The sequence below is a fragment of the Echinicola pacifica DSM 19836 genome (assembly GCF_000373245.1).
Taxonomy (GTDB): Bacteria; Bacteroidota; Bacteroidia; order Cytophagales; family Cyclobacteriaceae; genus Echinicola; species Echinicola pacifica.
This window is the reverse complement of record NZ_KB890759.1, coordinates 1-57,671: the sequence shown is the minus strand read 5'-3', so window position 1 is coordinate 57,671 and position 57,671 is coordinate 1. Positions and strand designations below refer to the sequence as shown.

Below are 57,671 nucleotides of genomic sequence, written 5' to 3'. Positions count from 1 at the left end.
ATCTTTAGCCGGTTTGTTTTGGCAGCCGGAAGCTCCGACAGCGGAGAATTTTGGGTCAGAGAGTGAGCTGATATTTGCGGATATCGCCTGGCTGCTCACAGCCTCCTGTTTGGTTTTATTGATGACGCCTGGATTGTCCTTGTTTTATGGGGGAATGGTAGGGCGAAAGAACCTCATTTCCACCATGCTGCAGAGTTTTATCTCTCTTGGAGTGGTGACCATGGTATGGGTAGTGGTTGGATTCAGCTTGGCCTTTGGGGATCCCATCGGTTTTAGCATAGATGGAGAGTATTATGGGATCATCGGAAATCCCTTTCAATATATGTTTTTTGACCAAGTGGGTCAGCTGCCACATGCCACGATAGCGAGCAGCATCCCCTTTGTTCTATTTGCCTTATTTCAGATGAAATTTGCCGTCATCACCCCGGCTATTATTACGGGTTCCTTTGCTGAGCGGGTGCGATTTATAGGCTATGTTTTTTTCATAGGCTTGTTTTGCGTGCTGGTTTATGCGCCGCTATGCCATATGGTGTGGCATCCTCAGGGCCTGATAGGAGCTTATTTTGGGGTGCTGGATTTTGCTGGGGGTACGGTGGTGCATATTAGTGCAGGCCTGGCCTCCCTTGCTGGCGCATTATTTATCGGAAAGCGCAAGAGTCAGCACCATGCCCCCTCCAATATCACCTATGTGATGCTGGGAACAGGCATGTTATGGTTTGGCTGGTTTGGTTTTAATGCAGGGTCTTCCCTTGCCGCCAATGGAACTGCAGCGGTCGCTTTTGCTACCACCACGATCAGTTCCGCTACTGCGATGATGACCTGGGTGTTCTTTGATAGGATGCAGGGCCGCAAAATCTCCGCCATGGGCGCCTGTATTGGTGCGGTGGTTGGACTTGTGGTCATCACCCCGGCAGCAGGGTTTATCACCATTCCTCAAAGTATGTTCTTCGGTTTTATAGGAGCTATCGTCTCCAACCTGGCTTTGTCTGCCAAAGCCTTGAAAGATATGGATGATACCTTGGACGTCTTTGCCTGCCACGGAGTTGGGGGAATCATGGGCATGATCCTTACCGCTATTTTCGCTAGCCCTGAAGGCTCTAGCTTAATGCATGGCGGCTGGGAAATCTTTGGCTCACATATGCTTGTTTTAGTGGGGGTATCTGTATTCTCCTTTCTGATGTCCTATGCTATTTTCTTTGTGCTCAATAAATTCGTTACCCTGCGGGTAAGGGATGAATATGAGGAGGTAGGACTGGATGTCTCCCAGCATGGAGAATCTGCCTAACGATTGCCTATATCCTCACTTTAAGAGTGGAGAAAAGTCAGGATATCCTGAGGCAATAGCATGAGAGTAGGCCTAGTTATGCCTAAGCGCTTAGCTCATTGCGATTAATAATAAAAATATAATCATCGACTGCTATAAGCCCTTATCATAATTAGGGCTTATAGCAGTCGATTTTTTTTTAGGAGTTAGTTAGCTCCTGAGTTTTTTTGTGTCACATGAAGTGACAAATTTGAAACTTCTAATTATTCAAAATTTAGAACCGCCTTTACTGGTAGGTGGTCGGAAGCATAGCTTTCAGGAATGACCTCATGACTCTGAGTGCTGATACCCATCTCCTTGGAATACATGATGAAGTCAATTGCCTTGGTGGGATTGACCACAGGAATGGTGGGAGCACATGAATTGCCGCAGGTTCTTATATAATATTCGTCCAGAAACTGGATGGTTTCGCTACTTGGTTCTGCGTTGAAATCGCCCACCATTACGACTGGTTGCTGCTTAGGGGCTAGGGTTTCGGTTATTTTTTTTGCCTGTGCAAGGGAGTTTTCCACACTTGTATAATCCAGGTGGGTATTAGCGAAGTATATTTCGCCCAGCGCAGGATGCAGAATCTTTGCTAAAGAGAGTGTCCTCGGTTCGGTACCTTCCGGAGAGGGCAAAGGAATGGTTTCCATTTCGCCCAGTGGGAATTTGGATAGTATCGCCGTGCCATATTCTCCTCCTTGAAAGTCTATGCCTTTGGAAAAATAAAAATAATCCATTCCGGTCATTTCGGCTAGCTCCTTCGCCATATGAAGGTCTTTTCCAGATCTTTCGGTGAAGATATCCACTTCCTGAAGCCCCACGATATCCGCTTCACTTTCCATAATCACCGCTGCGATGGACTCCAGATCGATCAGCCCTCCAGCCGTAGGTGGATTGCTGTGATGAATATTATAAGACAGGACGGTGAGGGAGGATTCATCACCAGCGGGCTCAGTGGTATTCTGGGCTGAGCAGCTAGTTATGATCATAATCGATAGGGATGTAATTAGGGCAAAAACCTTCATAAATTGGATTGTTGATTGAAAAACCTTAATGATTTGACAGTTATTACTTTCAAACCATTAAGATATTCACTATATCTTATAAATAGAAATGGTGCTCCTAATTGAAGGTAAAAGAAACGGAAACTTAACGAAAGGTTCATAATGAAGGCTTATTATAGGGCCAGGACTTTAAGGATATAGTGGGGTGTAAGACCGACGATGTATGCCTGACCGAAGGGTGAGTAATGTCTTTGTGGTGGGAGGGAAAAGGTTATAATGGTGGGTGGCTGAAGCAGGATTCACATCGAAAAAAGTAGCGAAGGGAGAAGAGAGGAGCCGCTTGGAAAGATTAATAGATCAAAGCTGTTGGGATTTACCAGATAGATAATGTCAGCTTCAGGAGAAATTTTAATATATTCAGACCTGCATGAAGAGAAGACAAAGTACGATTACGGATATTGCAAAAAACCTGAAAATAGCCCCATCCACGGTTTCCAGAGCCTTGAAGGACAGCCCGTCCATAAGTAAGGATACCAAAGAAGCGGTCAATCGGGTGGCTAAAGAGCTGAATTATAAGCCTAATATGCTGGCGGTAAGCCTGCTAAATAAGGAAACCAAAATCATAGGTGTGATGGTGCCGGAGATCACCAGTTATTTTTTTGCGACTATCATCAATGGCATCCAGGACCTGCTGGATGAGGCTGGCTATAAGCTGATCATCTGTCAATCCAATGAATCCTATGAAGAAGAGCAGAAGCTTATAGACACGCTTTCGCTCAGTCAGGTGGATGGCCTCCTGGTATCTCCAGCCTCCAAAACCTCCGATTTTAGTCATTTCGAAAATTTCAGAGCTGCCGGGATGCCTGTAGTGATTTTTGATAGAGATTGTCCGGATTTTGAGGCGGATAAGGTGCTGGTGGATGACTATGATGGCGCCCTGCAAGCGGTATCCTACCTTCTGGCCTCTGGCTGTCGCAGGATCGCTCATATCGCCGGACCTCAGAATCTCACCACCTGCCAGCACCGTAAGCAAGGCTATCTCGACGCCCTAACGAGTTTTGAAGGGGCAACTCTAGAGCCGCTGATCGTGGAAGTAGAGGGATTTACCTCTGATTTTGGGGAGCAGGGAATGGAGCACTTATTGGAGCAGGGAGACTATCCTGATGCGATCTTTGCGATTAATGATGCTGTGGCCATCGGAGCGATGGCTATAATCCGCAAAAAAGACCTCAAAATCCCCGACGATATCTCCGTGGTGGGTTTTGATGATGAACCTTATAGTCAGTATTTTCACCCCAGCCTTACCACCGTATGGCAGCCTGTGTATGATTTGGGGGTGCTTTCTGCAAGGCTATTGCTGAAACAACTCCGTCAAACTTCCGAAGTCAGCCCCATAAGCTATCGATTTGAATTACTCAAGCCAGAATTAATCCTAAGAGATTCCTCCAAGAAGATACCTATGGATTGATCTTTTGGTGAAAATTTCCTTTCGCCCGATATAAGCCACTTTGAGCGAAGCGATCCTCCAAAGGGCATATAAATCCAAAAAGGAGATGCCCCGTCAGCATCCAAAAATATAATAATGGTGATGAGAAAAGGCCTATCTTATTCTAGACGCATGACGGTTCCCTGCTGTGGGCTGATCAGAAAGTGATCCGATGGGGCTGAATCCATCATTTTTAGATAAGTAAGTGCAAAATCCATCATAAAGCGTTCAAAATCCCCTTCTTGACTTGGAGTCATCTTTTGGATCTGAAGCATTAAGCTGTGGAAAGCGCTGTATTTTTCCGGATCTAAATCTGATTGAGCGAGTTCATCCCCGTTTTTAAGGAAGTAAAAGGCGGTGATTAATTCTTGTCCATTCCAGGCCTCAAAAGTGCTAGGGGAGAGCCCTTCTTTCTTCATTTTCTTGCGCAATTTCCGAAGGGATTTTTGTTCCATAATAGGTGATTTCAGAAAAGCTGTCCTTTGAGAGCTGTCCTTTAGGCGTGCCCAGAAATAAAGTTCTGTACCGCTTAGCTGAACCAAGGTCGAGCTAATATCCTTTGGCCAATCACTGGGAATAAATCGCAGCCTCACCAGTTCCTCCAAATGCATGCTCGTATATTCATTATAATTTTTGGCCTCCAAAATCGCCTTATTCCATAGCTGAGGGGCATTTTGGGTCTGGAGCAATTGGTGTTCTTTCTGATAATATGGAAATAAAGTGCTCATTCCCTGAACCTCAGTCAAGCGGTGAGTTTCCACTTCTATGGTTTCATTATCGGCAAAGGTCATGGTTTTATAGGCAGGGGGATAGGCCGCCAAAGATGGCACTTGAATATTTACGAGGGTATTTTGCGGTGCCTGGCCATATATTCCGGTATCATTGAGATGCATATGTCCAGCCACGTGCACCCGAAGGCCAGCAGCAGCATAGCTAGCGGAGGTTTCGGGGACTGGGCTTCGCGAGAGTTGAAATTTATGAGGGCCAAACATCCGCTTTAGCAGTTCGTCGGTGCCATCATTGAACTCCACTAATGGGAAATGACTGAATGAAATTAAGGTTTTTCCTTTTTCTTCCGCCGCTTTAGCCACTCCTTCGATCCATTCCAACTGGTGTTTTTTGTCTATAATGGCTTCGTTAAAGCCTACGCTGGAACTTTTGAGGACCTCGCCAGAGCTGGAATGATAGACATTGCCATCTATGGCTAAGAGCCAAAGACCTTCCACAGGTTCCACGATATAGCTAAAGTCAGGGATCAGCTTTCCTTCAGCATTTTCATACCTTCTCTCGCTGAGTGAGGCCTGGGCTAGCACCGAGTCATAGTGGTACTTCTCGTAATCTAGCGGCGCAAAGGGATGTGCCCAGAAGAGGTCTTGCTCGGAGGGATAAAAACCAAAAGGACCTAGAATGCGGATAATGTCCTCATAGCCTCCATACCCGATCTCGGGGTTTATGACCGTAGTAGATGGATCGAGTGCCCACTGGTCCAGCAGGGATGGCTCGCTTACCATGGGACTGGGAGCAAAGGAAGCACCCAGGAAATCCCGCTTTCCGGCAGCACTGGCGCTGACAGTGACAGGATCATGATTTCCAGTGGTGAGGTAAAAGCGCAACTGATGCTTTTGCTGATAGCGCTGGAGGATTTCTCTTAGGGCTAATAAATTCATGGGCTGGCCATCATCGGAAAAATCACCCGGGAGGACGATCACTTTGATGCCTTGGCGAACCACTTCTTCCAGAGCCTGCTCAAAGGCGAAATAATTTTCATTAAACAAACGGGTGGACTGCAGCTGGCTGGCCATGGTGCGGATGCTTAGGGCATTGCCAGATGAGGAATCCTGTACCAATAGAGTGGCTCCATCCGGGGGAGCACCCCCATAGATGTCCTGCAAATGTACATCGGAGAGAAAGGCTATCCTCGTGGGCGCCTGACTAAAGCCGGCAGTTGCAAGGAATAATTGTATAAATAAGAGGATGAGCGCAGCAGGTAATCGTGGAGGAAGGGTCATGATCGATGATATATGGGCCTTAGCTAATGAAGGGCTAATCTATAAGTCTGTAAATTATTGTGATGATGAAAGGGGATTTGTAAAATGCTCCTAGCCTAAGAGGCAATTTAAGCTTATTTTTCGGTCTTATGGTCGAAATATAATTTTGACTATGCAAACCTTTGCATAAGGATTTATAGGCAAAATATTTTTATTATCCCCAAAAAACACGAGTATTGGCCAAACACAAACCCAAAACTAAGTTTATAAGGATGATTAAGCCAATTTTATCAATTTCTTAAATTAAAACTTCCTTATATAGCTGACCTTTCTCTTATGATAATTAGTACTAGTACTCCTCCACACTTTTCTAATAATATATTATCTTATCGTCTGAAATATTTTGACAGAAGTCAATTCACTTTTATTTCAAATCACCACTAAGCCCAAAACGATGGAAGTAACCTTATTATCCTTTTTCGGATTTACATTATTTGTAGCCTTTTATGCATGGTTTAAGACCCGCAAGGAAAATCTGGAAACAGAAGATGGATACTTTTTGGGCGGCAGAAGTTTGACGGGGGTGGTCATCGCTGGTTCCATGATCATGACTAATATCTCCACGGAGCATTTGGTGGGCATGAACGGTTCGAGTTATGTCAATGGATTTATCATCGTAGCCTGGGAGGTCACATCAGCTTTAGCATTGATCGTGGCCGCCTTGTATTTTGTTCCTCGCTACCTGAAGATGGGGCTCAGCACCATTCCTCAATACCTGGAAAACCGCTTTGATGCAACGACACGCTCTATGGTAGCCTTTTTTCTATTAGTGTCCTTTGCCGTCACCTTATTGCCCATAGTTTTGTACACGGGCGCCATAAATTTGGAGAGCTTATTTAATATCTCAGAAGCGCTGGATATCAGCAAGAGCGAAGGCCTGTGGTACACCGTGCTGGCAGTAGGAGGTCTTGGCGCAATATATGCCATCTTTGGGGGACTTAAAGCCGTGGCCGTTTCGGATACCATCAATGGGTATGGATTAATGATCGCCGGATTGCTAATCCCGACCATTGCCTTGGTGATGATAGGGGACGGTAACCCATTGACGGGCCTAGAAAAGGTTTTTGAAAATAGCCCTGAGAAATTTGATGTTATTGGTGATAAGGATTCTGTATTGCCCTTTGGGACTTTATTTTCCGGCTTGATCATCAATCAGCTGTATTTCTGGTGTATGAATCAGACCATCATTCAGCGGGCTCTAGGTGCGCAAAGCCTTAAGGAAGCCCAAAAAGGGCTTTTATATACGGGGATTTTGAAATTGCTGGTGCCTTTTATCATTGTATTGCCGGGAGTGATAGGCTTCTATTATTTTGGCGATAGCCTATTTGATAGCCAGGATATGGTCTATCCGGAACTGGTAAAAAAGGTCCTTCCTGTTGGTTTGACGGGGGTTTTTGCAGCAATTATTATGGGCGCCGTGCTTTCCACATTTAATAGTGTACTGAACAGTGCCTCCACGATATTCAGCCTAGATATCTATAAGCGACTGATCAAATCCTCCGCCAGCTCGAAAGAACTGGTTATGGCAGGTAAAATTTCCGCAACCGTCCTTGCTGTTACCTCCATAGCTGCAGCTCCTTTGGTGGCCAATGCTCCTGATGGTTTGTTTCAGTTATTACAGCAGCTGAATGGGATTTTCTTTATCCCTATAGCCTCCATTATGCTGGCTGGGTTTTTTACGGATTTTATTACTGCCAAAGCCGCCAAAACAGCCCTGGTCATCGGATTGGTGTTTTATATTATGACCTCCTTTATCTTTCCTTGGGATATCCACTTTGTGCATATTTGGGGAATTGAATTTTTGCTGAATGTGGCCGTGATGGTGGGCATGTCCTATTCCTCGCCTCGCCTAAAGCCCTCCACGGCCAATTCTACCTTGGATTATATCCAAATGGATCATTGGAAATATGCCAAACCAGTCTCCGTGGCCCTTGTGCTGATCACAATTATCATCTATGTGCTCCTTGGCAATGTCTGATATGAAAGCAGCCTAATAACAATCTTATATATAGGACAGGAGCTTTCCTGCTATTCTAATTATCCTCCTCAGTTCCTGGTCTATCCTAAAATGATTCCATAAGGATAGACCCTATTTCGGTATGCTATTAAATTTATTTTCAGGTGAGAGACTAAATTATGCGGCATCTAAACAGATGTTTGCCTGACGTTAAGTGTCTAATTTACATTTTATGTAATCCTAGCCTTTTTTTATTGCCATTAATGGAACAAAGAGCCTGATATTTTTTTGGTTTTCGCCGTGCAAACCTTTGCACAATTCGTTTTGGTGGGCTGCTAAAAACCTGAGTACTTTAGGTAATGATAAAAAGATAGATTTTGCTTAGTGATAAATTCACCAAACAACCTTTAGTAGAGGGCTAAAATCCTCCTATCAATTAATTATAAAACCCAAAAAACCAAATTTATGAAACAAGTTCGACCCTTCTTGGGGACTATGTTTTCTCCCCGAAATTTGAGAAAGCCCAAAAGTTATACCCTAGGGGTATGGCTATTTGTAGTAAGTATGCTTTTTACCAGTCTAGGATTTGCTCAAGGCAGCGAGGTACGCGGCACAGTGATTTCTGGTGAGGACCAACAGCCCATCCCCGGTGCGACGGTATTAATAAAGGGTTCTAGCACAGGGACCATTACGGACCTGGACGGTAAGTTTTCTATAAATGTAAAAGATCCCCAGACATCCACTCTCATGATCTCCTTTGTGGGGTATATCAGTCAGGAACTGTCGGTAAACAATCAGTCAAATTTTGACATCACCTTAGAGCCTGATGTAGCGCAGCTCGATGAGGTCGTGGTGGTGGGCTATGGTGAGGTAAAGAGAAAGGACCTTACAGGATCTGTGGTTTCCATGGATTCCAAGAATATACAAGAGGCCAATAAGGTCAATGCCTTCCAGGCCCTTCAGGGTCAGGTGGCAGGGGTAAATATTCAGGTGGCAGACAATAAACCTGGAGGCGGATTCAATGTTCGTATCCGTGGATCCAACACCATCAATGCAAATGAAACGGTGGATCAAGGGGGTTTTAACCCTGGCCAGAATCCTTTGTTTGTGGTAGATGGAATCTTTGTAAATGATATCAGTTTTCTAAATCCCGCAGATATCCAGCGCATGGACGTACTAAAAGATGCTTCGGCCACTGCCATCTATGGATCCAGAGGAACCAATGGCGTGATTATCATTGAGACGAAGAAAGGGGTGAAAGGACAGCTGTCCGTACAATACGATAATTATATCGGTGTCAAAGAAGCGTATAATAAGCCAGATATGCTCCAGGGTGAGGAATTTGTCCAATACTTCCGGGATGCTGTGGTGGGTAATTTTTATTCTTCCGGAGATTTTTCAGTGGACTCTGATGATGTGAACCTGGAGGATTATATGAGGCCCAATGAGCTGGAGAATATTGCCAATAATAAATACACCAATTGGATAAACCTAGTAAAGCACAATGGTATGCAGCAGAACCATTCTGTAAGCATCAATGGGGGCTCAGACCAGACAGTGTACGGATTGGGCATTGCTTATACCCAGGATGAGGGGACTTTTGAGGGCGAAGACTATGAGCGATTTACCATCAGAGGTAACCTGAGTAGTAAACTCTCCGAATTATTTGCTTTAAGCTTCAATAATTATGCGTCGTTTTCGGTAAGAAATGAAGGCAGCAGAGAAGGGCTACGAAGTGCTTATAGGCTGAGGCCTACCGGGACTCCTTTTGAAGATAGTGGAGACCCTCAATTCTTTCCTTTGGAGGGCGAATCGTTTATCACCAACCCATTATTTGAGCCTGCGAATATCACTCGTGAAACGAGATCGCTCAACTACCTCAGTAACCTATCTTTGGCGTTTACGCCTCATAAAAACCTTAAAATCAGCACTAATTTTTCTCCGAATATAGAATTTAACCGCTATGGGGAATACAGAGGCTTATATGCAAAATCCACGAGTGGAAATCAGGGAAACCGCCGGGCAGATGTGACCAATGGCAATCATATTTCATATACCTGGGACAATATTGTGAATTATAACCTGGAGTTTGGTTCTGATCATCGCCTGAATACCACCTTTGTCTATTCCTTATTTATGGATCGGTATGAAAACTATAGAATGCAGCGGAGAAATTTCTCCACGGATGAGTTTTTATTCTATAATATAGATGCCGGCTCGGATGTACGTGAAGTGGAGGGTGGCTTCAGCAAGCAAACGCTGGAATCTTATACGGCAAGGGTAAACTATGCTTTCAAGGATAAATACCTGGTGACCCTGACAGGTAGGTATGATGGAGCTTCCATCCTGGCTGCAGATAATAAATGGGCGTTTTTTCCTTCAGCGGCCTTTGCATGGCGGATTATTGACGAGGATTTTATGAAGGATCAGAATTTCTTTGGAGACCTCAAACTACGCTTAAGCTACGGTGAAACCGGCAATAATGGTAGTGGTGGCGGACTAGGACCTTTGGGCTCCTTATCGCTAATAGGAAATAACTTTACCAATCTGGGGGATCAAGTGATCCAAACGGCCTTTGTTAATAATTTGGCGAACCAGGATTTGACTTGGGAGAAGACCAAAGAATTTAATGTTGGGCTGGACTTTGGGTTTTTCAATAACCGATTGTATGGCTCCCTGGACTTGTATAATAGAAAGAATACGGGGATCATCTTCTACCGTCCATTGCCAACGGTGACTGGTCAGCCGGGAGTATTTGAAAACGTGGGCGAGGCGGTAAATAAGGGGGTGGAACTAGGCCTAAACTCTGTAAACATCCATAATGGGGATTTCAAGTGGACCACGTCCTTAAATTTTGCGAAGAATGTGAATGAGATCACGAAGCTTTATGGGGATTTTGATCAAATCCTATTTGGAGTTCAGGCGGGTTCTTATGCCCATAAGGTGGGCGAGCCAATAGGATCCATTTATTCCTACGTGTTTGATGGAATATGGCAATTGGACGAGGTAGATGAGGCGCAGAGTTTTGGTCAGCAGCCGGGACAGGTGAGAGTAAAGGATATCAATAACGATGGGCTGATCAATAGTGATGATAGAACTACCATTGGTTCTAATCTACCGACCTGGACGGGAGGGATATCTAATACCTTCAATTATAAAAACTGGGATTTTACCTTCTTTGTGAGGACCAGCCAAGGGGCTATTTCTACCAGTTATTTCCATATTTCCCATTCTGGGGGCTTCGATTCCACACCTGCAAGGTTCAACAGTCTCCAAACCAACTATTGGACACCCGATAATCCTTCTAATGAATGGTATCAGCCCAGCAATAACGGGCCATTCTCAGAACCATTGACCTATCAAGATGTGTCTTTTGTGAAGGTAGGATATATTACGCTGGGCTATCAGTTTGACCAACCTATCCTTGAGGCTCTTAAAATCAAGAGCCTGAGGGTTTATTTTACCGCCCAAAACCCTTTCACCTTTACCAGTTATGAAGGTTGGGATCCAGAAAATGCTTCCCGTAACAGCTGGGGTTCTGCTTACTCCTCAAGAATATTTATGGGCGGTTTAAATGTTAAATTCTAATGAAGAAGATCATGAAAAAATACCTATATATCTTGACCGCAGTGTTGGCAGGCTTCTCCCTGGCTTCCTGCTCTGAGTTTCTGGATGAAGAAAACAGAAACTTTTTATCAGATGATATCCTGCTAAGCGACCCCACGGCCCTGGATCAGTTGGTGGCCCATGGTTATAATAAGCTGAGGGATGCCACGACCTATTATGATCTGGATCACCAAGGCACCGATATATTCACTCGAAGAGATATCATAGCGGGTATTTCGGAGCTGAATGATTACGTTAATTTTCGCCCGGCAAATGGATCGGTTCAGGCTTATTGGACCAATTACTATAAGGTGATCAGTGGAGCGAATATAGCACTGACCCGAGCAGATGAGGTGCAGGGGATTTCTGATTCAGACAAGAGCCGAGGAATCGGTGAGGCGAAGTTCCTAAGGGCTTATTCTTATTTCCATTTGGTGGAGAATTTCGGTGGTGTGCCATTGGTGCTGGAGGAGATCACTACGGCCCAGACCGCATTCTATCGCGCCACCGAGCAGGAGGTATATGCACAGATCATCCTAGACCTGGATGATGCGCTAGCAGGGGTGGATGAATCTCCTGCGCTGTTTGGCCGCGCCTCCAAAGATGCAGTTAGACACCTCAAAGCGAAAGTATTGCTAAGTCGAGGATATAAGGATTTTGGGACTGCTCAGGATTTTGCAGATGCGGCAGCTTTGGCTGAAACAGTAATCAGCCGTCACCCATTGGTAGGTAATTTTAATGATTTGGTATCCAGGGAAAATCAGAGAAATGGGGAGGTCATTTTCTCCTTATTATATGGGAATAATCCTGTTTCCAGAGGTTTCGGCAATAATCGACACCTATTATTTAAGTTCGTATATGATGTATATCCCGGACAGGTAAGGTCCACACTCTATCATAGAGGACTTGGGCGTGCACCGACTCCTTTCTTTTTCGATCTTTTTGAAGAAGGAGACCAGCGGGAAGAGGCCACCATCAGGCGTCTGATGATCGCGGAGGTAAACAGTGCGGATGGCACGGTGGCTAAGGGCGATACGAGTATTTATTTTCCTAAGGTAGCGTGGCCACAGGCCAAAATCGATAGTAAGATCTATGCGGTGTTTAATCCTAACCAGTATTTTACTCCTGATGGATTGACTCAGGTTCATTTTCCAATGTTCAGGAAGTTTGATGATCCTGGAGTTCCTTACACTAATCCGGGGATAAATCCTGATGGGGAGCGTGATGCGATCCTCATGAGAGGTGGCGAGACCCGTTTGATTGCAGCAGAGGCTTATTTGCAATCTGGCAATTCGGCCAAGGCAGCAGAGCATATCAATGCCCTTCGAGATAGGGCAGGCCTCAGCAGTATGGTCAGTGCAGGCGAGGTGGATATCGATATGATCCTTGATGAGAGTGCTATTGAAATGGCTGGAGAGGTGAGTCGATGGATGGACCTCAAAAGAACGGGCAAGCTGCAGGAGAGGGTGCTGGAATACAATCCCCATGCGGCTCTGAATAATGCCATCAAGCCTTATCACAGTCTTCGTCCTATTCCTCAGGCCGAAATAGACGTAAGTGGAGAGACCATCTCCCAGAATGAAGGATATAATTAATTATGAGGGTTGATATTGGGGAGATCTGCGCCAATGGGAGCAGATCTCCTTTTTACATTTAATCCCCGGGAATATATAGACCTCTTAGCGTCGAAAATACTTATATTCCACTATTCTCTTTATAGTAATTAGATTAGCATTTGACAGTACCAAAAGATGAAAAAAATAACCAGAAATACCTTTTTGAAGCAGTCCGCAGGCTTAGGTGCGGCATTTACCTTATTGCCCGCCCTAGGCTGGGCCTCAGCAGCATCCGCCCAAGCCTACCAGGAAAGTGACCTATGGAAGCAGATGGTCCAAGCAAATGATCGACACATCAGCAAGCTATTAGCCATGAAGGATGCCGCCAACAGGCATGGTGGCCGGAGTTATGGATATAATTTTGCAATGATTGCCTCCGCCTATTGTTGCAGCGACTCTGATTTTTACCTGGATTCATCGCTGGTCAGTTTGCTAGACTATACGGCAGATAAACTGATCGGTACTCAGCGGCCGGATGGCACCATCAATGCAGGCAATCTGGAATCTCCTCCTGATACCGCCTTCATCATGGAGCCGCTATGTGCAGGTGTATATATTCTTAGCCAAAATAATAAGGAGGAACTAAAGCCAGTAAAAGCAAAAATTAAAGGGTTCTTATTGAAAACAGGAGAGGCCCTGGTGGTCGGTGGTGTCCATACCCCAAACCATCGCTGGGTGGTCTGTCATGCTCTGGCGAGGATCAATCAACTTTATCCCAATCCCAAATACGTCAAAAGAATAGATGAATGGCTAAGTGAGGGAATCTATATGGATGAAGATGGCCACTATCCAGAGAGGAGTATGAATTATTCGGATGTGGAAAACAATGCTTTTCTTACCATTGGAAGGCTATTAGATCGACCAGAGCTGTATGCGGCACCTAGGAAGAGCCTAGCCATGACCTATTACTATATGGAACCAAACGGGGACCTGGTCACCATAGATTCCAGAAGGCAGGACCAATATGATCACCGAAGTATCGTGGTCCAATACCTCCATTTCCGCTATCTTGCTAACTATGATCAGAATGGTGAATTTGCTGCTATTTGCAGGATGATAGAGGGCTTCCCGGGCTTTGACCGGATAGTGGTGGAGGAAGCCTTATTTCACTTTATGGAAGATGAAATGCTCAAAAAGGAGCTTCCCACCAGCCAAAATCCGCCAACCGATTTTGAGCGGGTATTTACTAGCAGCAAATTAGTACGCATCAGAAGGGCAGACACCACCGCCTCTATCTTTGGTGGGGTGGATTGGCCCTTGATAATCGCCTCGGGGAGATCGGTAAGCCCAAACTTCTTTACCTATCGGAAAGGCGAGGCGATCCTCTGGTATATGCGCATGTCTTCCAATTTCTTCAATATGGGGCATTTTAGAAGTGAAGGCCTATGGGAAAAAGAGGGGAAATATGTGCTCTACCAAAAGCAGGAAGCTCCTTATTATCAGCCTTTGCCCGACCATCTTAAGAATAAGGAAGGAGACTATACCCTAAGCCCTAGTGTGGACGATAGGTTTTGGAGCAAAATGGCCTTCGACCAGCGGCCTGTCAGTAATGTAAAAACCCTGGAATCGACCATCACCGTGGAGGAGTCTGAGGGGAAGGTGACGATTGACTTTGAAGTTGGTGGACTGGAAGGTGTGACGGTAACCATCGAACTGTGCTTTGATAAGAATGGGAAACTGGAAGGCGTCATTCCCGCAGGGGAGGATTCCGATAATTACTTCCTTGAAGAGGGTAAGGGAAGTTTTACCATGGGTAAGGACACCATCAATTTTGGCCCTGGCCAGAAAGACCATGAAAGAATCAGCCGCCTGGACGGAGAAAAATATAGCGTGCATTTTGGCTCCCTGAGGACTGAAGGAAAACATGTTTATATTACAGGAACAAGTCCATTTACTCATCAACTAATATTTGAATAATGTACTATAAAAGCATTGGCTTACTTATCAGCCTATTTGTTCTCCATTCAGGGTGCACGAAAAATCAGGAAACCGGGACTCAGATCATTCTGAAAAACCCAAGTGATATTTCCCTTAAAGATAAGCCCGTATCGATCGATAAATCAGCACTAAGGGGTGCGGCTGCACAGAAGTTTCCATTGCTGCTGCTAGCATCCAATGATACTATCCCCGTCCAGCTTATCGACACCAATGGGGATAAGGAATGGGATGAGCTGTTCTTTCTTGCGGATATCGGGCCAAGGCAGTCGAATCACTATGATCTGAGCTGGGTGGATGAGGCGCTTGCCTATACCGAGCGGACCTATGTGCGATTTGGGGTCAGGGCCTCCGAAAAGGAACAGGTAAAGCCGGCCTTGCAAGACACCTTCTATCCCGATATGCTTCCCGGAGTGATGGGCTACCAGCCTTACCAAACCGATGGCCCTTCCTGGGAAAATGATAAGGTGGGCTTTCGTCATTATTTGGATGGGAGAAATTCCAAGGATGTTTTTGGAAAGAAAACTGAGTCCATGTCTCCAAGAAATGTGGGGATCAATGAGCAGGGCGTCACCGAAGACCTATACCATGTGATGGAAGATTGGGGAAGGGACATCCTGTCTGTGGGCACCTCGGTGGGCCTCGGAGGATATTCCTTGAAAGTGGGCGAGGAGCTCGTTCGCCTCGGCGTGACCCAGCGTGATAGCCTCAATAATGTGGAGGAAACGACCTTTAAGGTGCTGGAAAGCGGGCCTCTACTGTCCATAATGGAATATAATTACAAAAACTGGCAGCCGGAGGGAACAGGCAGAACTTATCAAGTCACGGAAAAAGCGAAGATATGGCCGGGAATGTATGGCTATCAAAGTAGTCTGACCTTTGGTCAACTTGAGGGAGACGAGAAGGCGGTTATAGGCCTGGTGAATATCCATACTGAAGACGAGGTGGAGGAAATGAGGTTGGGCGAATGGCTGGTGTTATTCACTCATGACAAGCAGACCTATGATAAAGAATGGTATTTGGGACTAGCCTTGATCCTGCCCGCAGATCAATACCTCCATACCGAAATGGCGCCTGATACCGGGCAGCTTACGGACAGTTTCCTAGCTGTAATGGAAACCAGTAATAAGATGCCCATCAGCTATTATTCTATTGCTTGCTGGGAGCTGGCGGATCAGGGATTTAGAGATAGGAACTATTTCATTCAGTACCTGAAAGACCTGACCGATCAGCTCAGCACAAAACCCCAAATAGAGATAATTAATAAGCCAAAATAATATGCATATCATAAGCCATACCAAAGTTCGAATAGCCTCGGTGATTGCGCTGCTGGTCATAGGTACTCCTGTGATCGGACAAGAGGTCCAAACGGATAGCAATACGCCACTGCATCTGATACAGCCAGCTTACGAAATACCCTATGGACAGGTGACGGCCAATAGTGTGGAGGAAAGCCTCTCCCGTATTCTCCATTACCTCCAGCAAAATACCCCTTACCAATTTCTGAACAAGGAAGGAAAGCCCGTGGAGCTCGGGCAGGCCAATGAGGAGTCCCTATTGAAAAAGGGAGATTTCAGAATATTCAGTTATGAATGGGGCGTCACCTATGCTGGAATGCTGGCGGCGGGGGAAGCCATGGACAATTCCTCTTATACCGAGTATGCTTTAGAACGGCTAGAGTTTTTGGATGCTTCCTATACTCATTTTTCTAAATCTGCTGACAAAAGTCAGCCAGATGAAGGACCGATCGCTCGGGTAATGCATCCTCATGCCTTGGATGATGCTGGTGCGCTCTGCGCCGCACTGATTAAGGCCAAAGATCAGGGGCTGAATCGGGATATCAGGCCTTTGGCCAGCCATTATATTGATTTTATAATGCAGGATCAGTATCGATTCTCAGATGGTACCCTGGCACGAAACCGCCCAGTGGAAAATACCCTATGGCTGGATGATCTTTTTATGAGTGTGCCGGCGCTGGCTCAGATGGGCAAGCTTACCGGAGAGGAGGCGTATTATGATGAAGCAGTGACCCAGGTCCTGGCTTTTGCAGAGAGGATGTTTAATGAAGACAAAGGACTGTTTATGCATGGATGGGTCCTTGGAGCAGACAGCTATCCTCAGTTTCACTGGGGAAGGGCTAACGGTTGGGCATTCATGACGCTGGTAGAGCTTCTGGACGTCCTTCCTGAGCAGCATCCCCAGCGAGCTGACATGATGGATTTATTCAGAAAGCATGCAATGGGACTTGCTTCTTATCAGTCTTCCATCGGTTTTTGGCACCAGCTGCTGGACAGAAATGATAGTTATTTGGAGACTTCCGCCACCGCTATTTTCACCTATGGCTTCGCAAAGGCCATCAATAAGGGATGGTTGGATTATAGAGTATTTGGCCCGATGACTTTATTAGGATGGGCTGCGGTGGATAGCAAGATCAATGATCAGGGACAGGTGGAAGGAACCTGTGTGGGTACGGGTATGGGCTTTGACCCGGCATTTTATTACCATCGCCCCGTGAGTGTGTATGCTGCACATGGCTATGGACCCGCCTTACTCGCAGGAGCAGAGGTGTACCAACTAATCGGAAGCCATCCCTATGAAATCAATGAAACGGCCGTTCAGTTTTTGGAAAATAAATGATGGGCTTGAGCTTCCGTTGCTGACGCAAAATTGATCTTACTAAAAAAAACGAGTAAAGGCAGGATAACTAATAAAGCTGTAAATCCTCCGATTCTAAATTATAGCTGAGCTTTCAGAGGATTTAAGTTCCATTATTTACGGTCAAAAGGGCGACAATGGCATACCAAAGCTCCGGAGATAAAGCTAATGTCTTACCTCGGTGTTTAGCCTTAAAACCAAAGTCAATAGGTATAAGCCCTATGAAAAAAAGAACCTTCCTCAGGCTAAAAATGCTGCTGGGGAAGGTTCTTTTTCTAGAGGAAGGCATTACAAAAGCCTTATAACCTTTATCATTATTCCTAAATAAATAGGGGGCTACGGCAAATATTCCTAGCGTGGTAATGTTCTCAATTAGCTAGATTTCTGACGCTATCTAATTCATGGGTCAGTTCCTGTACCATGTCAGGGAAATCGCTATACCTGTTTGAAGTTTCTCCAGGGTCTTCTTCCAGATTATAAAGTTGACCGGGAGTATCGATTCCATAGCCATCAGGATTTAGCCCATCACTGAATCCACCGGATAAATTGGACTCTATGAATTTCCAGGGGCCTTTACGATAGACAAACACGCCTCTATGTGAATGAAGAACCAGCGATTCTCTACCAGGGGCTGAAGGATCCTTAAGGGTGGGCAGGAAGCTCAACCCATCGGGGGATACGTTTTGCTCATATTCTCCACCGATGAGGTCCCTGACAGTCGCCATGAGATCCAGGGAGGAAACGAGTTGTGTGTTTTCAGAGTTTTTTGGGATGCTGCCTGGCCATTTTACGATAAAGGGGACGCGGTGGCCACCTTCCCAGGCATCACCTTTTAGACCTCGGTAATCGCCATTAGCAGCATGACCATAATCAGCGATGACAGAGGCCACAGGTCCGGAATAGTTCTCACCATTTCGTGCTGGAGAGCCATTGTCAGAGGTAAATACTAATAAGGTTTCCTCGGTCAATCCGGCTTCTTCCAGGGCGCTGACGATCTGTCCGACGGTCCAGTCCACCTGCTGCACAAAATCCCCGTATTTACCCGCTTTGCTCGTTCCTACAAATTCCTCACTTGGAGCGATGGGCGTATGCGGGGCGGTAAGCGCAAAATACATGAAGAAGGGTTTTTGAGACTTCGACTGGCTTAGGATATAGTCTGACGCCTCCTTGGTGATCCGCGGCATGACGGCTTCCAGGGTCCATCCGGGACTCATCATCCCAGCCAAACCGTAATAATCTTTAGGCTTATCCAGCGTGGGAGCCTCGACAATATGCTCGTTTTCTATATAGGCATAAGGTGGATAATTGGGTACATCATCTCCAAAATAATAATCGAAGCCTACGGCCAATGGTCCTCCCTTAACCTCCTGAAAATAATCCACGGTGCCACCATTATTTGACCATGGCTTGGCTGCATCCGTCACCGGCCAGTCCCATCCCAGGTGCCATTTGCCAATAGCAGCGGTGGAATAGCCTGCCTTTCTTAGCATTTCAGCCATCGTTTCTTGTTCAGCTTCTATTAATGGCAGCTCCCAGGGGTGAAGAACGCCTGACTTCAGCCGCGTTCTCCAGCTATACCTACCAGTCAATATCCCATAGCGTGTTGGGGTACAAACCGCGGAGGGTGAGTGGGCATCCGTGAAAAGCATGCCTTCATTTGCTAGTTGGTCCAAATAAGGTGTGCTTACCTTGGCTTGTGAATTGTACGCCACTATATCTCCATATCCCATATCATCCGCAAGGATGATGATGATATTAGGTGCTTTGTTTTTAGTATCAGTGTTTTTTACCTTACAGGAAACTAAGAAGGTCAAAAACAGGCAGGTAAATAATAGTATGCTGTTTTTCATAAGTAAAATGGTGCGTATGCCCCATAAATCTACCTAAAAAATATAGGATAACTCTATTTACTTCTGTTATTTATTTGAATTACTTGACTGTTTACACGAGATGCATCCAGACTAGCCGGGATTTCCTGAAATTGAATGGCCAGAAAAGAAGGATTGGAAGGAGGAGGAAGTAAATCAGGTATTCCTCAGAGACGGGCAAAATAAGGTAGAGAAGGAAAGCAAGGGCTGACTCGATAATGCATAGGCCATAGCTCACAAACATGGCCCCAAAAAAGAAGCCGGGTTCTTTTTCGAAACGATGATCGCAATGAAGGCAATTGCGGTTCATCTTTGGCATCTTAATCAATGACCAGGAATTCCGTTCATCGAATACCTGCCCTTGATGGCAGTTAGGACATTTTTCTTTAAGGATATCGAGTAGCATCATAGGATCATTTTTTCACGTTTCTTACTGGGACAAAATTAATACTCCCCAGAGGAAATTTGTTTTCAATTTGTTGCTTATTTTTGTACAAATCGGACATGATCATGGCAGACTTAGACGTTTTACAATTGCATAATTTTGGGGCGGATTCACCCAGAGAGTTTTATTGCAATACCTTTCAGGAGCATATTCGTACCTTCCATAAGGACATTACCATTCCCCATAAGCACAATTTCTATTTAACAGTCTTGTTTACCCACGGCATGGGTAGGCATGAAATAGATTTCGAGGAATATCCAATTTATCCTGGAGCCATATTTATGCTGAATCCTGGTCAGACTCATCATTGGGAACTTTCGGAGGATGCGGACGGCTATATTTTCTTTCATTCCAGAGACTTTTATGATTCCTATTTTAGTCAGCATTCAGTAAATGAATTTCCATTTTTCAGTTCGCTTATGAATGCATCAGGTCTTAAGATCCCTAAAGCTAGCAGCCCATTATTATGGCAGCTTTTTGGGGAATTATATGAGAAAACAAGGAGCAAAACTAATAATGCCCCTTCCATAGCGAGAGGGATTATCCAGCTGATTTACCTTTATTTGGACCAGGCTTATCGTGAGCAGGGAATGGTGTCACCCAGTCATCCAGGTGGCTATTCGCGACATATGCAGGAATTCGAAAAATTAATAGAAAGGAATTTTATCAGTGAGAAGCAAGTTTCTCAGTATGCGGACTGGCTGAATATCACCCCTAGGCACCTGAATCGGGTAAGTCAATCAGCTGTGGGGAAATCCCCCATTTCCCTCATCACTGCCCGCGCGATGCTGGAAGCCAAAAGGATGTTATATTATACCGATAAACCGATAGGCGAGATTGCCACGCTGCTCGGCTTTGACGATTTGGCTTATTTCTCTAGGCTGTTCAAAAAACATTGCGGAATCTCTCCAAGACACTTCCATCAGTCCTTCAAGCGCAATAACTGAGGTCAAAGAACCTGGAGCCACAGAGGTATATGTACAATATATAGCCGTTGGTAATTTTAACTTAGCTTATCCATTGATTTTTTACCAAAAAAATGTATTTTATTCTATAATTATGGTATTTTTATTATGAAATAGTTGGATGCGGGAGTCTTAGTTCCATCTCTGTACTTTGGGTTAATAATATTATCATAATTTGGCAGCGGATCATCCGAGAATACAATCTTCATCGCTACTTGGATGAATAGGGAAGATATCATCCTTCTTTTCTTTTAGTATGCCTTCTTTAGTAAGGATTTTATCTTATTCGCATCGAGTCATGAAGTTTTCATTTGTCAGCAGCCTAATTTCATTATTTTTCATTCTTTCAGGAAATGCAGCTTTATATGCTTTTCAGGTTGATTATGAGTCGATTACAGAGAGGGAGGAATTTAAGGTTCCCGAGGAAAGGGACATGAGTGTTCCCCAACGATTGGCTTATTATGATCAGTTGACAAAGGATTTTGTGAAGGTGGAGGACTATGATGCAGCGATCATTTCCAGGACCAAGATGGCTGGTATCCAAATAGGGCTTTGGCGACTTCCAGAGGCCAGGAAGCTGATTAAGGAGACGGAGAAAATGTATAAACGCTCCTCGCAGGATTCCCTGATTTTGGCAGATATATATTACCGAAAGGGGGTCTATTATGATTATAATGGTCAAATTGATTCTGCACTTTATACGCATCATTTCGCCCTGAAAATCAGGCGGGCGTTTTATGGTGATAATTCACGGTATGTGGCTTCCAGTTTGATTTCTATAGGAGAGATTTATCATTATACCCTTGGGGATTATTATAATGCAGATCAATTCTACCAAAGGGCACAGGCCATTTATGATAAAAATCCTTCCATAGCGACCCCGGTGAGATTGGCAAATTTATACTATGTAATCGCCTCTTGTCTGCGGAATGTCGGAGACACCGATCTGGCAAATAGCTATGCCTTCAAGGCGTTTCATCTTTTTCAGGAGACTAATGCGAGCAGGTATCTGGACCTGAGTTCCTGCCTAAATGCTATGGGAACGGCCTATTTTACCGCCAATGAATACGATAAGGCTATCGTTAGTTTTAAGGAAGCCATAGAATTGATCCAAAAGGAGCCTTATTATATGAAGGCAAATATGCCGATCTTCCAGTCCAATCTGGCGGCCGTTTATATCAACCAGAAAGACTATCCCTCAGCTATAAACACGCTTGACGAGGTGATAGCAAGTTTTGACCAGAAGTCAGATCCGGCTTTATTTCCAATTTACCTGCAGATGGTAAGTGCGCAGACGGTGAAAGCTCCTCAGCAGGCCAGGAAGTATATGGCTTTGGCTAGGGATATGCTTCCCGGTCATTCTATTGCAGAAAGTAAGGAGGCGAGTGTCGTTTGGAGTCAGTTTTACCATTATACTGGGCAGCAGGATTCAGCGATTTATTATGCAGAAATAGTTCTCCAGCATGAGGGGGTTTTTCATTGGGAAACGCTGTCGGAGGATTCATTGGCCATGATGAACGTACCGCAGGTATTGGATGGGATGAAAATGGTGGCCAATGGCTATACCAAAATGTATCTGCAGCATCCAGCGCCTGATTACCTGGACAAGGCCTTGCAGGCTTATATTTCTTTCGATAGAGTTTTGATGCATTTCCGAAGTAATATCAAGGTGGAAAGTGCCAAGGTAGGCCTAGCAGGTCGGTATAAGTCGGTGTATGAAAGCGGTCTAGGCGTGGTCAGTCAAATGTGGAAAACCCAGCCAGACTCTTCTTTGGCTAGGGTGGCGCTGCGATTTATGGAGAATAGTAAGTCGCTCAGCATGTTGGATTATATTCGCCATGCGGAGCTGCTCGATCATATCGGCGTGGAGGACAGCATTCGATCCCAGGAAAATGAGTTGGTTTCCCGAATCGCTAAGTGCCAGGCGATCCTGCAGACGCAGCCCGGGGATTCATTGCTTGTCCTCTTGAAGGAGGAATATTTTCAGTTGCAGAAGAATCTTCAAATGCTGAAGCAGACCATGTCCTCCAGCTACCCCAAGTATTTTGAGTCTAAATACGGTACTGAGCGAGTAAGTTTGAAGCAACTTAGCCTGTATTTACAGAAAAATGAGGCCAGCATGGCGGAGTATTTTTATGGAGACTCCACTGCATTTAGGCTTTATATCGAAATGGATGGCTCAATTTCTCTGGATAAATTGAAGGATTTTGAAGGCTTGAAAAGTGATCTGAGTGCTTTCAGAAGCCATTTTATGGCAAAGCCTAGTTATGGAGATGAACTTGCGAATTTTCAGGAATTTACCCGATTGGGAAATAGGCTATATACCCGACTGCTTCCTGCTGATATCTCAGAAGTCAGGAATTTAATTCTTATTCCCGACGGTGCTCTGTCCACGGTTCCATTTGAAAGTTTCCTTAGCTCAGCAACTAAAAGCCTGACGGTGGATTATAGAAATCTGGATTATCTGGTCAGATCCTGCCCGATTTCCTACGGATTTTCTGCCCAGCTGCTGGTGGAAGATTCGGAGAATACCCTAGATAATAATAATATTATGGCTTTCAGCTATGGGCAATCTGAGTCGGCAGTCTCCAATCTGGACCTGCTTGGAGCTCAGGAGGAGTTGAAACATATGGCCTCCTTGTTCCCCATCGCTAGCTTCAGTGGCAATGCTGCCACAAAGCGCAATTTCTTTAGCAATGCGGGTGAGGCTGATATCATTCATATGGCAGTACATGGACGCGCCAATATGACCAACCCGATGAAGGCCGCCTTGATTTTTAGAGATAGCCTTGGCCTAGGAGTTGATTCATTGTTTTATTATGAACTGATGAATATCCCTATGAAGGCCAATCTGGCCGTGCTGGCCTCCTGTGAAACGGGGATGGGCAAATACTTGGATGGGGAAGGGGTATTTAACCTCGCTCGTGGCTTCCGATATGCGGGATGCAAATCACTGCTGGCGAGCCTCTGGCAGGTGGATGATATGAGCACTTCGAAGATCATTAGTGGCTTCTATGGCCATTTCAAAAAAGGTAAAAATCTCGCTCAGTCCATCCAACTGGCAAAATTAGACTATATAAATACCTCGGACGAGCAAATGGCTCATCCAAGGTATTGGGCAGGCATGGTGCCCGTGGGCAATGCTGCCGCTGGCACTAATCACCTTTTCCTTTGGTATGCACTTGTATTTGCCGGACTACTTCTCACCCTGTACCTCAATAGAAGGAAATTGCGTGAATATTCATCCTCTATTAACCGGCGCAAATAAGACTTTGGGTTTTAAAGTATATTGGACTTGTCTAGTAAAATAAATAGAGAGCTTCCCTGATCGGTAAAATCAATGATATCTCCATCCTTAATTTCATGCTCTGGATTACCATTTTGATCATAGGTTCCTTGAAAAAGGAAAAGTTTGAAATCTAAGCCATCGGCTGTCCTGAAGCGAACCACCCCTAATTGAAAATAGGCCTTGGGGTTGTTTATGCTTTTTAGGAATTTTTTAAGGGCTTTTTCTACTGGCCAGGATTTTTGGCCTTCTGTCTCGTCCTCATTTAAATAGGGCTCAGTGTCGTCGGAGGGCCTTCTTACATCCCGCACCGTCCCATAAGGATAAACTAAATATTTCTCACTAGTTGACATAGTATTATAGTATTATAGGTTAGAAATAATTTTTGATGCTTTCTCGGAATAAGAATTTTGGCCTGAAGAGATGAGGCTTAGAAGTTCCTTAGCCTGCTCTGTCTTTCCTTGAGCGAGGTAGCTCATGGAGAGGTACCAGCGCATCTGTAAGGCCAGTGGCCCGGGGTATTCCATGGCAGCCTTCAGCTTAGCTTCCGCTTCCATGGGTTTTCCTAGCGCCATCAGGGCATTCCCCTCATAGAATAATATCAATCCCCCACGATTGCCTTCATGGTTTTCGTCTGCGAGCAAATCCATGCTTTTTTGATATTGACCTGCCGTATAAGCCGCAAAAGCACGTTCTAAATTGCTGCTGGGCTCTTTGCCGCGTACCGGCGCATAGGCGATGGGCGGGTAGGGGCTGAAGTTTTCTGCATAGAGCCTCTCTGGACCGGTATCCTGACCGATAGTCAGATAGATCGCAAACCCTGCCACCAGGATCAAGGCAAAAGCAGCTGCCATCCTCCAGGCTACTGTAGAGTTGGGCTTGCGGACCTTATTTTGATGTCTTGCTTTTTGTTCAAGATTATTTATCTGTTGCCAGGCGTTTGATCGGGCTTCCATTTTGATCCCTTCGATCAGTTTTTTGTGCAGCAGGATGTCCTGCTGAAGGTCTGGAGAAAGTGCTAATTTTTCTTCAAACACCTCCCGCTCAGTTGGCGACAGCTCCCCGTCAAGGTATCGTTGTATCGTTATTTGATCTTGCTCTTCCATTTCTTACACATTTGTGGTCATCACTAATTTCTTGAGCCGCTGCATGCACTTGTACTTCTGGTTCTTTGCAGTATCGGGATTCTTATAGTTCAATGCATGAGCAATATCCTCCATCGATCTGTTTTCGTAATACACCAATTCCAAAAGCTTCTTGCATGGATCTCCCAAAGTCCTCAATGCGCTGATAATCATGTTTTCCTGATCCAGATCTGGAAAGGTCTGCTCTTCTTCCATTTGGAAATATTCCTCTCTTATTTCATAAGCCTTTTTGGATTCTACTCTTATATGCTCCAAAATCTTGTATTTACCGATCCCAAACAGATAGGTCTTGATGCTGGAAGTAAGGTATTGCAGTTTCCCGGTGAGGACATTTTCATAAAATATATAGAAAGTGACTTGATAGATTTCTTGCCCTTCTTCTTTCGAGCAATTATATTGTTTCTTTAGCCAGGATATAAATGGCTCCCTATGCTGGACATACACCTTCTCCAGTACTTGCTGGTCCCCAGCTCGTATATGAATCAGTATCTCATGGTCTGTCATCTGCTCTTTTATGATAGTTGTGGTGAAAAGTAACCTGCAAATGAATATAATATTTTAAATCAATTTATGAAAGGTGTTTTGTACTAAAAAAAATGATATTTATATTAATATATTTCGATTTCATAACGATACGCAGCATAAAAGTTATAATAAAAGTGTTTTTTAGTAGATTGACAATTTATAGGCTATCGGTAGTTCCTGCTATTTCGTCTTCCATATTGGCTGTGATTCCTAGTCGGACTTATCCTTTCCTTTCCTTATTCATTCATTATATCTTCTTTTTTAGGCCATTAATATCATTTTCACTTTTCTTGATTTTCCCTCTATTATATCCTGAGTCAGCACAGCATGCGGCCTTTATCGAGGCTAATTTAGAGAAAGGCTGTTAGGTCAACTGTACCCTTCTTATCCTTTACAGTCATGAAATATTTTTTTTAAAAATCACCTTTTTTTTATCCATAATCGGCTTTGATATTCCTCTATGCGGTTTTATACGTTTTATCAATAGTAGTACTCGCACCCAAAATTTATAGTTTACCGCTCTTGGTAATCTTCACAACTCCCTCCCATTAGCTTTTCTGTCCTTGTAATATTTTCGATCCTTAGGAATAGTGTTTCCTATAAGGCAGCTAGAATATCTTCTTAGGAAAGGATGGAGGCGGGACTATAAGTGATTTATAATTAAGGATATATGGTTTATAATCCATGATGATCTGCCGTAATGGGTTACTTTTTGGCAGATTGCTCATTAAAGGTATTATTATTCACTTTTAATGTTTCAGTCATGAAAAACGTAAGCTATTTATTACCCAAAATCATCCTAATGGCGATGGTACTATTTACCATTGCTCATGTTTCACTTTCTCAAACTAAAATTGGAAGTCTATATTTAAAAGAAGCTGCCACCCAGGGTTTAGATTCTGTATATTCTGCTAATTCCAGTGCTATAAAGGCCGATATCCCCTTTAGGATTGATTCGATCAATGTATTTGTGGAAGACGGTGTCATCAAGCGCATGTTTATCACCACTGACCAGCCCGACAAATACAGGTTCGAAAATCAAAAAATCATTTCTATTCAGCATCTCAATGCAGGGAGGCTAAACGATTATTTTTATAATATTCGCGAACCTAAAGGCAAAAGAACGGGAATTCAATTGAGGCAATTTCTGTATTATGATAATGTCTCCAAGTATTCCATGATTCCCGATGATGCAAACTTTGTATTGAAGGCGTCTGAACCTTCCTATACCTTCACTCGTGGCTCCAAGCTTGACATTGACCTTAGGGTTTATACCGATCTTTTAGGGACCATCTTTGGCGAACCCAATGGGATTATCCAAACAGAAGGTAATTTCAAGATCCTATTGAACACCAATAATCTGCCTAATAATAATTTTGTGGTATTCAATTACCTGAAACCGAGTTTTCAACTGAGCAAGTTTGATAGCAAGGACAAATTTGTCACAAATGAAGCGGATGTAAACCGACTAGAGTTTATCCAAAAAAGCCCCTTTACATTCGGTTTGGACATTAATATTTTCAATAGTCAGTTCCGTAATGGTGGAAATTGGACTTTTGATATGGGATATGTATATTATAATTCCCTTCTCAATAATGAGGAGAATGAAGATGATCCTTATCAAATCAATTCTCATGGATTTAAAATTCAAACCGGCTTGGATTTAAGGATTACTGAGGCGGCGGTGTTCAGGATAAACCCAAGTTTCCAGCGTCACTTCATGAATAAAACTGAGGCAGTAGTGGATATTCTGGATCCCCAGGCGGACGGCCCTGTCAGCATCCTGAATATCAATATGGAGCTGCAACAAGGGCTCAATGGTGAGCTTTCGGATAAATTGTTCCTGAGGTTTATCCCTTATTTTAACCTGAGTCAAACAGGTGGCGATTTTGTCCAGCTTCAGGTGGGTTACGCTAAGTCCATCAATAATATCAAGGAGAGTCTGAGTCCCAAAAAGTAGTGCTAAGCTCCGACACAACGCTTAAGCAGAACGGATCTTTCCTAATCCGCTTATTGGGATTATAGATGAATTACCACACTTAAATTGCAGGTCTTATGCCTACCATAGTAGGAGATACCTGATGGAAGCCATTGAAGTCAATATAACAACAGGAAGGTCCAGTACTGGGAGGACCTTCCTGTTTTACCTTATTCACCAATTTTTATCAGGTATTTGAGCGTGCGGTGATAGAGGCTGCCATTGGCGAAGGAGGGGGTGTTGACAGACCATGTTTTGCCCTTCGGGCCAAGGTCATTCACACTAATCAAGGCTTTAGCATCCAGCTCAGGACTTTGGGCATCCACCACATAAACCAGTCCCAGCATCGTGGTGAAGTAGATTTTCCCATTGATGGCAATGGGATTACCATTAAAATTCCAATGCCAGCCATCCCGTTTTGACCTAGGGTCATGGGCCACATCCAGGCCACGGATATTATTCGTTTCCGTCACCAATTCCTCATTCCAGATATATTCTTTTTGATCCGCCTGCAGGTTAAAATGCACAGGTAATTCCAAGAACTGTGTTTCGCCGGTTTCTAAGTCCACCTTAGCCATGCTATAGTCCGGCCCAATATTTTTACGGTATCTTCCCTTTTTGAAGCAAAGGAAATACAGCTGATCCTCAATGAGAATATTAGTGTACCAGGCAGGGAAAACATTCAGTTCCTCTTGATCAAAATAAGCCTTGGCATCTTGGGCTTCATATTGGGATTTTTCCTTATCCCAAAGGCGAACAGTACCATTTCTCAGGTCAATTTTACGAATTAGCTTCCCTGTGTCAGGGTTGAGAACATGAAGTTCATTTTCTTTTTCGGTAAACCAAACGGCATAGGAATCATTCCAGCTGGCATGGTAGAGCGCTTCCCCTTGGTCGGCCTCATATTTCCATATTCTGTGGCCATCTTTTAAGCTGATCATGGAATAGCCTTTTGGTTTCTCAGGTACCTTATGATGTCCACCACGCCCGATAAGCACGGCTGCCTCGCCCTCATTGGTCATGCCAAATTGCGGTGTATTATAATGGGTAAGGGCATCTTGCGATACCCAAAGCATCTTCCCCGTTTTCTTGTCGAGGGCGGTGAGGTAATTCCATCCATAAGTGCGGATTCCATCTTCTTTCATATAGGGCTCCATATTCAGGATGATGTCCTCATGGATCATCGGCTCAAACTGCTTATTAAAGGGGAAATGGATGCTGTCCAACTCGGAAACAGGGATCCAATTATGCTGCCACTGGAGTTTTCCAGCCATATCAAAGCAACTTATAATTCCACTGGCATTATAAAACCACACGGACTGACCGTCGGTCAAAGGGCTGGGAGTGGAGCTATCGCTGAAGCCATACATATATTCGGAGGGCAAGCTTCCGGCCATGGGTCTTTCCCATAGGATCTCACCGCTATTGGCATCCAGGCAGATGGCTAATATATCGGTACCCATTAGGTCTTCCTTTTGGGGGGCTTGCTGGATGGGTTTCATGACGGTGAGAAATATACGATCCTCCCAGACGGCGATGCCACTCTGACCACCTTCAGGTAGGGGAGTTTTCCATTCGATATTCTCTCCAGTGGTGACACTAAAAGAAGTAGGGGCGGACTGCTCAGAACTGAGAACCCACTTGCCATTGGGGCCCGCAGCCTGGGGCCAATTTGATTGTGAATAAGAAGGAACTGAAAATAAAACGGCAAGAAGAAAATAAAGTAGACGATGCATTTGTGGAGCTTATTGTTTTTGATTGACCTAAAAGATTGGTTATTCTAGCAGGGGCATTTCTAGAAGACCAAATATAATTTTATTGAGGGAATAATAATATTGTTGAAAGGAAAAATTACTTTCGAATCCTATTCGAAGGAGAGACCGAAGAGTTAGGTCTTTATTATTTAAGCCTTATAATAATAAATGGATAGGGGAGATAAAAAAATTTAAGGAACTACAAATAATGTGGTGGTACTACTTTTGATTTTCCCTTTGACAATTTCAGACTGCCAAATTGGATAGAATTAAGATTATGTCTATAAGCCTATGTCATAATATAGACTCTTTCTTCTAAACCAATCTGGTGCAGCCTGAGAAGGTGTTTTGGGGATATAATTTAAACTAAGGTGATGATTTCTTCTTCCGGAAGTCTGGACTTAGGAGTACTGGCATTAAAATCACTTTCTAGTCGATAGCCAAGTGAAACTACCGCGATAGCTGTAAAACCCTTTTCTCTCAAACCAAATTCACTATCCAGCACTTTCATATCGACGCCCTCCATGGGCACCGCATCAATAGAAAGTGCCGCAGCTCCCAATAATAAATTCCCTATATTTAAGTACACCTGCTTCTCCATCCAATGTTGAAGGTCCTTAGTTTCATATTTATGAATATCGGCAAAGGCATTTCTTCCCCCATGCATCATTTGTTTAAGTTCTGAAGTAGGAAACCGTCCGTCCTTTTCTTCCTGCTCAAGGATATGCTGCATATAGGGTTCGTCTGCAGTGAGTCGGGAGGCAAATACAATAATATGAGAAGCTTCAGTGATTTTTTTAGCGTTAAATTCGAAGAAACCATGGGCACTTTTAGCCACTTTTTCTTTTCCCTCCCTGGTATGAGCAATTACAAAATGCCAAGGCTGTAAATTAGTGCTGGATGGACTCATGCGCAGGAGATTTGTGACTTGTTTAAAATCCTTAGCACTTATCTTTTTAGCTGGGTCAAATGATTTGGTGGAGTACCTCCAATTTAAAACGTTTTCTAAATTCATTATGAGAAAATTTTTTATGTAATAAAATACCATTAACATCATTGTTAATGGTGGGAAAGGAATTGCTCCGATTTTCCTTTACAAAAGTGCGGGTATAAATTGTGATTTTTGTTGTATGTATATTGGGTTGTATTGTATCTATATTGGATATTTTACTTATTTTTATGTTTATCAGGGACTATTTAAATGATTGTCTCAGAAACACCCTTATATTTGACTTGTAAAACCGATATTTATACAATGATTATTGAAGATTCTTCCACATTATTTGAAATTGAAGTAGAGGTGTTTAAAGAATGGCATAAGCGGCCCCATAAGCATAACTTTTTCGAATTGGTATTTATAGAACGGGGCAGCGGTACTCAATGCATCAACTATGAAGAATTTCCTTACCAGGCAGGGAATCTGTTTTTATTGCCTCCTTTGGACTGCCATTCTTTTAAGATTGTGGAAGAGACTACCTTTTACTTTATCCGATTTACAGATCAGTATTTTCTTAATGATAATGGTTTTGGAAATTATCAGGGATGGTTTGACAAGATGGCCTATATTTTAGCCAATTATAATAAGCGCCCCGGTGATATCCTGAATTCAGATAGGGAGCGGCATTATATTAAAGAAAGTATCTATTTTATTCACAAAGAGTACCTTAGCAAAGAGCAGTTCAGCAATTCGGTCGTGGCAGGAATCATGACGGCGATAATTAATATTCTTGCTCGATCAGTGGAGAGGTTTTATGTGGACTTAGGGAATGAGCGCCACCAGCGTTTTGGAGAAATTCTTAGGTATATTCACTATCATTTAATGGACACAGAAAAACTGAAAATCCCAGTAATCTCCTCCGAGTTTAATGTTTCCCCTAGTTATTTTTCCGAATATTTTAAAAAGCAGTCGGGCAAGAGCCTTGCTGATTATATCATTCGCGCAAAACTAAAATTGGTAGAAACAAAGGTGGTGCATACCGATTTGACCTTAAAAGAAATAGCCCATCAACTTAATTTCACAGACAGCAGTCATCTTGCACGGACATTCAAGTCAGTGTATGGAATGACCGTCAAGGAGTATAAGAAAAGCGGTATTGGATGCTGCGCTTCATGATCTTTGCTTAGAAGGGGTTTAAGATAAAACTCGCAAGAGAGAAATTCCCTTAATGGCTGTGCCTTTAACTAGCCTGCCCTCATTCGAACATCTCGATCGTATAGGTAAGAAGGCTGCTATCACCAGTGTCTCCATGCCCTGGAATTACCTTGTTTATTTGGGGGTATTTGAGCGCTATTTTCTCGACCGTTTCACTCCATGCCCGAGTATTGGCGTCTTCAAGGTTTCCCTTGGAAGCCCCCGCAGCTTTGATCAGACAGCCTCCAAAAAGCAGTCGGTCGGTAGGGAAATAGGCGGTAATATTATCTACTGTATGGCCTTCGCCAAAATAATCACATAGCACCTGCTCCCCCCCAAGTCTAAGGCTAAGGTGATGATCAAATTCATTAATCTCTGGCAAGTTTTGAGTAGGTGTTTTTTTTAATTGTTCCACCGTCCTGCTATGGGCATAAATCTCAATTCCAGCTTCATCGATTTGGGATAATCCAGCTACACAGTCGGCATGGAAGTGCGTCGGGACCATAGCGGTAATCCTAAGTGCAAGGCTATCCCGTAATAAGCCGATCAATTCCGAGGTGACCTCGCCCGTGGCGGGGCTATCAAAAATTATCGCCTCTTTATCATGAATGATCACCATTCCATTGCAGCCGACCTTGCCAAAGCTCTCGGTCTCCAAATAGGAAATATGAACATAGCTATGCTCAGAAACTTGCTGCAAAACTAAAGAAGGAGATTGGTAGATGATTTTTTGGTCAGAATTGGAGGCTTCAGTTTGACCGTAAGTAGTAAGACAATAGCAGAAGCAAAGGCTAAATTGCAGGAGCAGATAAGGGGTTCGGAGCATGCTGTGGTGGTTTTTATCCTTGAAAGTTTGGAAGCATAAGTTAGGTGATTTTCATAAAAAAATGTTAATGTAAGTACTATAAAAACTGGATAAATTCTTAGCCTCTCACAGATGTGTTCCGTCCTCCAATCTATGGGAATATATCATTGTAACTGTTTCATTTATCATTAAAAATCAGGGCGCAGCCTCTTCAATTCCCTGGCATTTTATTCTTCATTTCTTATAGGGTTATTTTTCTGTGATTTAATATTTGTGGACTTAAATAATTGATAATGAGTGACAAGCGGGGATTCTAGCAATAAGATTTTAGTTTTCACTTAGTCCCTATTAAATAAGTGGGTACTAAATCATACTGATCGACCTGTATAGGTACTCAAGTAAAAATATATGTCAGACCCCTAGATCGGTTAGGGGAAAGTTATATTATGATAATGGAAAATCCCAGTAAAAAAAGGTTATATTACTAGAAGTGCTTAATATTTAGATGATTATAGGTTTTTTTTGTAGTGTTTTTTGGATTTTTTCTTGAGTTAGTATCCTACAGAAAATAGGCGTTTTTGCTTGTGTTAAAGGATGATATGTTCTTTAAATCAAATGATTTTATTCATTTAATTTAAATCCTATAATTATGGGGAAGATAAAACTAAAGTTGTGTATTCATGAAACCTCAGCAGCCCTTCCAAATCTTATGGTCACCTGGTTTGGAACACCCCTGAGCCTGGTACCTGAGGAATACTTAGATTCCTCCAAGTGGGAGATCCTCAGGAAGTCTAATTGGAAAGGGCTGAATGCCATTAGAATAGGCTCTGCATATACCAAAGAAGACGGCTATGCGCAGATGGAATATGATTCAAAGAGACTGGCGGCTGATCCAAGCTTAAACCTATGGTATATAATTCAAAGTCCTGAGATAGCAGGGGCAAAATCTTGCAGTCAGGTTATTCATGCTTCTTGTCAGCTCATTGTAAATCCCTCAGAGTATGAGGAATCGGAGGTTCGTGTGCCGATGGAGCTTTACAATGACTTTGGCTTGGGGACAAATCTTGCGCCAATAATCGACTCTCAGCGGTCTTCGGAGGACTTATACCTACAGCTTAAGAAGGTGGAGACTGGCCTGAAGGTGGTGGGAGCGGACAATACAGGGATTTTTTCCAAAGCCTATAATAAGGACCTTCAAAAGTCCAAAGAACGAAAAGAGAAAGCTTTTGGGCGTATAGCAAAGCCACATTCCTTCCGGGTTCCAGTATCTCTAAAAGACAAGTCCTCCTCCGAAAACCTGAAAGACGCCATCATATATGATGAACGATCAAAATCCATCATCCTCCGCGAGGGTGGCTTGCCGCTAAGATTTGAGGCCATAGCGAGGATTTCGAAAAAAGAGATGTCTCCAAAAGATAAAAATAAACCAGTGATCCTCATCAATAAGGAAACAGGGAGATTTCAGGTTTCATTACCAAAAGTGCCTGATAACCTGGAGCTTTCAGAAACCATGCCAACGAAATTATATCAGTTTGCCCAAGGCAGAAAGTAGTTTTTAGCCACCTTTAAAGGAAAAGAAAATGAGTGAAAATGTCTCAAATATTATTCAGAAAATACTTGGGGAGGACGATCTATTTAAAGGCGCCAGTCAAAGCACCTTGGATGATATTACCTTTCATGATTTTGCTAAGTATGAATTCCTCCTTAACCCACAGGATTCACTAAAATTGGATTTGAGCCCTCTCTCGGAGGAGGGGCTGAAGTATATCAATGATCTGGAAGCTTCTGGATCCAGCTTTGCGGTATTGGAATATATGGCCGATCTGCTGGTGCGGCTGGAGGCTCGTGTACGGCGGGGATGTGAAGATGGCCTGCCCTCTTCCAATCGGATCAATACTATAATTGTATTTACACCGGAGGGTATATTCACTAAGATCCTCAAGCCTCTTTATACCATTCACCGGCGACTCATCCGTAAAATCGTGGATTTGGATAGAGAATTCCCCAATTACCTTGATAACTTCCTCTATAATTCGATCAGGAGCACCCTCCAAAACATAGATTTCACCCCGGTGTTTATAGATGATGACAGGCCTCATTATGCACGCCCTATCTTTGATTGGGTGGCTTTTATAGAGGGAGTTTCCTTAAAAGCACATCATTTTGACTTAGAATCTTCTTTAGAATTTCCATTTGAATTTTATCCGGAGGGATCGGTCAATGTGGGAATTTCCTTGGTGTATCGTCAGCGGTGGAAATCCATTGGCACCCAGCCAGGTGAGATCATTAAGACGATTCCTCTTGGCCCCGGCCAATCCGAAAAAATAATCACCACGATAAAGACCCGCAAAAAATCGGTAACGAAAACGGAGGATTTGGAAGAATCAGAAACTTCCAATGAGGATTCGGATAGCTCAAAAGACTCCACCGAAGTGGTGGCTGCAGCAGCAAGCAATGAAAATTGGAGCTTATCTGCAAGTGCGAGCTATGGTGTCGGTGGATTGGGGTTTGGGGCGAGTGCTTCCGGAGAAATGGGTGGGTCAAAGGAGCAGAGCAGCAAGGATACCAGCGCTGCCCTAAGCGAGAAGATGAAGAAAACGGCCTCCAAAATGCGCCGCCAGTCCAAGGTGTCTGTCACCACCGAGACAGAGTCAGAATATGAGGAGTCAGCGACCTCACAGGTAAGCAATAAAAATGATGAAGTGGCCCTTACTCTTCAGTACCATATGCTGCAGCATCAGTATGATGTCTATACTTATCTGTTTTCAGTGAAGAATTGCATTTTTATAGCCGAAAAAATCCCTGCTCCCTATGAGGTGAATGTGGACTGGGTACGGAGATATGATTGGATTATAGCGGAGGAGCTGATCAATGAATCGTATCGTAAAACTTTAAATGAGCTTATTCAGGACGAGGATGTAGATTCTCTAGTATCCTTCTCCGGGCCAGGAAATGAATATTCCAAAATGGTGGCTAAGGTAAACGAAAAATTTGCCTCTTTTAATTCTCCTGCCAATCTGGATGGCCTGGGAGGCCTAAATATGCCGGATATCTATGCAGAGCCTCAGCGGCAATATGATGCTTTCCGAAAAGAAGAGCAGTCGCGCCAGAAAGCACAGAAAATCCGGGACCTTCGGCGTGGTAGATTATTGACCCATATCCGGGATAATATCCTGCATTATTGTCGAGCAATATGGGCTAGAGAAGATGCGGAGCAAAGGATGTTTAGGTATAAAAAAGAGGGAAGAACAGTCCCCATTCAGTGGGAAGGCCCTTTAGTTGAGGACCAAGCTTCAGCTCAGTTATATGAGCCTACCACTGTGCGAGCCTCCATGCAGGACTTGATCAGTGATATTACTCCTATAGGATTCACGGGAAACTATGTGGTTTTTGAGCTAGCGCCTACCGATGGTGATTCGCAGGAGGAAGTAGGGATAGAGGTCGATACACCCACGGGCAGCATAAAACTGCCGCTGCAAGAGGTGCTCAATATGCTCAGAAGTGAATACACCAATGACGAAGGCACCGGCTTGGAGGATCCTGCATTTGGGTATTTTCTGAAAGAAGCCAATAGCCTTGACCCGGGAGCATTAAGCAGCCTTGATGAAGATATTATTCTTGATTTCCAATCCTTTCTCCCACATCTCCACGATCAGCTATTTGACCAAAATGGGGAATTACTTAGAAATCCCGACCAGAGTTTACAATACAGCATCTCTACTCGGGAATGGGCGGAATATTTGTTTAAGAAAAATGCAACCAGGCGTTTCCTGGTAGATTCTAATAACCTGTACATCAGCCTTGTGCTAGGAGATGGAGTGGCCTTAGAACCCTTCAAAAGAGCGCATCGATATATTGATGTATTGACTGCAGATCAGCTGCGCATAGCTGAAGAACTGAAAAATGAGCGTAGAGATTTATTGAAAAACACCTCTAATAATTTTGATCCCGATATCACCAAGGTGGTGGTGGCAGGAGGCACCAGAGTCGATGATATTGTCGGCGGTGAACTGGATACCAATTAATACTTCAAGGGGCTGAACGATCCTAGTCGGTTTGGCCCTTTAAATTGCTCATGCATCCAAAAAGAATGGATAGATGCCAGAAAACTTTCCAGTAGTAAATAGACCCCATACGGTAAAATACCAAGTCAGTGGCTCGGGTTTTTTGCAGGAATATACTGTCCGGACGATCGATGGGGTATTGCATATTAGAACAGAAATAACGGCCTCCTCAAAAAGAAAAAGTTTCGAAGCCCGGCTAAAACGGCTTATTACCCTAAGGCCAGAAGCCTTTCATGCCTCTCATATGGTGGGGGCGGGATTTGGGAGAGAAAATAGATATGGAATTTATTGGGCACCCTCGGAAATCAACCTTGAATATCAAAACTCAGGCATAGAAAAAAGGATTCGAGAATTGAGGGATTTGAAGGATCGCAGGTATAAGTTGTTTGTGAAAATGGAGGGCAAAACCGTCCCGGGAACCCGGATCCTCCGCGAGGTGATTTACCAGCTCGAACTGCTCGATACCAGAAATATAAGTAGGAGCCCTGTCAAGGTCTATGAAGCTTCCATCAATATCGAGTACAATATGGAGGCGATAAGGAGTAAGGATATAAAAAACGCCGTACGGAAAATCAATATTCCCAATCCAGAAAAATTTTCCGGCTGGGGAGAAATTGAGCGATTTCTCTCGCCTGTATCAGAGAAATCAAAGGCGATCAGCGATAAAGGACTGGAGGATAAGGCAGAAAAATCAGCAAAGAAGTCCAGTAAAACTCCCAAGGAAGAAAAGCCCAAAAGTAAGAAAGCAGGCTCCACGAAATCCACGAAGAAGATAGAAGAAATCAAGGTAATCGAGGATAAAAGTGAAGATGATCAGTCAGAAAATAAGGTAAAGAAAAAGAAAAAAAAGACTAAGAAAGCTAGGAAAAAGCAGAGGGGCAAGAAGGGGAAGGCCGCCCAAGCCTCAAGTAAGGAGATTACAGGGAAGGGAACAGCAGAAAAAGGCTTAGCGCAAAGAGGCAAAGCTGAAAAGGCTAGCCAAAATGCCTCCAAAGCTAAGCCCATTCCTAAAGCGGAAAAGCTAATTATTACAAAAGCCATCAATGGACCTGAGCCAGCGAAACCCAGTGCTTCCGCAGGCAAAACGGTGGCTCATGTGGGAACAAACTTATCCTCAGCACCCAAAGTATTTGGCCCAAGCACCAAGGCCTCAGATGGGATGACTTTCCTCATCCAAGCGGCAATAAGTATTAATGGTCGGACGATAATTAATAGAGAAAAAGATAAGGCTTTGAAGGCTTATACCAAGCGTGCAAATGAAATGGAAATGCTTCAGATGCAAGGCCAATACGTGTCCGTGGTCATGGTGATGATACAGCCAAATTCTGACCTGGTGTCCTATTATAAATCACAGGCTCAAAGCCCTCCCGTGCCTTTGAGGTTTTCTCATTGGCAGATCACCCATGCCAAAAATAGAAACAACCTGGGAGTTGGTGCCAATCGTACCTATGCAGTGCCTCCAGGCAAACAGGTCACCAAAAGCCGAAGGAAGGCCCCGACCTATGTCCCCAAAAACCACCATTATTTATCGGCGGCTCCCATGATCTTTTACCCTCAGGTGTTCAACTTTTCATCTGATTTTACGGGGATCTACCGACCCCTTAAAACCATGGATAGTCGTCTGGATGTAAATAATGAATACCTAAATAGAGAATTGGCTATCGTGAGAACTAAAGGCTTCATGATAAAATTTCTTATGAATAGGTCTTCTTTTCTCCATGGCTGGGATCCCATTTACCTAGAGTCCGGGCAAGTTAAAATGATCTCGGATTTGGGAATTACTATGGCATTGATAAAAAATAAAAATCAGAAAAAATTTGAAAGGACAGGTGTACTTGATTTTGAAACTGCCAAAATATACACTGGCGATAGTAGTATAAATTTCCTGGTTAATTATGCCGATAATTCATTTTCAACTAATACCAAAGCCTCTCAGTTCAAATACATCGCTTCCACTGAGCCTGGCAAACCTTCTATTTTGCTAGAGAGCTTCCCCAATGGCGGCCAACTTATATGGGTGGCAGAATCTCTCAACCAGCAAAAGTCGGAGGCTGTTCGTAATATTCTGATGATTATAGAAAATGAATATACTTATACCAGCAAATAATTGATGGCGGGTAGCATAGGCTTAGCTGAAATTAATTACCCACCTAAGTTTTAGCTTATTATCTGTGGTTTTCCAAGGGCTGAATAGCTAAAGTAGGGAGTCATTTATCAGCCTCTAAAGGTGGGGTATATGTAAGATTTTCCAATAGATCTATAAGATATATCAGTATAAAAAAGGATAATTTTATTTCTTGTCAAATATTCAATTTTTTCCGGAAACAGGGTTAAGAGATGTTCTTATGAACTGCTACTTTTCTGTACTGATTTGAGGCAAGATAAATAGATAATTCAAGCTTGGCAGGGTCCTAAAACGTATTTTCTGACTTCAGCCACAATCAAAAAAAAATGAAACTAGCCTATATAGGGAGCTATCCGCCACGCGAATGCGGGATAGGAACCTTCACCCAGAACCTAACCAAATCCATGTTAGGAATAGATGAACTTGGGGTGGAGCAAAATGAAATAATGGTCGTTGCTATGAATGATGGCAACCAGAAGTACGCCTATCCTAAGGAAGTAAAGCATCAAATCCGCCAGGAATATCAAACCGATTATGTAGAAGCAGCCAATTTTATAAACCTCAGCGGCTCGGATATATGCATATTAGAGCATGAGTTTGGGATATATGGCGGGAATAGCGGAATGTATATTCTGCCCTTACTGCATCGGTTGGAGATACCGTTTATCGTCACACTTCACACCATCCTGGAATCCCCCTCGTATAATGAGAAGGCTATTCTCAAAGAAATCTGCAAAATGGCTGACAAAGTGGTCGTAATGAGCCATAAGGCCATCCTCTTTTTAACCACCATATATGATGTCACCCAGGACAAAATTGAGATGATAGAACATGGAGTTCCTGATATCTATTTTGATCGGGTGGATGCAAAGGCAGCTTTTAAGCTTACTAAGAAAAAACTAATCCTCACTTTTGGGTTTATTGGTAGAAATAAAGGAATAGAAACGGTGATCCATGCCCTCCCGGAGGTGATCAAAAATCATCCCGACGTGCTCTATATCGTACTAGGAAAGACCCACCCCAATGTACTTCGACATGCTGGTGAAGAGTACCGAAACTTCCTGCAGCAACAAATAAAAAACCTCAACTTGCAGTCGCATGTGCTGATGCTCAACGAGTTTGTCGGAGAAGTGGAGCTATTTAAATACCTGAGTGCCTGTGATATCTATATTACTCCCTATCTGAATGAGGCGCAGATTACCAGTGGCACCTTATCCTATGCGATGGGCGCTGGCTGTGCGGTGGTTTCTACTCCCTACTGGCATGCGGCCGAGCTGCTTACCGCCAATAGAGGCAGGCTTTTCGACTTTAACCAGCCACATGAACTATCACAAATATTAAATCAACTTTTCGATCATCCTGAGACGCTCAAGGAGATCCAAGCCAATGCTTATAAATATGGCAAAAATGTGACGTGGCCCAAAATAGGCAAAAAATACCTGCATCTTTCTCATGACCTACTGGCATTTCCAAAGCAGAAAAAAGACAAGAAGGAAACGGCCATCGACTTATTTCTATTGCCTCCATTTTCCCTTACCCATATCAAGAGACTGACCGATGATACAGGAATTATTCAGCATGCAAAGTTTGGTATTCCGAACTTGAAAGAAGGCTATTGTCTGGATGATAATGCCCGTGCGCTTCTGATGGTGCTCATGTCTTATAAGCAGCAGAAAGATGAAACCGCCCTGCAATTTATGCCTATATACCTCAGCTATATTCATTATATGCAGAATAAAGACGGGAGCTTCAGGAATTTCCTGAGTTTCAACCGTAATTTTCTAGATGAGGTGGGCTCAGAGGATTCCTTTGGACGCACAATCTGGGCTTTAGGTTACTTGATTGGTAATGCGCCAAATGACGCTTATTATCAAACGGGGAAATTAGTGTTTTTCGATGCTGTGCCGTATTTCGAAACCTTAAAATCCATCAGAAGTATTGCCAATACGATAATAGGGATTAGCTATTATTTGAAGACAAATCCTTCTGATGAGCATATGATCGAGGTATTGAAGAGGCTCACCGATAAGCTTATCCACCAATATGACCTCAATCAATCTGAAACCTGGAAGTGGTTTGAGTCATTGCTGGCATATGATAATGGGATGCTGCCGCTATCGCTCTTGCATGCGGCGCAGCATTTACCAGATGGCCGAATTAAGGAAGTGGCCATGATCACGATGGAATTTCTGGAGGAGCATACCCTGAACGATGGCACACTATCGGTCATCGGTAATGACAAATGGTACCGTAAGGATGGGGAGCGCTCGTTTTTTGCCCAGCAGCCCATCGATGCCATGGCTATGGTATTGATGTTTCATCAGGCTTTTTTACTTACAGGAAATAAGGACTATTTAAATAAACTCTTTGATTCGTTTATGTGGTTTTTAGGTGAAAATGACCTTAGACTTAGCCTATATGACTTCGAAACCAAAGGTTGCTGTGATGGATTCGAAAACTACGGCATCAATAGGAATCAAGGAGCAGAGAGTTCCCTTGCTTACCTTATTTCGCATCTTACGGTGCTGGAAGCCTATGAGGAATTTTATCAGGCAGATGTAAATAATGTCTCTAAGAAGGGCATTAGCCTACAGAAAATATGAGAATAGCGGTATTAGCACCCATAGCTTGGCGGACTCCGCCTATCAGCTATGGGCCTTGGGAGCAGGTCGCTTCCACCATTACGGAAGGAATGGTCAATAAAGGGCATGAGGTTCGGCTGTTTGCCAGCGGAAATTCCATTACCAGGGCCAAACTAGAGTCGGTATGTAGCCTCCCCTATGAGATGGATCCATCCAGTGATCCTAAGGTGCTGGAATGCCTCCATATCAGCCATTTGATGGAGCAGGCGGAAGATTTTGATATTATTCATAATCATTTTGACTTCCTTCCTCTGACGTATTCCAGGCTTATCAAGACGCCGATGATCACGACCATTCATGGTTTTTCCTCCGCCAAAATTCTCCCGGTTTATAAGAAGTATAATGATTCGGTGGCCTATATTTCTATATCTAATTCGGATAGAAGCAGGGAATTGACCTATATGGATACGATCTATCATGGTATAGATCCGGAGTTATTTACTTTTCGTGCGGATAAGGAGGATTATTTGGTGTATTTCGGTCGAATCCACCCGGACAAAGGCCTTGATAAAGCAATTACCATTGCCGAGCAATCCAATCTACCTCTAAAAATAGCGGGGCTGATCCAGGATCAATCCTACTTTAAATCGCAGATTGAACCTAAGTTAAATGACAGTACTATCAACTATCTAGGGAATTTGGGGAAAAAGGAGCGGGACCAATTATTGGGTGGGGCTAAGGCATTGTTGCATCCTATCTCGTTTGAGGAGCCTTTTGGCTTGAGTGTGTTGGAAGCGATGATGTGCGGCACGCCGGTTATTGCCTTTGCCAGAGGCAGTATGCCCGAACTGATAATGGAGGGCAGGTCAGGCTTCCTGGTGGATACCATAGCGGAGGCTGTGCTGGCGGTGGACAAGCTAGATGAGATCTATCCAGCAAATTGCAGGGCCCATGCCGAAAATAATTTTAGCAGGGCCCGTATGATTTCCTCCTATGAAGACGCATACAGGAAAACCATCGCAAAAGCACAAAATTTAGCTCAATAGGGCTGTGAAAAGCTCCTCCAGATCTATCACCGCATAGGTGGAAGAATAATCCGACACGGCGTAGGGAAGGATCAGGCTATCATTATGGATCAATGAGCCGCAGGAATACACGACATTGGGCACATAGCCATTACGCTCCTTCTCCAGGGGAATAAGCAGTGGCTCCTGAAGTCTTCCTATTTCAAGAGAAGGATCATCCAAGTCAAATAATGAGGCGCCGATGCTGTATCGGCGCATAGGGCCTACACCATGGGTGATGATGAGCCATCCTTTTTTGGTCCATAGGGGAGAGCCACAATTGCCGATTTGGGTAAATTCCCAAGTGTATTTAGGCTCTTGGATGCGCTGAGGATTGTTCCATAAGGTGACCCGGTCGGAATACATCAGGTAGTTGTTGACACCATCGATTCGTGAGAGCATGGCATATTTCCCTTTGATTTTTTGGGGAAATAAAGCTAAGTTTTTTCCCTGCGCACCATTTCCATGAAGCGGCATGATGCGGAAAGTATAGAAATCCTCGGTGGAAATTAATTTAGGCAGGATCGTATGGCCATTATAGGCCGTATAAGTTGCGTATATCTTGGTGCTCTGATCGTCCTCGGCAAAGCGCACAAATCGTGCATCCTCTATGCCATTGGACTCGGATTCAGAAAGTGGGAAAATCACCCTTTCGGTAAGGTCGGAGTCTTTGTGAAATTGGATATCATAAAAGGAATCCACTAGCCAGGTCATTTCCTCGAGAGCATGTTTTTGTGAAATGGATATTTCCTGACTGTTTAGAAAATCTGAAATGGCTTTTTTAAGGACATAATACTCGAAGCGATCAGGAAGTTTATCCATGATGCTTTTGGTGTATTGCTCACTTATTTGCATGCCTTGCAGCCTTTTGATGAAGCGCTGCTTATTATAAAGTTGCTTATGGGTAATTTCGGCGTTATCCACATATTCGCCGATTTTCGTCAGGTGCAGGTTATTTTCAGCGTCCAGGATCGCTCTTCGGAATACCAAAGAGGAAATATGCCCTTCACCGGTAGCTCTAAAAGAGATAATCACTCTTTTTTCGCCCTTTGCAAGGTAGGTCTGGTCAAAGTCCTCAATCATGGAAGGGTTAAAAAAAGCGGCCGACTCCAAGGAATACTCCATGGTGCAATAGGAGCCGATAAGCATCTTTTGCTCATCCGAAAGGCTGTCAAATTTGATGTCCATGCCTTCGATTATCCCACGGATATTATTACAATGCTTATAGAATAATCGGGAGATATTTCTATGCCGACTGGCAAATTCCCTAAGGGTCTGCTCCAGGGCTTGGCTTACCTGGGCTTCATTCATAAGAAAAATCCTGCTAAGTAGGTTTCTGGTACGAACATCTCCATTCATAAAAAATCGGGCCACCACCCGACTGGAGTCAGGCACGAAGCTTATATTTTTGCGTTGAATCGTAACTCTCATTGCTTTGATTATAGGGTTATAAATAGGGTTAGTTGGGAAAATATATTGGGCGTTTTATTCCACTATTACTGAGAAATTTAAAAAAGAAAGCCCTTTACCCTTTGAAGCTTTCCCGATTCCAAGCTTAAAGTTGGAAGGATTTTGCAAAGCGAGCCTTACACCTTGGAATGGAAGACTTATAGAATTCCCACCTGTAAAATCTACCAATTATTAGGGCCGTAATCCCTCATATTCATCTTAATCCTTCTTTATCTAAGTGAAAATACCCTAATCATGGTATTTTTAGAAAGGGTAATTAGGAGCATCTTGCTTAAGGAAATAGTTTTGGGAAATCAATAGTCTAATTTTTGTCGATGCAAACAGCATTCACTTCCATATCGCAGCCTATATTAAGGAGAAGAATTACTCAATTCTTGCTGTTTCTGGGGATATTTCTATTCGCTGTCCAGTTATCAGCTCAGACAGTTTATATCACTCGTACGGGAGCTAAGTACCATAAAGAAAGTTGTCGCTACTCTAAAACGGCCTGGGCTTCAGATCTGGCGGAAGCCAAAAAAAGAGGCTTAACGGCATGTCTGGTGTGTAAACCCTCCTCAACAATGAGCCAGTCATCCACGATCACTCCCTTGGTAAAAAGTCAAAATAAACCTACTGCTACAGCGGCAAAAAGTCCTGCAAGTACTTCCAAACCCTCAATAAATGGGATCAACAAGCCAGTTGTACCGCAGACCAACAATGGCCAATGCCGGGCATTTACCCAAAAAGGTACCAGATGCTCTCGAAAATCAGATTCGACAAGCAATTATTGTTGGCAGCATAAGAAGTAGCTATTGAGGCTTTATTTTTGTTATGTAAATCTGATCCTTAAAACCAGTTTAGGCATTCAAATGGTATAGCCTCTAGGGGACGGATAGGAAAATGCGTATCTAAGTGATCAATGGATTAATTTTATGAGAAAGTCAGGTCTATCTATCTAAAATCTATCTGTTTCGGTCTGAATTGCCATATTATTATTATTTATTATTTATTAATCTTAAACCAATTAAAATGGGATTATTCAATAAAATACTGGGAAATGCCAGTGAGGTATCGGTAGAAATGCTTACACAAAAGTATGGCAGATTACTCATGGACAATGAGGAGATAGAACTAGGGTTTAAATTAATAAGGGATACGTTTATGTTCACCAATAAGCGGCTCATTTTGGTGGATGTTCAGGGGATTACGGGGAGTAAGGTAGAGTATAAGTCGATTCCTTATAAGAGTATTTCCAGATTTTCACTGGAGACAGCAGGATCCTTTGACTTAGATGCTGAGCTTAAGATTTGGATATCCAGTGAGAGCATTCCCTCTGTGAGCAAGAGGTTTAACAAAAGCATTGATGTGTATGAAGTCCAAAAATTCCTTTCTACCAAAGTAATGTAGAAAATAGGAACTTTTATTCAAATTAAGCGGACTTCCTGAAGGATAAGCCACTGCCATTTAACCCCAAGTCAAAAGGCATAACTAAATGGAGGTAAGACCTATTCCTAAGTGGTATTATTTTTTTTACTTTCTTCGAAAGAGATTTTTAAGCATTTTTCTTAGGTTGCGTGGTAGAGCAGATTATGAGGCTAACGGTAAAATTTATGATATGAAAAACCTGATTTGAGGGATGTTTTTATAGTTGCCTATAAATTTTTAGTGAAAATTATAATGATTTAACTGTTTAATAATCAGAGTTTTATTTGGTTTTTTTACCTTAAATAGATAGAAAACGCTATCTTGAATATAGGTTAGAAAAATAGCAGCAATATTGCCTTTTTTTCAGCGATTGATAATCATAAAAAACTTATCAACATGAAATATAAGCTTCTTTCATTACTCCTCATTTCCCTTTCATTTTGCCCCACACTTTTTGCTCAGGGTAGGGATCATATCAAAAGCCAAATAGAACGATGGGGTGAATGCAAAAACGTAGCCCTGACCTTGACGGGTGGGGATGTGGCCTTATATGGCAAGAATGGCTGGGCCGCCAGCTCTGTGCCCACAGGAATGTCCGATGCGTTGAACGAACTCAATGGGGACGATAGGTTGATCGATGATGTGCAGCTTACCGAGGAGGGGAGTTGGTTGATCTTATATGGGGATAATGGTGTGAGATGGTATGATATCCCCTCGGGATTGGAGGATAAGATTCGTATAATGAATGATAATGATGAGGTTATCACCTCGATTACCTTTAATGATTTGGGGGACTGGATTATTATTTCCCAGGAAAATATCTCTGCTTCCTCTACCGGGATTTATTCATGGATTCAGGAAGGGTTGGATAAATTTGGGGCTTTATGGGCGGCTCACCTAACTGATGATGGCATAGTATTATGCTATTCGGAAGGATATCGCTTCTATGGAAACGTGCCAGATCGTCTCAAAAACAAATTGGAGGAAACCAACTTGGATGTATATAGGGTGAAATTCCTAAGCGATGGGGCTTACTTCATAGCGGATAGGGAAGGCGGTTTTGCCTATTATTTTTAGTAGCACTGATCATTATAGGGTCGAGAGAAGGCAAGCAGGGATTTCATTTTTTGTCAAAGGCCCTGACTATCAGTAGGAATCCTGCTTTATTTGCATACTACATTCAGCACCTGACCGGTACAATAAAGATAAATTGCGGATGTTTATACAAATCTTGCCTTAAAACTTGGATAAACAGCGTCTTAACCTTATTCTTACATCAGGAATTCATTGCCTAAACAGTCTTCCAATAATGGTGGTGTTAAAAGTTAATTATAAAGTAATTTTTTAGGAAAGAAGATAGTTTAAAATTCAATTTAGAATGGTCTGGACTCGGGTGAAGCGGCTAGTAGGATTAATTATGCTTTTAGGAACCACAACAGGTTTCTTTGCTCAGGCGCAGGAAGTAAAAAACATTCTTCTAATCCCCTTGGACAACAGGCCTCCCTGCCTCCAATTCCCAGTTCATATGGCCTCCATTGCAGGTCTCAACGTACTGAGTCCTCCGGATTCTCTATTAGGAAACCTCCAGGATGCCGGGCAACCAGAGCGTATTGCTCAGTGGGTTCTTGAGCAGGATCTAAGTGAATTTCATGGGCTGATAGTGGTCGGGGATATGCTGGCTTATGGAGGCCTGGTGGCCTCGCGAAAACCTGATAAAAGCTTGTCTGAGGCGCTTTCTAACCTTTCACTAATCGATTTTTTGCATAAGGAATATCCTGAATTACCACTTTATGCCCAAAGTGTAATCATGCGGCTGGCGCCCACCGCCGATGGCAGCAATGAGGCCTATCGGGAAAACCTCGCAGAATGGGCGAGTCTGCAAGGTAATAACTCTGACTCCGCGAAGATGCGAGAGGAAATATTGCTAAATCTAATCCCCAAACCTCAGTTGGAAGATTATATAAATGCGAGAAAGAGAAACCATCTCGTGAATATGCGCATGCTGGATTTGGTGAGAGAGGGAAAGATAAACTATTTGATTCTTTCACAGGACGATGCCAAGCCGCAGGGCATTCATAAAAGGGAACAAACTCAGCTCAATAAATTGACTAAGATGTGGGACCTGAAAGATCAGGTGGTCCAGCAGGCTGGTACGGATGAAGTGGCCATGCTCTTGCTAGCAAGGCTAGCGAATAAAATAAATAATACTACCCCAGGCATTCAGGTGCACTATTCCTCAGAGCAAATGAGTGAACAGGTCATGCCCTTTGAGGATCAAAGTCTAAAGAGGACCGTGAATGAATTTATTAAAAGCACCGGTAGTGTCCGGCAGGATGGAAGTACTCAGGCTGACCTGCATTTCTATATCTATACTTCCCGTGCCGATGAGCAGGAAACAGAGTATTTTATTAAGGCGATTGCCAAAGGCATTAAAAAGGGCCAACATATAATTTTGGCCGATATAGATCCCGTGGGAGATACTCAGGGAGGCGGAGAATTGCTTTCCGAAGCATTAGTTGAAAAGAGGCTTTTGTTGGAATTGGAGGGCTATGCTTCCTGGAATACCGCTGGTAATACTCTGGGGACGGCCTTGCCGCAGGGGGTTTTGAATCGTATAGCCCGGGAAAAGGGTTTTGCGGAAATGGAATATTACCAGGACTGGTTCCTGATTCACCGCTACCTCAACGACTATGTATATAATCACCTGGTGAGGAAATCCTATTCTACGGCCTTGGGGCCGGACCACCGCAATGCAAGCATATTGGATTCCATGACAGAGAAAAAGGCAGTTTCAATAGGGATAGAAGACCTAAGGCCTTACCAAGAGCTACTCAATAGACTATTAGGAGAAGACCATGACAAAAGGTATCATATTGATAGTTTAGACTTGAGTCTGCCCTGGCATCGTGCTTTTGAGGCGGAGATTGACTTCGATCTGATAGATGATTTTACGATAGGAGGATTATAACCACAAGCGCCTGGACGAAGCATTGTGAAAGGCGAAAGGAAGACCCTATAATCATTTTTTATCGGGCCGTTTGGCGGCACGTGAGCAAATACTTCCCTTAGTCCTTCCAAGAAAATTACAGTCATTAATGAATAATTTTGCGAAATTTTTATAAAAGTCTTTTTAAGATTCCTAGCTTTGAAAATCATAAATAAGCCAAATGACTTAGTGTTTTGAAAGCATGATGCGGTCCATAGCAAATCTTTTAATAGACGGATAATCGCTTTGCATTGTCTATATTGGGTATTCCAAATAACGATTAAACCTATCACTATCCTTAAGTCCAAAAACCTATGAAATGTTGTAAACCTTTATTGCTCACCGTATTAGTAGCATTGTGCTTTTATTCGAGTTCATGCCTGGCCCAGCATATCGGGGTGGGAGCCTCTCCAGAAAAGGGCGCCACGGTATTATTTGATGGATCAGAAGAGATGCTTTTAGATCAGTGGGAGTATTGGAAAGGGCCGCGCTTAGCAGCGGAGGGGCCCTTAAAGTGGCCAATGGTAAAGGATCCTGTGGATGATGGGCAGGTGGTTAGTTCAAATGACCCCGCTGCTGCAAATGGTCTTTATGGTGCTGCGGATATTGTCACCAAGGAAAAGTACAAGGATTTCCGTCTTCATATAGAGTTCCTTATTCGGAATCCAGGCGGCAATAGTGGTGTTTATCTTCAAAACCGCTATGAAATCCAGGTGCTGGATGGCGATAGCACCAGCCATGGTATGGCCGCTATCATCAACGAAAAGACCGCTCCTTATTCTGCGTATAATGGGCTGGGCAAATGGAATTCTTATGATATACTCTTCAAGGCAGCCAGATTTGATGCAGCAGGAAAGTTAAAGGACAAGGCTCGCATCACGATGTATTTTAATGGGATCAAAGTCCACGATGATGAACCCATCCAGCAAGTCTGGGGAGGACCAAATTCCGGGATTGACGGAGGTAATGATGGGGGAAAAGGGATCACGGATGTCCCCGGTGGGCTTAAACTCCAAGGAGAAGGCCATGAGGTATATTACAGAAATATATGGATCAAAAAGATGAAGCTGGATAAGAAGCCGATGAAGCTAAAATAATATCAGGTCCATAGGTCAAAGGTTTGTCTTTCCTAATAGGCTTTAGCGGAGGGGGATAAGGTGAAAATATGGGGGGGCTCAGGTTATTTAGTGGAGACCTGCTCTTAGGGATTCCCAGATCTGAAATAACTCCTTATCTATATTCCCGTACAAAAGTCAAAAAGTATTTAGATACCAATTTTAATAAAATCACAATTTAACTCCTAATAAGTATTTCAATTCCTATGAACAAATCATCTTTTCAACAGGTCGTATTTGGCAGTTTAGTATTCTCACTGCTTTTTGGGCTTAGCTTTTCCAGCTTTGGACAACTGGTGATAAAACCAGGGGCCATTGATGCCGAAATCGCTCTAGTGGATAACTTTAGAGTTCTACGCGGTCCTTCTGTTTTACATAATGATAATTATTTTGTCTGGGGAGGTTCCGTATTGAAAGGGGAGGATGGCAAATATCATATGTTCTATTCTCGCTGGCCAGCAGGGCCTGATCATGATAAATTTGGCGATGGATGGCTTTTATCCTCCGAGATAGCCCATGCGGTATCGGAATATCCAGACAGAGATTTTGAGTTTGACAAGGTGATTTTAACCAAAGACTCTTCCGGAAATCAAACCAGATGGGATGCTCAGTCGGTTCATAACCCTCATATCATGAGGTTTGACAATAAGTATTATTTATACCATACTGGTACCAATTATCCTGGTCCGCAGCCCGCAGGAAGTCCGGGAGCCAACTTGTCTAAGCGAAACCTTATTCAGCAAAGCCAGACGCTAGGGGTATCCGTATTTTACTCCTTGGATAGTCTGGAGAGAGGCGAGATCATCCGGTCAGAAACGCCCTTATTGAGTCCCAGAACTCGTGTGAAGCCAAACGACGTCTTTAATCCTAGCCCTGAAGGAACAAAAACAAAGCCTGATAATCTCATCGTGGTGAACCCTGCGATGGTTTATGATCCCATTCATAAGAAATACTTATTGATATTTAAGGGAAATATTTATATGCCTCATTGGAGAGGGGTGCATGGCATAGCAAAAAGTGATAGCCCTGCGGGACCTTTTATTCCAGAGGATTATTTTGTGTTTGATGTGAAAGATGATGAAGGCAAGTTGGTGTCTGCCGAGGATCCTTATGTATGGTACCATGAGGATAGCAAACTTTTCTATGCTGTATTCAAGGACTTCTCAGGGAGAATCACGGGGCAGGGCAAGGGTTTGGCCATTATGCATTCCAAGGATGGAGAACATTGGGAAAAAGGTGAGAATGCCCTATTTATGCCATTGGAACTGACGCTGAAATCAGGCGAGAAAGTGGCTGTAAATCGATTGGAGCGTCCTCAGCTGTTATTTGATGAGGATGGTTTACCGATAGTGCTTTATGCAGCTTGTGCAGTGGATAATCCAAATCCAGAAAAGAAGCCAGTAACCTTCAATGTGCAAGTTCCTTTGAACTCCAGCTACCAAAAATAAAAAGTAAAAATCCCCCTTCCGAATATCGAAAGGGGGATTCATTTTAGCTCTCCCTATAGTTAGCAAATCGTATATTATACGTGCTTATTGTCTGGCTCTTCAAAGATATAGCCTTTCAGCGTATCGATAGATTGGCCAGTTTTTTTCTGCAATTTACCTAGAAGTTGATCTTCCTGGCCTTCTGCATACATAAGATCATCATCGGTCAGCTCACCGTATTTCTCTTTTAGCTTTCCTTTGAGTTCGTTCCAATTTCCTTTTAATTTCAGATTGTTAGACATGGTAGTTGTATTTTGGTTAATAATAATTTTTATAATTCTCTCTTAATTAGTGCTTGCGTAGCGCCTTGATAAGTTCATCTTTACTCATCTTAGACCTACCTTCAATACCAACATTCTGAGCCTGATCATACAGCTCCTCCTTAGTCCATTCTTCATAGGACTTTGCCTTCCCGCCTTTTTTTCCTGCATCAGGAGTATTGGCGATTCTGGCTGCTTTTTCTTTACTCATCCCCTTGTCTCTAAGGGCCTCGTATTGATCGTCATTTTTGACTTGTGGTCTCCGACTACTTGCCATGGTTATTAGTGGTTAGTTTCATACTACCCCTTGCAAAGCCCATACCAAAAATTATAATAAATGAAAAATTAATACCATTTGTTGTTATTTGGTTGAAATGAATTATACTATTAATACGAATTATGTTTTACTGTATTTCTGAATAGTAAATAAAATTGGGGCAAAAGAGCGGTTGGAGAAACAATATTTTTATTCGTGAATATTCTAAAGTTTTTGTATCAGGCAATTGGATTTACTACTCATATGGAGAGGAGAAATGTAAGGTACATTAAGCTCAAAATCACCACATAGGGAATAAAGGGAGAGCTCATTTTATGATTTTGCCTTTATGATTGTCTTTGATGTATAATATAGAGGATTGGAGGGAAGGTAAAATAGGTAATTGCCAAAAGGGCATAAATCAAATTGTCCCATAATATCCCAGGATGAGGAGCTTATGGGCCTAAGATTAATGCTATGAAGAGGGAAGGGGCTAGTGACGAATCCTAAAGGCTAGGGCTTTCTGGAATGGGTATTTAGGATAGTTGACACTATCAGATTGACGGGGGAATGTGCGCATTTTAGCAGGTCTAGATATGATGTGGGGTATAAGTGATTGAAATTCTATAAGTTAAGCAGGTTCTCTGAAATTGAAAGGGGAGAATAAGGCAGGAACATAGAGCAAAAGGGGAGAATGCTGAGGTAAATCTATTATAGAAAGGAACAAAACTTTATAGACAAAGCTTTTCAATCCGTAGGCGAATTTGCATATTTGCAGACTGAATACACCTGTTTGTAAGGGTGTTTTGTTTCATAATATTTTAAAATACAAATGTCTGACCAATTAGTAAATATTACACTGCCGGATGGATCAGTGAGACAGTATGAAAAAGGAACTTCCAGCTTGCAAATCGCGCTTAGTATTAGCGAGGGTCTCGCAAGGAACGTACTTGCAGCAAAAGTAAATGGAGAAGTGTGGGATGCTGTACGACCGATAGAGAATGATTCTCAGGTGCAGCTTTTGACATGGAATGATAAGGAAGGAAAATCCACTTTTTGGCATTCTTCTGCTCACTTATTGGCAGAGGCCTTGGAGGCTTTATATCCAGGGGTGAAGTTTGGCATAGGTCCATCCATTGATACGGGATTTTATTATGACGTTGATTTTGGTGATAGGCAGATTGATGGCAGCGAATTAGAGGCCATTGAGAAAAAGATGAGTGAGCTGGCCAAGCAAAAAAATGAGTATATCCGTAAGGACATTAGCAAGGCAGATGCTATTTCTTATTTCACTGAAAAGGGAGATGAATATAAATTAGACTTGCTCGATCGCTTAGAAGATGGAACGATCACCTTCTATGAGCAGGGTGATTTTGTGGATTTATGTAGAGGTCCACATATTCCCAATACTGGTTTTGTCAAAGCAGTAAAGCTTGTCAATATTGCCGGAGCCTATTGGAGAGGGGATGAAAAAAACAAGATGCTTACCCGTATCTATGGTGTGAGTTTTCCGAAGGCTAAAGAGCTTAAGGAATATCTTGAGATGGTGGAAGAGGCAAAAAAGCGTGACCATCGTAAGCTAGGTCGTGAGCTAGAGCTATTCACATTCTCCGAAAAAGTGGGGATGGGTTTACCTTTATGGTTGCCAAAAGGCACATTACTTCGGGAGCGATTAGTGAATTTCCTAAAGAAAGCACAAGATAAGAGTGGATATCAGCAGGTGGCTACGCCTCATATTGGCCATAAGGCATTATATGAGACCTCTGGTCATTATGAAAAATACGGCAAGGATTCTTTCCAGCCTATCGCCACGCCTCATGAGGGTGAGGAATTCCTGCTAAAGCCGATGAACTGTCCTCATCACTGCGAGATTTATAAATACAAGCCAAGGTCGTATAAGGATCTTCCGATCCGCTATGCGGAATTTGGTACGGTATATCGCTATGAGCAAAGTGGGGAATTGCATGGACTCACCAGGGTAAGAGGCTTTACTCAGGATGATGCTCATATTTTCTGTCGCCCGGACCAGGTGAAGGAAGAGTTTATCAAGGTGATAGATTTGGTACTGTATGTGTTTAAGGCCTTGGGTTTTGATGATTATACTGCTCAGATATCACTTAGGGATCCGGAGAAGAAGGAAAAGTATATAGGAGAGGATGAAGCTTGGAATAAGGCAGAGGCGGCAATTGTCGAGGCTGCTGGAGAGAAGGGCTTGATTACGGTAACTGAACTGGGTGAAGCGGCATTTTATGGCCCTAAGTTGGACTTCATGGTGAAGGATGCTTTGGGCAGAAACTGGCAGCTTGGAACTATCCAGGTTGATTATCAGTTACCTGAAAGGTTCCAGCTGGAATATGTGGGAGCGGACAACCAAAAGCACCGTCCAGTGATGATACATCGTGCACCATTCGGATCTTTGGAACGATTTGTTGCGGTATTGATTGAGCATTGTGCGGGCAATTTCCCTTTATGGTTGGCGCCTGAGCAAATAAATATTTTGCCAATTTCAGAAAAGTTTATCGAGTATGCGAATGAGGTACAGCAATTGCTTGATGAGCATGAAATATCTGGATCTATTGACAATCGCGACGAAAAAATCGGTCGAAAAATCAGGGATGCAGAAGTGAAAAAAGTCCCATTTATGCTCATTGTGGGTGAAAAAGAGCAAGAAGAAGGTAAGGTTTCGGTGCGTAAGCACGGCGAAGGAGACTTGGGTAGTTTTACTCCTGAGGAGTTCGTAAAATACTTCAAAAACATTATTTCGGAATCCCTTAGTAAATAAAAATAAAAGCTAAAAAAGTTTTGGTATTTTAATAATTAAAAAAAATACCGATATTTGCAGTCAAATTCAATTTAATCAACAATAAATATTTTGAGAGGAAGAAGACCATTTAAACCGAGACAGGAAGAACCGTACAAAGTAAACTCTAAAATTCGTGCCCGCGAGGTGAGGGTAGTGGGGGATTTTGTAGATGGGGGCAACGTCGTCCTTCCTACAGAGGAAGCCATAAAAATTGCTAAGAAGCATGAACTTGATCTCGTAGAAATTTCTCCAAATGCTAGTCCACCTGTTTGTAAGGTGATTGATTATGCTAAGTTTAAATACGAACAGAAGAAAAAGCAGAAGGAAATCAAAGCCAATGCTGCTAAGACTGTTTTGAAAGAAATCCGTTTTGGTCCAAATACAGACGATCACGATTTCCAGTTTAAGCTAAAGCATGCAATCAACTTTCTTAAAGATGGTGCCAAGGTAAAGGCTTACGTTCACTTCGTAGGTCGTTCCATTGTCTTTAAGGAGCGGGGGGAAATGTTGTTATTGAAATTTGCGCAGGCCCTAGAAGAATATGGGCATGTGGAGCAGCTTCCAAAAATGGAGGGCAAGCGTATGAATATGTTTGTAGCGCCAAAAACATCCAAGAAATAATTTCAACTAATAATACAGTGTTATGCCTAAAGTAAAAACTAAATCAAGTGCAAAAAAACGATTCAAATTAACTGGATCGGGAAAAATCAGAAGGAAACATGCTTACAAAAGCCACATCCTGACCAAGAAAGAAACCAAAAGAAAGAGAAATCTTACTAAAATGGGAGAAGTTCATGAGTCAGACATGGGCCGCGTTAAAGACATGTTGAGAATTTGATTTTCTTAATTAATTCAATTTAAGGTTATTTATTCACCAGATGCTTGGTCTTAAAGTTCTTAACCGACACCAAGAGTCAAAAAATCATTTATTATGCCTAGATCAGTAAACGCAGTAGCGTCAAGAGCAAGAAGAAAGAAAGTCCTTAAGGCAACAAGAGGTTACTTCGGAAGAGGAAGTAACGTATGGACCGTAGCCAAAAACAAATACGAGAAAGGTTTACAATACGCATACCGTGATAGAAAAGCTAAGAAGAGAGAGTTCAGAAAGCTTTGGATCCAACGTATTAATGCCGGTGCTAGAGAGCACGGTATTTCCTATTCTCAACTTATGGGTATGCTTAAAAAAGCTGAAATCGATCTTAACCGTAAGGTTTTGGCTGATTTGGCAATGAATCACCCAGAGGCATTTAAAGCTGTAGTTGAAAAAGTAAAGTAAGGAGCACTAACTTACAATACCGAAAAGCCCCTCTTTTGAGGGGCTTTTTTGCTTTTTAGCCTTCCCACTTTTGAATTATTGCCTGATCCAATAGTGGCAATGAATACCTCGTACATTAGGAATAACTACTGCCTATGCGCCTACCTGCTGTTTCCTTCCTTGGGGCCGAATAGCGAGTCCAAATTTTAGTATTGCCCACCTGAAGAAAATAGGATCGGCTGAATGGAATAGGGTGGAGACTTGAGATTCGGGAATATCCCACGAGCTTATTAGGTATCGCCATTAGTGAGGCAGGACGGGATCATTGGACCTAGTTGCCTTGCATACGTCTATTTAATTATCAAAAGCAATTGAATTTAAAAGCTCATTTCTACAAGCCTATTGTATGTATAAAACTATATAGTTTCTGTATTATGCAATGTTTGTTAGAGTTTCAATAGGTTACCTTCAATATTTCAGCGATATATAAATACAAGGATTATTTTTTATTTCAACTTTTATAACCCTATCTTCATAAGAAGTATGGTTGCGGGGCCTAAAAGGATGATTTTTGAAAGTGGCCTAGCATATTTTACCAATTTTAATTTCCAGGCTTAATCCTTAGGTGGTGCATTCAGGCTAAGTTGCTTGGCTAGACCTAAGCTTTATTCCAAACATTTATATTATCAAAGAATCAACTTATTATTTAGATCAATTGTACTAAACCACAACTTCTGTTACGAAAAGCATATTGATCATTTTAATTTTACGATTGGAATTGATTTGTCTTGACAGATGACATTATTCGGTCAGAAAGCTAATTTTTTGAGCTAAACCAGCTAATTGCAGTGTAAACAACATTTACAGTACTCCTTTTTGCATATTACCATATTTGAAATGACATATAAGAAAATTGTGCATTTTAAATATAATAAAGTGTTAAATGTATCAAAATCGAAATTTATTTTGGTTTTGCGTATATCTGCGTAGGCGATTTTTAGAAAAGTACCTGAAATATCTCATTCTTTGTGAAAAGTAGCTTAAAGACTACTTGATTCAGGTACTAATCTCAGAGTAATCTCAGTAAAAGTGCAACCGCCCTAGTATTATTAACCAGATTTCATATAGGGTTATAGTGAAGTTTTTAAAGGAGCATAATAAGTCAATTATTTAATCGATGAACGTGGTAATAAGATACACATCAAGTAGTCATGGGGGATCAAGGAATGGATATTCCATGAATGCTTTTTTCAATCTCCTCGAAAGACTTGTTAATGGTAATAGTAAGGATTTTATCTTTTCCACTATTAGTATTAAGCCCTTATTATTCCCTTTGATGCAAGCTTTTGTGCTAATGCTAGTTTTCGGGAATCAGCTGTTAGTAGTCATGATAAATTATAATCCATTTGCTTTACTCACTATTTCTTTTTCACATGAGTACAGGGGACAACGTCCTTTTATCGCTATGAATGCAGATCACCGCAGCCCATACGCCTTCTATATGCATCGGTCTGCCGCAGCAGGACCGGTAGTTCTGCCAGAATTATGCGCCTTAGAGGGAATAAATTATTCAATAGATACAAAAGAAGATTATCTAAAATGCTAAGAAAAATGAAAAAGTTATTTCTAGTAATTACATGCCTTTTTTTGGTGAGCTATGCCAAGGCTCAGGTAGGGATCGGAACTATCAAGCCAAATGAGTCAGCCCAACTTGAGGTGGTTGCTAAGGATAAGGGTGTTTTAATCCCCCGTGTAAATCTAACTGGCTCTAATGATATTACGACCATTGCTAATGGTAATGTCCCGAGTTTATTAGTTTTTAACCTTACTGATAATGAGACGGTAAGTCCAGGGTTTTATTATTGGTATGGCAGCCAGTGGAGAGAACTGGCATGGAAAGGTAGCGAAGAGGGTTCGGGTAATATCGTGACCTATGATGCTGAAACGGCTTCCTTTTTTTATACGGATGAAAATGGAGAATTAATTTCTATTAGTATTTCCGACCTATTGTCTGAGTCAATTACCACACTTACAAAAGGTGAAAATGCTATTTACACTTATACCTCAGAGGATGGAACTCTCACGACCATCAATGTTTCTGAAGATGTGATCGAGAGTTTTGAGACGATCCTTAATGATGCCTCAGTAGTGAATAGACTGGTTGAAGTATTAGAAACGACCCAAGTAGGTGGAAATGTGAACTACGATGGCACTACGCTTAGTTATTTGGATAATGATGGAGTTTCCCACAGCACCAGTTTTACGACGATAGTACAGGATAA

The 57,671-nt window shown here is 42.9% G+C and carries 40 protein-coding genes and 1 pseudogene (1 of these 41 running past the window's edge); 28 read left to right on the top strand and 13 right to left on the bottom strand.

Annotated features, from left to right (window positions below; all coding sequences use genetic code 11):
- Positions 1-1,285, top strand: partial view of an ammonium transporter gene (locus tag B050_RS0120665; RefSeq protein ID WP_018475868.1) — the 3' portion only. It extends 44 nt beyond the left edge of the window; 1,285 of the gene's 1,329 nt are visible here — the last part of the coding sequence; its start codon lies beyond the left edge, outside the window; it ends in the stop codon at positions 1,283-1,285.
- A 242-nt stretch (positions 1,286-1,527) separates the two neighbouring features.
- Here the strand turns inward: B050_RS0120665 and B050_RS0120660 are convergent, their stop codons facing one another.
- Positions 1,528-2,298 (bottom strand): endonuclease/exonuclease/phosphatase family protein, encoded by a 771-nt coding sequence (locus B050_RS0120660; RefSeq protein ID WP_018475867.1) that lies wholly within the window; start codon positions 2,296-2,298, stop codon positions 1,528-1,530.
- A gap of 442 nt (positions 2,299-2,740) precedes the next feature.
- Here B050_RS0120660 and B050_RS0120655 point away from each other — a divergent pair, with 442 nt between their 5' ends.
- On the top strand, positions 2,741-3,781 hold the full coding sequence (locus tag B050_RS0120655) for a LacI family DNA-binding transcriptional regulator (RefSeq protein WP_018475866.1): 1,041 nt from the start codon (positions 2,741-2,743) through the stop codon (positions 3,779-3,781).
- Between the two features lie 137 nt (positions 3,782-3,918).
- Here B050_RS0120655 and B050_RS0120645 read toward each other — a convergent pair whose 3' ends face one another.
- Positions 3,919-5,808: a metallophosphoesterase family protein gene (locus B050_RS0120645; protein WP_018475864.1), complete on the bottom strand. Its 1,890-nt coding sequence runs from the start codon at positions 5,806-5,808 to the stop codon at positions 3,919-3,921.
- A 433-nt stretch (positions 5,809-6,241) separates the two neighbouring features.
- On the opposite strand from B050_RS0120645, the gene B050_RS0120640 reads away from it, so the two are divergent.
- The 6 genes from B050_RS0120640 (at position 6,242) to B050_RS0120615 (ending at position 17,598) form a co-directional block, all read left to right on the top strand.
- A complete protein-coding gene (locus B050_RS0120640; protein WP_026236059.1) occupies positions 6,242-7,825 on the top strand; it encodes a solute:sodium symporter family transporter in 1,584 nt (527 codons plus the stop codon).
- Positions 7,826-8,269: 444 nt separating this feature from the next.
- Positions 8,270-11,392, top strand: a complete 3,123-nt coding sequence (locus B050_RS0120635) for a SusC/RagA family TonB-linked outer membrane protein (protein WP_205745011.1) — start codon at positions 8,270-8,272, stop codon at positions 11,390-11,392.
- 11 nt (positions 11,393-11,403) lie between these two features.
- Positions 11,404-13,005, top strand: coding sequence for a RagB/SusD family nutrient uptake outer membrane protein (locus tag B050_RS0120630; protein ID WP_044203179.1), 1,602 nt, complete (start codon positions 11,404-11,406; stop codon positions 13,003-13,005).
- A gap of 156 nt (positions 13,006-13,161) precedes the next feature.
- On the top strand, positions 13,162-14,943 hold the full coding sequence (locus B050_RS0120625) for a prenyltransferase/squalene oxidase repeat-containing protein (RefSeq protein ID WP_018475860.1): 1,782 nt from the start codon (positions 13,162-13,164) through the stop codon (positions 14,941-14,943).
- Entirely contained in the window at positions 14,943-16,238 is a 1,296-nt protein-coding gene (locus B050_RS0120620) for a DUF4861 domain-containing protein (protein WP_018475859.1), read from the top strand. Before B050_RS0120625 ends, B050_RS0120620 begins: the two co-directional genes overlap by 1 nt.
- 1 nt (position 16,239) lies before the next feature.
- Positions 16,240-17,598: a glycoside hydrolase family 88/105 protein gene (locus B050_RS0120615; protein ID WP_018475858.1), complete on the top strand. Its 1,359-nt coding sequence runs from the start codon at positions 16,240-16,242 to the stop codon at positions 17,596-17,598.
- 386 nt (positions 17,599-17,984) lie between these two features.
- On the opposite strand, the gene B050_RS0120605 is transcribed toward B050_RS0120615, so the two are convergent.
- Positions 17,985-19,466 carry a sulfatase family protein gene (locus B050_RS0120605; RefSeq protein ID WP_018475856.1) on the bottom strand — a complete coding sequence of 494 codons (1,482 nt, stop codon included), beginning with the start codon at positions 19,464-19,466 and terminating at the stop codon, positions 17,985-17,987.
- A 91-nt stretch (positions 19,467-19,557) separates the two neighbouring features.
- On the bottom strand, positions 19,558-19,893 hold the full coding sequence (locus tag B050_RS0120600) for a DUF983 domain-containing protein (protein WP_018475855.1): 336 nt from the start codon (positions 19,891-19,893) through the stop codon (positions 19,558-19,560).
- Positions 19,894-19,994: 101 nt separating this feature from the next.
- On the opposite strand from B050_RS0120600, the gene B050_RS0120590 reads away from it, so the two are divergent.
- Both B050_RS0120590 and B050_RS0120585 read left to right on the top strand, forming a co-directional pair.
- On the top strand, positions 19,995-20,876 hold the full coding sequence (locus B050_RS0120590; RefSeq protein WP_026236058.1) for an AraC family transcriptional regulator: 882 nt from the start codon (positions 19,995-19,997) through the stop codon (positions 20,874-20,876).
- Positions 20,877-21,192: 316 nt separating this feature from the next.
- Entirely contained in the window at positions 21,193-24,162 is a 2,970-nt protein-coding gene (locus B050_RS0120585; RefSeq protein WP_018475852.1) for a CHAT domain-containing protein, read from the top strand.
- Between the two features lie 11 nt (positions 24,163-24,173).
- Here the strand turns inward: B050_RS0120585 and B050_RS0120580 are convergent, their stop codons facing one another.
- The 3 genes from B050_RS0120580 to B050_RS0120570 are packed head-to-tail and all read right to left on the bottom strand — an operon-like array spanning position 24,174 to position 25,829.
- Positions 24,174-24,533 carry a hypothetical protein gene (locus tag B050_RS0120580; protein WP_018475851.1) on the bottom strand — a complete coding sequence of 120 codons (360 nt, stop codon included), beginning with the start codon at positions 24,531-24,533 and terminating at the stop codon, positions 24,174-24,176.
- Positions 24,534-24,545: 12 nt separating this feature from the next.
- Positions 24,546-25,286, bottom strand: coding sequence for a zf-HC2 domain-containing protein (locus B050_RS0120575; protein WP_018475850.1), 741 nt, complete (start codon positions 25,284-25,286; stop codon positions 24,546-24,548).
- 3 nt (positions 25,287-25,289) lie between these two features.
- Positions 25,290-25,829, bottom strand: a complete 540-nt coding sequence (locus B050_RS0120570; RefSeq protein ID WP_018475849.1) for an RNA polymerase sigma factor — start codon at positions 25,827-25,829, stop codon at positions 25,290-25,292.
- A 784-nt stretch (positions 25,830-26,613) separates the two neighbouring features.
- Here B050_RS0120570 and B050_RS0120565 point away from each other — a divergent pair.
- A complete protein-coding gene (locus tag B050_RS0120565) occupies positions 26,614-27,810 on the top strand; it encodes a hypothetical protein (protein WP_026236057.1) in 1,197 nt (398 codons plus the stop codon).
- Positions 27,811-27,998: 188 nt separating this feature from the next.
- On the opposite strand, the gene B050_RS0120560 is transcribed toward B050_RS0120565, so the two are convergent.
- On the bottom strand, positions 27,999-29,564 hold the full coding sequence (locus B050_RS0120560; RefSeq protein WP_018475847.1) for an outer membrane protein assembly factor BamB family protein: 1,566 nt from the start codon (positions 29,562-29,564) through the stop codon (positions 27,999-28,001).
- A 379-nt stretch (positions 29,565-29,943) separates the two neighbouring features.
- Complete coding sequence (locus B050_RS0120555; protein ID WP_026236056.1) at positions 29,944-30,597, bottom strand: oxygen-insensitive NAD(P)H-dependent nitroreductase NfsB; 654 nt, start codon at positions 30,595-30,597, stop codon at positions 29,944-29,946.
- Between the two features lie 240 nt (positions 30,598-30,837).
- On the opposite strand from B050_RS0120555, the gene B050_RS0120550 reads away from it, so the two are divergent.
- Positions 30,838-31,695 carry an AraC family transcriptional regulator gene (locus B050_RS0120550; RefSeq protein WP_018475845.1) on the top strand — a complete coding sequence of 286 codons (858 nt, stop codon included), beginning with the start codon at positions 30,838-30,840 and terminating at the stop codon, positions 31,693-31,695.
- Between the two features lie 79 nt (positions 31,696-31,774).
- On the opposite strand, the gene bla is transcribed toward B050_RS0120550, so the two are convergent.
- On the bottom strand, positions 31,775-32,539 hold the full coding sequence (gene bla, locus B050_RS0120545; RefSeq protein WP_018475844.1) for a subclass B1 metallo-beta-lactamase: 765 nt from the start codon (positions 32,537-32,539) through the stop codon (positions 31,775-31,777).
- Positions 32,540-33,167: 628 nt separating this feature from the next.
- Between bla and B050_RS0120540 the strand changes: the two genes are divergently transcribed.
- The 5 genes from B050_RS0120540 (at position 33,168) to B050_RS0120520 (ending at position 42,335) form a co-directional block, all read left to right on the top strand.
- Entirely contained in the window at positions 33,168-34,070 is a 903-nt protein-coding gene (locus tag B050_RS0120540) for a hypothetical protein (protein ID WP_018475843.1), read from the top strand.
- 28 nt (positions 34,071-34,098) lie between these two features.
- Complete coding sequence (locus B050_RS0120535) at positions 34,099-36,543, top strand: hypothetical protein (RefSeq protein ID WP_018475842.1); 2,445 nt, start codon at positions 34,099-34,101, stop codon at positions 36,541-36,543.
- Positions 36,544-36,616: 73 nt separating this feature from the next.
- Positions 36,617-38,689, top strand: coding sequence for a polymorphic toxin type 4 domain-containing protein (locus tag B050_RS0120530; protein ID WP_018475841.1), 2,073 nt, complete (start codon positions 36,617-36,619; stop codon positions 38,687-38,689).
- A gap of 344 nt (positions 38,690-39,033) precedes the next feature.
- Positions 39,034-41,310: a glycosyltransferase family 4 protein gene (locus B050_RS0120525; protein WP_018475840.1), complete on the top strand. Its 2,277-nt coding sequence runs from the start codon at positions 39,034-39,036 to the stop codon at positions 41,308-41,310.
- Complete coding sequence (locus tag B050_RS0120520) at positions 41,307-42,335, top strand: glycosyltransferase family 4 protein (RefSeq protein WP_018475839.1); 1,029 nt, start codon at positions 41,307-41,309, stop codon at positions 42,333-42,335. Before B050_RS0120525 ends, B050_RS0120520 begins: the two co-directional genes overlap by 4 nt.
- Here B050_RS0120520 and B050_RS0120515 read toward each other — a convergent pair.
- Complete coding sequence (locus B050_RS0120515; RefSeq protein ID WP_018475838.1) at positions 42,324-43,784, bottom strand: glycoside hydrolase family 130 protein; 1,461 nt, start codon at positions 43,782-43,784, stop codon at positions 42,324-42,326. The two genes, B050_RS0120520 and B050_RS0120515, sit on opposite strands and share 12 nt — an antisense overlap.
- 1,047 nt (positions 43,785-44,831) lie before the next feature.
- Between B050_RS0120515 and B050_RS0120510 the strand changes: the two genes are divergently transcribed.
- The 5 genes from B050_RS0120510 (at position 44,832) to B050_RS0120485 (ending at position 50,776) form a co-directional block, all read left to right on the top strand.
- Positions 44,832-45,209, top strand: coding sequence for a PH domain-containing protein (locus tag B050_RS0120510; protein WP_018475837.1), 378 nt, complete (start codon positions 44,832-44,834; stop codon positions 45,207-45,209).
- A 414-nt stretch (positions 45,210-45,623) separates the two neighbouring features.
- Positions 45,624-46,304, top strand: a complete 681-nt coding sequence (locus tag B050_RS0120505) for a hypothetical protein (protein WP_018475836.1) — start codon at positions 45,624-45,626, stop codon at positions 46,302-46,304.
- A 301-nt stretch (positions 46,305-46,605) separates the two neighbouring features.
- A complete protein-coding gene (locus B050_RS0120500) occupies positions 46,606-48,195 on the top strand; it encodes a DUF4127 family protein (protein WP_018475835.1) in 1,590 nt (529 codons plus the stop codon).
- A gap of 332 nt (positions 48,196-48,527) precedes the next feature.
- Entirely contained in the window at positions 48,528-49,310 is a 783-nt protein-coding gene (locus B050_RS0120495) for a 3-keto-disaccharide hydrolase (protein ID WP_083923313.1), read from the top strand.
- Between the two features lie 224 nt (positions 49,311-49,534).
- Positions 49,535-50,776, top strand: coding sequence for a glycoside hydrolase family protein (locus B050_RS0120485; protein WP_018475832.1), 1,242 nt, complete (start codon positions 49,535-49,537; stop codon positions 50,774-50,776).
- 74 nt (positions 50,777-50,850) lie between these two features.
- Here B050_RS0120485 and B050_RS0120480 read toward each other — a convergent pair whose 3' ends face one another.
- Positions 50,851-51,057 carry a CsbD family protein gene (locus B050_RS0120480; RefSeq protein ID WP_018475831.1) on the bottom strand — a complete coding sequence of 69 codons (207 nt, stop codon included), beginning with the start codon at positions 51,055-51,057 and terminating at the stop codon, positions 50,851-50,853.
- A gap of 46 nt (positions 51,058-51,103) precedes the next feature.
- Entirely contained in the window at positions 51,104-51,352 is a 249-nt protein-coding gene (locus tag B050_RS0120475) for a DUF7218 family protein (RefSeq protein WP_018475830.1), read from the bottom strand.
- Positions 51,353-52,163: 811 nt separating this feature from the next.
- On the opposite strand from B050_RS0120475, the gene thrS reads away from it, so the two are divergent.
- The 6 genes and pseudogenes from thrS to B050_RS0120440 all read left to right on the top strand — a co-directional run.
- Entirely contained in the window at positions 52,164-54,113 is a 1,950-nt protein-coding gene (gene thrS, locus B050_RS0120470) for a threonine--tRNA ligase (protein WP_018475829.1), read from the top strand.
- A gap of 90 nt (positions 54,114-54,203) precedes the next feature.
- Positions 54,204-54,755 (top strand): translation initiation factor IF-3, encoded by a 552-nt coding sequence (infC, locus tag B050_RS0120465; protein ID WP_018475828.1) that lies wholly within the window; start codon positions 54,204-54,206, stop codon positions 54,753-54,755.
- 22 nt (positions 54,756-54,777) lie between these two features.
- The gene (gene rpmI, locus B050_RS0120460; RefSeq protein ID WP_018475827.1) at positions 54,778-54,972 is read left to right on the top strand and encodes a 50S ribosomal protein L35; all 195 of its coding nucleotides are present in this window, start codon (positions 54,778-54,780) and stop codon (positions 54,970-54,972) included.
- A 93-nt stretch (positions 54,973-55,065) separates the two neighbouring features.
- Entirely contained in the window at positions 55,066-55,410 is a 345-nt protein-coding gene (gene rplT / locus B050_RS0120455; RefSeq protein WP_018475826.1) for a 50S ribosomal protein L20, read from the top strand.
- A 1,156-nt stretch (positions 55,411-56,566) separates the two neighbouring features.
- Positions 56,567-56,995 carry a hypothetical protein gene (locus B050_RS23600; RefSeq protein ID WP_169336273.1) on the top strand — a complete coding sequence of 143 codons (429 nt, stop codon included), beginning with the start codon at positions 56,567-56,569 and terminating at the stop codon, positions 56,993-56,995.
- A 5-nt stretch (positions 56,996-57,000) separates the two neighbouring features.
- Positions 57,001-57,671, top strand: a pseudogene (locus tag B050_RS0120440) (hypothetical protein); the annotation flags it as partial.

What these genes read in the sequence shown, in the direction of transcription:
- B050_RS0120540 (WP_018475843.1), top strand. Translation starts at nt 33,168, where the DNA reads ATGGGGAAGATAAAACTAAAGTTGTGTATTCATGAAACCTCAGCAGCC.
- B050_RS0120570 (WP_018475849.1), bottom strand. Translation starts at nt 25,829, where the DNA reads ATGACAGACCATGAGATACTGATTCATATACGAGCTGGGGACCAGCAA.
- B050_RS0120475 (WP_018475830.1), bottom strand. Translation starts at nt 51,352, where the DNA reads ATGGCAAGTAGTCGGAGACCACAAGTCAAAAATGACGATCAATACGAG.
- B050_RS0120615 (WP_018475858.1), top strand. Translation starts at nt 16,240, where the DNA reads ATGCATATCATAAGCCATACCAAAGTTCGAATAGCCTCGGTGATTGCG.
- B050_RS0120580 (WP_018475851.1), bottom strand. Translation starts at nt 24,533, where the DNA reads ATGTCAACTAGTGAGAAATATTTAGTTTATCCTTATGGGACGGTGCGG.
- B050_RS23600 (WP_169336273.1), top strand. Translation starts at nt 56,567, where the DNA reads ATGAACGTGGTAATAAGATACACATCAAGTAGTCATGGGGGATCAAGG.
- B050_RS0120525 (WP_018475840.1), top strand. Translation starts at nt 39,034, where the DNA reads ATGAAACTAGCCTATATAGGGAGCTATCCGCCACGCGAATGCGGGATA.
- B050_RS0120510 (WP_018475837.1), top strand. Translation starts at nt 44,832, where the DNA reads ATGGGATTATTCAATAAAATACTGGGAAATGCCAGTGAGGTATCGGTA.
- B050_RS0120605 (WP_018475856.1), bottom strand. Translation starts at nt 19,466, where the DNA reads ATGAAAAACAGCATACTATTATTTACCTGCCTGTTTTTGACCTTCTTA.
- B050_RS0120640 (WP_026236059.1), top strand. Translation starts at nt 6,242, where the DNA reads ATGGAAGTAACCTTATTATCCTTTTTCGGATTTACATTATTTGTAGCC.
- B050_RS0120660 (WP_018475867.1), bottom strand. Translation starts at nt 2,298, where the DNA reads ATGATCATAACTAGCTGCTCAGCCCAGAATACCACTGAGCCCGCTGGT.
- B050_RS0120480 (WP_018475831.1), bottom strand. Translation starts at nt 51,057, where the DNA reads ATGTCTAACAATCTGAAATTAAAAGGAAATTGGAACGAACTCAAAGGA.
- B050_RS0120495 (WP_083923313.1), top strand. Translation starts at nt 48,528, where the DNA reads ATGAAATGTTGTAAACCTTTATTGCTCACCGTATTAGTAGCATTGTGC.
- B050_RS0120505 (WP_018475836.1), top strand. Translation starts at nt 45,624, where the DNA reads ATGAAATATAAGCTTCTTTCATTACTCCTCATTTCCCTTTCATTTTGC.
- B050_RS0120585 (WP_018475852.1), top strand. Translation starts at nt 21,193, where the DNA reads ATGAAGTTTTCATTTGTCAGCAGCCTAATTTCATTATTTTTCATTCTT.
- B050_RS0120625 (WP_018475860.1), top strand. Translation starts at nt 13,162, where the DNA reads ATGAAAAAAATAACCAGAAATACCTTTTTGAAGCAGTCCGCAGGCTTA.
- B050_RS0120645 (WP_018475864.1), bottom strand. Translation starts at nt 5,808, where the DNA reads ATGACCCTTCCTCCACGATTACCTGCTGCGCTCATCCTCTTATTTATA.
- B050_RS0120535 (WP_018475842.1), top strand. Translation starts at nt 34,099, where the DNA reads ATGAGTGAAAATGTCTCAAATATTATTCAGAAAATACTTGGGGAGGAC.
- rpmI (WP_018475827.1), top strand. Translation starts at nt 54,778, where the DNA reads ATGCCTAAAGTAAAAACTAAATCAAGTGCAAAAAAACGATTCAAATTA.
- B050_RS0120555 (WP_026236056.1), bottom strand. Translation starts at nt 30,597, where the DNA reads ATGAATTTAGAAAACGTTTTAAATTGGAGGTACTCCACCAAATCATTT.
- thrS (WP_018475829.1), top strand. Translation starts at nt 52,164, where the DNA reads ATGTCTGACCAATTAGTAAATATTACACTGCCGGATGGATCAGTGAGA.
- B050_RS0120520 (WP_018475839.1), top strand. Translation starts at nt 41,307, where the DNA reads ATGAGAATAGCGGTATTAGCACCCATAGCTTGGCGGACTCCGCCTATC.
- B050_RS0120560 (WP_018475847.1), bottom strand. Translation starts at nt 29,564, where the DNA reads ATGCATCGTCTACTTTATTTTCTTCTTGCCGTTTTATTTTCAGTTCCT.
- B050_RS0120630 (WP_044203179.1), top strand. Translation starts at nt 11,404, where the DNA reads ATGAAAAAATACCTATATATCTTGACCGCAGTGTTGGCAGGCTTCTCC.
- B050_RS0120575 (WP_018475850.1), bottom strand. Translation starts at nt 25,286, where the DNA reads ATGGAAGAGCAAGATCAAATAACGATACAACGATACCTTGACGGGGAG.
- bla (WP_018475844.1), bottom strand. Translation starts at nt 32,539, where the DNA reads ATGCTCCGAACCCCTTATCTGCTCCTGCAATTTAGCCTTTGCTTCTGC.
- B050_RS0120635 (WP_205745011.1), top strand. Translation starts at nt 8,270, where the DNA reads ATGAAACAAGTTCGACCCTTCTTGGGGACTATGTTTTCTCCCCGAAAT.
- B050_RS0120550 (WP_018475845.1), top strand. Translation starts at nt 30,838, where the DNA reads ATGATTATTGAAGATTCTTCCACATTATTTGAAATTGAAGTAGAGGTG.
- B050_RS0120620 (WP_018475859.1), top strand. Translation starts at nt 14,943, where the DNA reads ATGTACTATAAAAGCATTGGCTTACTTATCAGCCTATTTGTTCTCCAT.
- B050_RS0120600 (WP_018475855.1), bottom strand. Translation starts at nt 19,893, where the DNA reads ATGATGCTACTCGATATCCTTAAAGAAAAATGTCCTAACTGCCATCAA.
- rplT (WP_018475826.1), top strand. Translation starts at nt 55,066, where the DNA reads ATGCCTAGATCAGTAAACGCAGTAGCGTCAAGAGCAAGAAGAAAGAAA.
- B050_RS0120500 (WP_018475835.1), top strand. Translation starts at nt 46,606, where the DNA reads ATGGTCTGGACTCGGGTGAAGCGGCTAGTAGGATTAATTATGCTTTTA.
- B050_RS0120565 (WP_026236057.1), top strand. Translation starts at nt 26,614, where the DNA reads ATGAAAAACGTAAGCTATTTATTACCCAAAATCATCCTAATGGCGATG.
- B050_RS0120515 (WP_018475838.1), bottom strand. Translation starts at nt 43,784, where the DNA reads ATGAGAGTTACGATTCAACGCAAAAATATAAGCTTCGTGCCTGACTCC.
- B050_RS0120530 (WP_018475841.1), top strand. Translation starts at nt 36,617, where the DNA reads ATGCCAGAAAACTTTCCAGTAGTAAATAGACCCCATACGGTAAAATAC.
- B050_RS0120485 (WP_018475832.1), top strand. Translation starts at nt 49,535, where the DNA reads ATGAACAAATCATCTTTTCAACAGGTCGTATTTGGCAGTTTAGTATTC.
- B050_RS0120655 (WP_018475866.1), top strand. Translation starts at nt 2,741, where the DNA reads ATGAAGAGAAGACAAAGTACGATTACGGATATTGCAAAAAACCTGAAA.
- B050_RS0120590 (WP_026236058.1), top strand. Translation starts at nt 19,995, where the DNA reads ATGGCAGACTTAGACGTTTTACAATTGCATAATTTTGGGGCGGATTCA.